42 protein-coding genes and 1 tRNA gene are annotated in these 54,024 nt (G+C 66.7%); 22 read left to right on the forward strand and 21 right to left on the reverse strand.

What is annotated here, in order from left to right:
- From ABF821_RS00010 to ABF821_RS00030, 5 genes are all read right to left on the reverse strand, one after another.
- Nucleotides 1–791: M16 family metallopeptidase (locus ABF821_RS00010; protein ID WP_415528584.1), on the reverse strand; the 791-nt coding region annotated here is incomplete at its 3' end.
- Nucleotides 792–1,322: 531 nt separating this feature from the next.
- Nucleotides 1,323–2,069, reverse strand: coding sequence for a hypothetical protein (locus ABF821_RS00015; protein ID WP_415528585.1), 747 nt, complete (start codon nt 2,067–2,069; stop codon nt 1,323–1,325).
- An 18-nt stretch (nt 2,070–2,087) separates the two neighbouring features.
- Nucleotides 2,088–3,629 carry an efflux transporter outer membrane subunit gene (locus ABF821_RS00020; protein WP_415528586.1) on the reverse strand — a complete coding sequence of 514 codons (1,542 nt, stop codon included), beginning with the start codon at nt 3,627–3,629 and terminating at the stop codon, nt 2,088–2,090.
- Between the two features lie 139 nt (nt 3,630–3,768).
- Nucleotides 3,769–4,845 (reverse strand): HlyD family secretion protein, encoded by a 1,077-nt coding sequence (locus tag ABF821_RS00025; protein ID WP_415528587.1) that lies wholly within the window; start codon nt 4,843–4,845, stop codon nt 3,769–3,771.
- A gap of 19 nt (nt 4,846–4,864) precedes the next feature.
- The gene (locus tag ABF821_RS00030) at nt 4,865–6,505 is read right to left on the reverse strand and encodes an MFS transporter (protein ID WP_415528588.1); all 1,641 of its coding nucleotides are present in this window, start codon (nt 6,503–6,505) and stop codon (nt 4,865–4,867) included.
- 175 nt (nt 6,506–6,680) lie between these two features.
- Between ABF821_RS00030 and ABF821_RS00035 the strand changes: the two genes are divergently transcribed.
- The 3 genes from ABF821_RS00035 to ABF821_RS00045 all read left to right on the forward strand — a co-directional run bounded on the left by ABF821_RS00035 (nt 6,681) and on the right by ABF821_RS00045 (nt 10,434).
- Nucleotides 6,681–7,601 (forward strand): LysR family transcriptional regulator, encoded by a 921-nt coding sequence (locus ABF821_RS00035; protein ID WP_415528589.1) that lies wholly within the window; start codon nt 6,681–6,683, stop codon nt 7,599–7,601.
- A gap of 197 nt (nt 7,602–7,798) precedes the next feature.
- On the forward strand, nt 7,799–10,045 hold the full coding sequence (locus ABF821_RS00040; RefSeq protein WP_415528669.1) for a DUF4214 domain-containing protein: 2,247 nt from the start codon (nt 7,799–7,801) through the stop codon (nt 10,043–10,045).
- 11 nt (nt 10,046–10,056) lie between these two features.
- The gene (locus ABF821_RS00045) at nt 10,057–10,434 is read left to right on the forward strand and encodes a hypothetical protein (protein WP_415528590.1); all 378 of its coding nucleotides are present in this window, start codon (nt 10,057–10,059) and stop codon (nt 10,432–10,434) included.
- A 144-nt stretch (nt 10,435–10,578) separates the two neighbouring features.
- Here ABF821_RS00045 and ABF821_RS00050 read toward each other — a convergent pair whose 3' ends face one another.
- From ABF821_RS00050 to ABF821_RS00065, 4 genes are all read right to left on the reverse strand, one after another.
- The gene (locus tag ABF821_RS00050) at nt 10,579–10,761 is read right to left on the reverse strand and encodes a hypothetical protein (protein WP_415528591.1); all 183 of its coding nucleotides are present in this window, start codon (nt 10,759–10,761) and stop codon (nt 10,579–10,581) included.
- A 13-nt stretch (nt 10,762–10,774) separates the two neighbouring features.
- Nucleotides 10,775–11,119: an acyl-CoA thioesterase gene (locus tag ABF821_RS00055; protein ID WP_415528670.1), complete on the reverse strand. Its 345-nt coding sequence runs from the start codon at nt 11,117–11,119 to the stop codon at nt 10,775–10,777.
- A gap of 107 nt (nt 11,120–11,226) precedes the next feature.
- Nucleotides 11,227–12,684, reverse strand: a complete 1,458-nt coding sequence (locus tag ABF821_RS00060) for an AMP nucleosidase (RefSeq protein ID WP_415528592.1) — start codon at nt 12,682–12,684, stop codon at nt 11,227–11,229.
- A gap of 54 nt (nt 12,685–12,738) precedes the next feature.
- Nucleotides 12,739–13,884 carry a TonB family protein gene (locus ABF821_RS00065; RefSeq protein WP_415528593.1) on the reverse strand — a complete coding sequence of 382 codons (1,146 nt, stop codon included), beginning with the start codon at nt 13,882–13,884 and terminating at the stop codon, nt 12,739–12,741.
- A gap of 212 nt (nt 13,885–14,096) precedes the next feature.
- Here ABF821_RS00065 and ABF821_RS00070 point away from each other — a divergent pair, with 212 nt between their 5' ends.
- Nucleotides 14,097–14,750 (forward strand): DNA-3-methyladenine glycosylase family protein, encoded by a 654-nt coding sequence (locus tag ABF821_RS00070; RefSeq protein WP_415528594.1) that lies wholly within the window; start codon nt 14,097–14,099, stop codon nt 14,748–14,750.
- A 37-nt stretch (nt 14,751–14,787) separates the two neighbouring features.
- On the opposite strand, the gene ABF821_RS00075 is transcribed toward ABF821_RS00070, so the two are convergent.
- Both ABF821_RS00075 and ABF821_RS00080 read right to left on the reverse strand, forming a co-directional pair.
- Nucleotides 14,788–15,579 carry an alpha/beta fold hydrolase gene (locus tag ABF821_RS00075; protein WP_415528595.1) on the reverse strand — a complete coding sequence of 264 codons (792 nt, stop codon included), beginning with the start codon at nt 15,577–15,579 and terminating at the stop codon, nt 14,788–14,790.
- 96 nt (nt 15,580–15,675) lie between these two features.
- On the reverse strand, nt 15,676–16,662 hold the full coding sequence (locus ABF821_RS00080) for an NAD(P)H-quinone oxidoreductase (RefSeq protein ID WP_415528671.1): 987 nt from the start codon (nt 16,660–16,662) through the stop codon (nt 15,676–15,678).
- A gap of 177 nt (nt 16,663–16,839) precedes the next feature.
- On the opposite strand from ABF821_RS00080, the gene ABF821_RS00085 reads away from it, so the two are divergent.
- Nucleotides 16,840–18,690, forward strand: a complete 1,851-nt coding sequence (locus tag ABF821_RS00085) for a chloride channel protein (RefSeq protein ID WP_415528596.1) — start codon at nt 16,840–16,842, stop codon at nt 18,688–18,690.
- A gap of 134 nt (nt 18,691–18,824) precedes the next feature.
- On the opposite strand, the gene glnA is transcribed toward ABF821_RS00085, so the two are convergent.
- Together glnA and ABF821_RS00095 are read right to left on the reverse strand one after the other, a co-directional pair.
- Nucleotides 18,825–20,285, reverse strand: coding sequence for a type I glutamate--ammonia ligase (glnA, locus tag ABF821_RS00090; RefSeq protein ID WP_183008383.1), 1,461 nt, complete (start codon nt 20,283–20,285; stop codon nt 18,825–18,827).
- Nucleotides 20,286–20,430: 145 nt separating this feature from the next.
- Nucleotides 20,431–20,769 (reverse strand): P-II family nitrogen regulator, encoded by a 339-nt coding sequence (locus ABF821_RS00095; RefSeq protein ID WP_114725662.1) that lies wholly within the window; start codon nt 20,767–20,769, stop codon nt 20,431–20,433.
- A 200-nt stretch (nt 20,770–20,969) separates the two neighbouring features.
- Between ABF821_RS00095 and ABF821_RS00100 the strand changes: the two genes are divergently transcribed.
- From ABF821_RS00100 to ABF821_RS00110, 3 genes are all read left to right on the forward strand, one after another.
- On the forward strand, nt 20,970–22,142 hold the full coding sequence (locus ABF821_RS00100; protein WP_415528597.1) for an aminotransferase: 1,173 nt from the start codon (nt 20,970–20,972) through the stop codon (nt 22,140–22,142).
- Nucleotides 22,143–22,235: 93 nt separating this feature from the next.
- Nucleotides 22,236–22,311, forward strand: a tRNA-His gene (locus ABF821_RS00105).
- Between the two features lie 235 nt (nt 22,312–22,546).
- On the forward strand, nt 22,547–25,183 hold the full coding sequence (locus ABF821_RS00110; protein ID WP_415528598.1) for a hypothetical protein: 2,637 nt from the start codon (nt 22,547–22,549) through the stop codon (nt 25,181–25,183).
- A gap of 18 nt (nt 25,184–25,201) precedes the next feature.
- Here the strand turns inward: ABF821_RS00110 and ABF821_RS00115 are convergent, their stop codons facing one another.
- Together ABF821_RS00115 and ABF821_RS00120 are read right to left on the reverse strand one after the other, a co-directional pair.
- Entirely contained in the window at nt 25,202–26,074 is an 873-nt protein-coding gene (locus tag ABF821_RS00115) for an SDR family oxidoreductase (protein WP_415528599.1), read from the reverse strand.
- Entirely contained in the window at nt 26,071–27,414 is a 1,344-nt protein-coding gene (locus tag ABF821_RS00120; RefSeq protein ID WP_183008387.1) for a hypothetical protein, read from the reverse strand. Before ABF821_RS00120 ends, ABF821_RS00115 begins: the two co-directional genes overlap by 4 nt.
- Before the next feature lie 217 nt (nt 27,415–27,631).
- Between ABF821_RS00120 and rplM the strand changes: the two genes are divergently transcribed.
- The 5 genes from rplM to ABF821_RS00145 all read left to right on the forward strand — a co-directional run bounded on the left by rplM (nt 27,632) and on the right by ABF821_RS00145 (nt 33,578).
- On the forward strand, nt 27,632–28,114 hold the full coding sequence (gene rplM / locus ABF821_RS00125) for a 50S ribosomal protein L13 (RefSeq protein WP_114725670.1): 483 nt from the start codon (nt 27,632–27,634) through the stop codon (nt 28,112–28,114).
- 4 nt (nt 28,115–28,118) lie between these two features.
- The gene (gene rpsI, locus ABF821_RS00130; RefSeq protein ID WP_114725672.1) at nt 28,119–28,619 is read left to right on the forward strand and encodes a 30S ribosomal protein S9; all 501 of its coding nucleotides are present in this window, start codon (nt 28,119–28,121) and stop codon (nt 28,617–28,619) included.
- 269 nt (nt 28,620–28,888) lie between these two features.
- Nucleotides 28,889–30,115 carry an MFS transporter gene (locus ABF821_RS00135; RefSeq protein WP_415528600.1) on the forward strand — a complete coding sequence of 409 codons (1,227 nt, stop codon included), beginning with the start codon at nt 28,889–28,891 and terminating at the stop codon, nt 30,113–30,115.
- Between the two features lie 169 nt (nt 30,116–30,284).
- Nucleotides 30,285–31,094: an AraC family transcriptional regulator gene (locus tag ABF821_RS00140; RefSeq protein WP_415528601.1), complete on the forward strand. Its 810-nt coding sequence runs from the start codon at nt 30,285–30,287 to the stop codon at nt 31,092–31,094.
- Nucleotides 31,095–31,361: 267 nt separating this feature from the next.
- Nucleotides 31,362–33,578, forward strand: a complete 2,217-nt coding sequence (locus ABF821_RS00145; RefSeq protein WP_415528602.1) for a TonB-dependent siderophore receptor — start codon at nt 31,362–31,364, stop codon at nt 33,576–33,578.
- A gap of 169 nt (nt 33,579–33,747) precedes the next feature.
- On the opposite strand, the gene ada is transcribed toward ABF821_RS00145, so the two are convergent.
- Entirely contained in the window at nt 33,748–34,815 is a 1,068-nt protein-coding gene (gene ada, locus ABF821_RS00150; protein WP_415528603.1) for a bifunctional DNA-binding transcriptional regulator/O6-methylguanine-DNA methyltransferase Ada, read from the reverse strand.
- Between the two features lie 150 nt (nt 34,816–34,965).
- On the opposite strand from ada, the gene ABF821_RS00155 reads away from it, so the two are divergent.
- Both ABF821_RS00155 and ABF821_RS00160 read left to right on the forward strand, forming a co-directional pair.
- Nucleotides 34,966–36,141, forward strand: a complete 1,176-nt coding sequence (locus ABF821_RS00155; RefSeq protein WP_415528604.1) for an MFS transporter — start codon at nt 34,966–34,968, stop codon at nt 36,139–36,141.
- A 226-nt stretch (nt 36,142–36,367) separates the two neighbouring features.
- Nucleotides 36,368–37,903 carry an FAD-dependent monooxygenase gene (locus tag ABF821_RS00160; RefSeq protein WP_415528605.1) on the forward strand — a complete coding sequence of 512 codons (1,536 nt, stop codon included), beginning with the start codon at nt 36,368–36,370 and terminating at the stop codon, nt 37,901–37,903.
- Nucleotides 37,904–38,117: 214 nt separating this feature from the next.
- On the opposite strand, the gene ABF821_RS00165 is transcribed toward ABF821_RS00160, so the two are convergent.
- The 4 genes from ABF821_RS00165 to ABF821_RS00180 all read right to left on the reverse strand — a co-directional run bounded on the left by ABF821_RS00165 (nt 38,118) and on the right by ABF821_RS00180 (nt 41,135).
- Nucleotides 38,118–38,933 carry an alpha/beta fold hydrolase gene (locus ABF821_RS00165; RefSeq protein ID WP_415528606.1) on the reverse strand — a complete coding sequence of 272 codons (816 nt, stop codon included), beginning with the start codon at nt 38,931–38,933 and terminating at the stop codon, nt 38,118–38,120.
- A gap of 61 nt (nt 38,934–38,994) precedes the next feature.
- Nucleotides 38,995–39,423, reverse strand: a complete 429-nt coding sequence (locus ABF821_RS00170) for a DoxX family protein (protein ID WP_415528607.1) — start codon at nt 39,421–39,423, stop codon at nt 38,995–38,997.
- A 217-nt stretch (nt 39,424–39,640) separates the two neighbouring features.
- Entirely contained in the window at nt 39,641–39,805 is a 165-nt protein-coding gene (locus ABF821_RS00175) for a hypothetical protein (RefSeq protein ID WP_415528608.1), read from the reverse strand.
- 28 nt (nt 39,806–39,833) lie between these two features.
- The gene (locus ABF821_RS00180) at nt 39,834–41,135 is read right to left on the reverse strand and encodes an outer membrane beta-barrel protein (RefSeq protein ID WP_415528609.1); all 1,302 of its coding nucleotides are present in this window, start codon (nt 41,133–41,135) and stop codon (nt 39,834–39,836) included.
- A 313-nt stretch (nt 41,136–41,448) separates the two neighbouring features.
- Between ABF821_RS00180 and ABF821_RS00185 the strand changes: the two genes are divergently transcribed.
- From ABF821_RS00185 to ABF821_RS00210, 6 genes are read left to right on the forward strand one after another with little or no spacing between them, the layout of a single operon-like run.
- Nucleotides 41,449–41,538 carry a potassium-transporting ATPase subunit F gene (locus tag ABF821_RS00185; protein WP_415528610.1) on the forward strand — a complete coding sequence of 30 codons (90 nt, stop codon included), beginning with the start codon at nt 41,449–41,451 and terminating at the stop codon, nt 41,536–41,538.
- A gap of 4 nt (nt 41,539–41,542) precedes the next feature.
- Nucleotides 41,543–43,249, forward strand: a complete 1,707-nt coding sequence (gene kdpA, locus ABF821_RS00190) for a potassium-transporting ATPase subunit KdpA (protein ID WP_415528611.1) — start codon at nt 41,543–41,545, stop codon at nt 43,247–43,249.
- A gap of 14 nt (nt 43,250–43,263) precedes the next feature.
- Entirely contained in the window at nt 43,264–45,339 is a 2,076-nt protein-coding gene (gene kdpB, locus ABF821_RS00195) for a potassium-transporting ATPase subunit KdpB (RefSeq protein ID WP_415528612.1), read from the forward strand.
- 11 nt (nt 45,340–45,350) lie between these two features.
- A complete protein-coding gene (kdpC, locus tag ABF821_RS00200; protein ID WP_415528613.1) occupies nt 45,351–45,971 on the forward strand; it encodes a potassium-transporting ATPase subunit KdpC in 621 nt (206 codons plus the stop codon).
- 8 nt (nt 45,972–45,979) lie between these two features.
- The gene (locus ABF821_RS00205) at nt 45,980–48,667 is read left to right on the forward strand and encodes a DUF4118 domain-containing protein (RefSeq protein WP_415528614.1); all 2,688 of its coding nucleotides are present in this window, start codon (nt 45,980–45,982) and stop codon (nt 48,665–48,667) included.
- The gene (locus tag ABF821_RS00210) at nt 48,664–49,401 is read left to right on the forward strand and encodes a response regulator (RefSeq protein WP_415528615.1); all 738 of its coding nucleotides are present in this window, start codon (nt 48,664–48,666) and stop codon (nt 49,399–49,401) included. Before ABF821_RS00205 ends, ABF821_RS00210 begins: the two co-directional genes overlap by 4 nt.
- 168 nt (nt 49,402–49,569) lie before the next feature.
- On the opposite strand, the gene ABF821_RS00215 is transcribed toward ABF821_RS00210, so the two are convergent.
- Nucleotides 49,570–51,150, reverse strand: a complete 1,581-nt coding sequence (locus ABF821_RS00215; RefSeq protein WP_183008716.1) for a Na+/H+ antiporter — start codon at nt 51,148–51,150, stop codon at nt 49,570–49,572.
- Between the two features lie 300 nt (nt 51,151–51,450).
- Between ABF821_RS00215 and ABF821_RS00220 the strand changes: the two genes are divergently transcribed.
- A complete protein-coding gene (locus tag ABF821_RS00220) occupies nt 51,451–53,898 on the forward strand; it encodes a membrane-bound PQQ-dependent dehydrogenase, glucose/quinate/shikimate family (protein WP_415528616.1) in 2,448 nt (815 codons plus the stop codon).
- Nucleotides 53,899–54,024: the final 126 nt, after the last annotated feature.

The following is a 54,024-nucleotide window of genomic DNA, read 5'->3' on the forward strand; positions in this document are numbered from 1 at the left end:
GTCAGCGTGCGCGCGGCATGCGGCGGCACCGCCGGCGCCCCGGCCGGCCGGGGCAGCGTGCGGCGCGGGATATCGGCAAAATCGGCACGCACCATCGCCAGCGTGGCGTGCGGCTCGACATCGCCGACAATCAGCAGCACCGCATTGTTCGGCGCATACCACGCGTCATGAAACTGCTTCAGCCGGCCGATATCGGTCGCGTCGAACGATTCCCGCGTCCCCACCCCGCGCCAGGCATAGGGCGTCCCGGCAAACAGCGCCGCATTGAACTGTTCCGCCGCCCGATAGCCGGGACTGGACCGGTCGGCCGAAACCTCCTGCTCGATCGCACCGCGTTCCCGCGCCCACTGGTCGGGGTCGAGCGCGATGCCGCGCATCCGGTCGGCCTCCACATGCAGGATCACGCCCAGATCGGCTGGCGCGACGTTGAAGAGATACTGCGTGTAGTCGACCCCCGTCATGGCATTCGCCGCGCCGCCGGTCGCCTGGATAATGCGGTTGAGCTGGTTCGCATCCAGGTCTCGCGTACCCCGAAACATCATATGTTCCACCGCATGCGCCGTACCGGGAAAATCGGCCGATGCCTGGGCCGATCCGGCCAGATAGACCAGCCGGGTCGCAACCATCGGCGTCAGCGCATCGCGCACGATCACCACCCGCAGCCCGTTGGGCAGCGTGTCGCGCAGCACGGTTGCTTCGTCCACCGGGGGTGCGGCATGGCCCACCCCCGATAGGGCGCAGGCCAGCAGCCCCGCGCCTATCCGCATGATCCACCGCATCAGACCCGACATCGCTCCCCTGTTTCCGAAGGCGCATCGTAGGTCAGGTCGCACAGGGCCGGGAGGGGGCGCTGCGGCGATTGCGCGTCTTTATGATGCGAAAACATGCAGTTTCATGAAAACGTCATGCCATCACTCAGGCAACGACGGGGAGGGCCGGGAAAAGCCCTCCCCATGGCGGAATCGTCAGTGCTTCGGGTCAAACCATATCATTAGAATAAGGGAAAATTCGTATCTTTAAAGGATATGCATAAGAAGATACGGTCTGCGTCTATTATTCCACGGCGCCGAATGCCGGTCACTTCACGGCCCGGTCGCGAGGGGGCAGTGTCTGCCGGCCAATGTCACCAGAAATGATACACGCATAAGCGCCGGACAGTCCGCCGGGACCATGGCCGCGCCATGCAGCGCGAGCCGTCGTGTCGGGAGGTCGGCCATGTGTATGGCAACCGGACGGCACATGCGCCTCGGCGCGGCATGACACCCAAACGGCCGATCACATGTCGCGCAGGCTGTAGAATCGAAAAACCGTCATGAAGGCGCTCAAAGTTCGCTATCCCGCGTCGCCGTATCCGCAAGCAGGATCACCGCATCCTCACGCGCCATGACGACGAATTGCGGCTCGCCATCAATGCGCGCGCCATCGCCGGGGCCAAGACCGGCATTCTCCAGGGTCACGGCGCCCCGCACCACGACCAGATAAAGCGCCCGCCCCGGCGTCGTCTGGTAGCACGCGCCTTCCCCCGCAGGGAGCGCCGCATGCAGCAGGCGGGCGCGGGCGCGCAGCACCACCGGCGCCCCATCGGTCACGGTGCCGGCCGCCTCGGGGTCATCCTCGGGAAAGCCGGAAGCGAGAATGCGGAATCCCCCATCCTCCAGCCCCGCAAAAGCCGGCCGCGCCTCCTGCGCCGGCGTGCCGCCCTCATCGTCGGGCAGAAACCACATTTGCAGGAACGACGCCCCGGCCGCCCCCGCCCGCCAGCCCATCGACAGGCACCCGGCACCGGTCGAAAACAGATGCAGCCCGCCGCTGCCGACGGTCGCATCGGGGAACAGGTCGCTGCGCGCCGTCAGCGTGCCGTCCACCACCCAGGTGGCGATCTCGACATTCCGCTCCGGCCCCAGCACATACGCGGCATTGGCCGCCAGATGCCCGGCATTGACCACACGCAGGCGCCCGTCATGCACATGCTGCGGGTCCTGAAACGCCCCGAAGGCAAAATGACAATGCAGCAGCGCATCGCCCTGCCGCACCTGGCCCAGACTGCTCGCACGCCGGATCGTGATCATCGGGGTTCTGTATCCTTGTCAGCCGTGCGAAACCGGGGTGGCGTCAGGATAGGTGCCCTCCCACCCGCCGCCAAGCGCACGGTAAAGCTGCGTCACCGCGCGCGAAATCTCGGTCGTCGCATCCACGAAGCGCGCCTGCGAGGCCAGAAGCTGGTTCTGCACCGTCAGCACGGTCAGGAAGTCCGAGGCCCCGGCCTTGTATTGCATTCGTGCCGTCTCGACGGCGATCTCGTTCTCCCGCACCGCCTCGCGCAGCCGGTCGCGTTCCGATTGCGCGGTCGCCAGGTCGGCCATCGCGTCATCCACTTCCTGCCAGGCTTTCAGCACGGTCCGCCGCAGCATGATCGCGGCCTCCTTCTGCTGCGCCTTGCGCAGACGAAGCTGCCCCGTCAGCCGCCCACCCTCAAACAGGGGCAGCGTCGCCGTCGGCCCGAACCCGTATTGGCGCGAGGCCCACGACCCCAGCCCGCTGAATTGCAACGCCTGGATATCGAGGCTCCCGGACAGCGTGATGCGCGGGAAGAAATCCGCCACCGCCACGCCGACACTGGCGGTCGCGACATGCAGCCGCTCTTCCGCCATGCGGATATCCGGCCGCCGCTCGGCCAGTTGCGACGGCAGCCCGACGGGCAGATCGGCCGGCACCGGCGGAATCGGCGCCGGCTTGCCAAGCTGGGCATTCAGCGCCCCTGGCTCCCGTGCCACCAGAAAGCTCAACGCATTGAGCAGATGCACCTGCTGGCGCTCCAGCGGCGACCGCTGGGCCTCGAAACCCCGCAACTGCCCCGTCGAATCCGCCACATCCAGCCGCGTGGCCGCCCCCCGGTCGAAGCGCATCGTCGTCAGCCGCACGCTGTCGCGCGCGATGGCGATGTTGTGGTCCAGAATCGCCAGCCGCGCCTGCACGCCCCGCAGGTCGATATAATCCTGCGCGGTCTCGGCCATCAGCGACACCAGCACGTCGCGGCGCATATCCTCGCTGGCGCGCATGGCGGCCGTGGCCGCCTCGACCTGCCGGCGCACATGCCCCCACAGATCGACTTCCCACGAGGCATTCATGCCGTATTGCGGCAGGTTGAACGACGGATTGCCCACACTGCCCGGCAGCGCGGTCGGCCCGAACCCCTGCGTGCCGCTGGCCACGGTGCCGGCCTGCTCGCGCTCCATGGTGCCCAGCAGGCCGAGAATGCCGTTGGTGCTGGCCCGCTCCCGCGCATAGGACGCATTGGCCTCGGCATGCGGAAACTGCGCCGCGCTGGCAATCCGCCGCTCGGCCGCACTCTCCATCAGCCGCAGCGACGCGGCCTGAAGGTCGAGGTTCTCCGCCGCCACATCCTGTTCCAGCGCCGTCAGCACCGGGTCGTTGAACTGCCGCCACCATTGCGGGTCGGTCGAAGCCGTCACCGGATGGCTGGCCGCCGGCGTCACGCTCTGATGCCACGCGCCCGGACCCGCCACGACCGGCTTGTGGTAGTCGGGTCCGACCGTGCAGGCGGTCAGTGCCGCAAGGCCAAGAATGACGGCCCAGGGCCGGAGGCGGGGCCGTCCGGTACACACCATGGTGGAACCTGCCTGAACATGGGGGCCGTGAGGCGAGAGCGCCCCAACGGCCCGCGCCCGCCACGGGGTTTCGCGCACCGAAGCGGAGCGGAGAAAACGCGCGGCCGATCGCCGCCGGCACGCGTTCCCAGACAGGGCCTTAACGCCAGACATAGCGTGCGTCATGGGCATGCGGGCCTGCGGGTTGAGAGGCGGTATCAATGCTGACTTCCACCGACATGCCGACACGCACTCTGGCCGCCAGCGGCTGGCCGGGGTCGAATGTCAGCTTCACCGGCACGCGCTGCACGACCTTGGTGAAATTGCCGGTGGCGTTATCCGGCTGGATCGGCGCAAACGCCACGCCGGTCGCCGGCGCCAGCGAGTCCACATGCGCCTTTAGCGGCTGGCCGGGAAAGGTATCGACCCAGACGGTCGCACTCTGCCCCGTCTGCACATGCGTCAACTGGGTTTCCTGGTAATTCGCCAGCACATAGGCCGCCTGCGTCGGCACCACGGCCAGGATGGCGGTGCCCGGATGCACATAGGCGCCCACGCGCACCCCGCGCTCGCCGACAATGCCGCTCACCGGGGCCGGAATGGTGCAGTAGGACAGGTTCAGTTCCGCCTGCCGCGCGTCACCCTGCGCCTGCAACAATTCGCCCCGCGCCCGCGCAAGCTGCGCCTTCAGCACATCGACCTGCCGCACGGCGCTTTCGGTCGCGGCCTCGTCGCGCGCCACGGCGGCTTCGGTCTCCTTCTCGCGGGCCTCGGTGGCCTGCTTCTGCTCCACCGTGCCCGCCCCGCCCGACGACAGGTCGCGATAGCGCGCCATGTTCTGCCGCGCGAATTGCAGCGTCGCCTGATCTGCCCGTACCGCCGCCTTCGTCCCGGCAATCACCGAATCCTGTCGTGCCAGTTCGGCCTCCAGGTTCGCCACGGTGCCCTGCGCGGCCTGCAAGCGGCCACGGGCCACATCCAGTGCGGCGCGGTAATCGTCGTCCTCGATATGCGCCAGTTCCTCGCCCGCGCGCACCGCCTCGTTATCCTCGGCCAGCACGCGGTCGATCCGGCCGGCAACCTTGGGGGCCACGGCGGTGAAATCGGCGGTCACATAGGCATCGTTGGTATATTGGTCGACACCGTTGCCCATCACCAGCCGGCTGCCGCCCCAGGCGGCAAGCGCGAGCACGATGGCGGTACTGCCGGCATATAGCAGGGGTTTTCTGTAAATCATGCGATAGGGTCCGCGAGGTTCAGTGGGCGGGAGCCGTCGCCGACGGCGGGCGAGGCGGATAGACGCGACGGGGCAGGACGACGTTCAGCACGGCGTAGAACAGGCAGACCCAGATCAGGATGAAATAGATATCCGCCAGCCCGAGCACGAGCGCCTGCTCGTGAATAAAGGTGTGGAAGACCTCCAGCGCATTGCGCGCGACATGCCCGGCATCGGGCGAGGTCCCCGCAAGCTGCTGGCCGATCGGCTCGCCCAGCCCTTGCAGCGCCAGCCCGTGCGTGCCGTGGTGGTCGAGCAGCATGGTGGAGTGATATTGCTCCCGCCGCCGCGTCAGCGTGGCGAACAGCGCGAAGGCCACGGCATTGGCCAGCCCCTTGAGCATGTTGACCATGCCCGAGATGAACGGCCCGTCCGCCGGCCCCAGCGCCAGCGTCGCCAGCATCAGCGTCGGGATCACCGTCATCGGCTGGCCGAACACCTGAAGAACCTGGATGAGGTAAAAATTGTCCCGCACCCAGTCGGGCGTCAGCCAGGTGCCGCACCACGCCGCCGCCGCCAGGCACAGCATGCCGCCGGCCAGCACATAGCGGCAATCGACGCGCCGACTGTTGCAGAGGGCGGCAATCAGCGGAAGCATGACCAGTTGCGGCAGCGCCACCACCAGCGAGACCGGTACCATCTGGATCGGCCGATAGCCGCGCACCTCGGCCAGATAGGTGGCCGGCAGTTCCGCCATCAGGCTGCATATCGCCAGAATCCCCACCAGCGACAGCAGCGAGGCCTGGATATTGCGCGACATCCAGTAATGGATCTTGAAATACGGGCTGGGATGAAAGGATTCGTTGATCAGGAACACGACGAACGCCGCCCCGCCCCAGAGGGCGAGGTTCGTGATGACGGGCGAGCGGAACCAGTCCAGCCGGTCGCCCTGATACAGCACGATTACCAGCGAGCAGATGGCGGGCAGCCCGACCATCAGCCCGAGCCAGTTGAATTTCGCGAACCGCTCCAGATGCATCGGGTCGCGCGGCAACCCGTAGGCCAGCATGCCGATCGCCAGCGCCGCCATGGGAATGATCTCCCAATACAGCCAGTGCCAGCCGACATGCTCGAACAGGAAAGCTTCCAGCGGCAGGCCCAGATTAGGGCCGAAGGTCGCACTCATGGCATAGCCGCCGATGCCGAAAACCCGAATTTCCGCCGGCAGATATTTCAGCATCACGGTCATCAGCACCGGCGGCAGGCACCCGCCCGCCAGCCCCTGGAAGGCCCGCAGCACGCATAGCGCGGTCATGTCGGGCATGAAGGGGGCCGGAATCGCCAGCAGCGCCATCACCGCCGTGATGAAGATCGAAAAGCGATAGATCGAGAACGTCATGTAAAACCACGGCGTAAACGCCATGGATGCGATGTTGAACGCCTCGTAAATTGTGGTGACCCAGGTCCCCTCGTCGTGGCCCAGATGCATGGCCCCGCGAATGTCCGACAGGCCGATCTCCGTTACGTGCTCGTTGAATCCGGCCACATGCACGGCCAGCAGCATCCCCAGACAGCCGATGACCGTCCGCAGCCCGAAGGGCGGGATATAGGACGGCATCGGCGGCGCGGCATGGATCACCGGCGCCGCGGACGCGGGCGAGGGGGCTGCCGGCGCAGCCATGGCCGGCCCGTCCGGGGCTGCCGCACTGCCGCGTTTGTCAGGATGGTCCGAAATCATGCCCGGATCATCATCGAAATCGAAACGCGGAATACCTCCATTCCGATCAGGTCTGGATTCCACTTTCCGGAAGCGTTTCGGCTGGCCTTTCCCCTGCATGAAAAGATAGGCTGCCCGGATGCGTGGATACGATCTCGACCTGTTGCGCTTCCTTCAGGTGCTGATTGAAGAGCAGAGCGTCTCCGTCGCCGCCCGGCGCATGCATGTCAGCGAACCGGCGATGAGCCGCCACCTGGCCAAATTGCGCACCGTGTTCGGCGACCCGATCCTGGTGCCGTCAGGCCGGCACCTGATCGCATCCGCCTTCGCGCTGGGCATTCGCGACCGGGTGCAGGCGGTCGTGCGCGCCGCCGACGGGCTGATCGAAACCCAGGTTCTGGCCGACCTGCGCAACATGGCGCCCAAATTCACCATCCGCGCCAACGATGTCGTCGTCGCCCCGATGGCCCTGCCATTGATGCGCGCGCTCCGGCAGGACTGCCCGAACTGCGAACTGGTCTTCGCGCCCGAAGTCGACGACGCCGCCAACCAGGCCCTGCGCGAGGACGCGATCGACCTCTATATCGGCGCGACCGACATGCTGAAGCCGGAAATCCGCCGCCAGACCATTTTCTACAACATCATGAAGGCGCTGGTCCGCAAGGACCACCCGATCTTCGCCGAGGGCATCACGCCCGACGCGCTGACCCGCTACGACCATATCAGCATCTCACGCCGTGGTCGCGCCCGTGGCCCGATCGACCGCATCCTGCGCGACCAGTATGGCCTGTCCCGCCGCGTCGTCCTGGTCGTCCCGCATTACAAGGCCATGATCGACAGCATGCGCGACACGGACCTCATCCTGACGCTGCCCGACATGGCCCTGTATCGCGTGCCGCTGGCCGAACGCGGCCTGGCGCTGTTCGACTACCCGTTCCCGCTGCCTCGCGTCGAAGCCTTCCAGGCCTGGCACCCAAGGCGCGACAACGACCCGGTCCACCGCTGGCTGCGCGAAACCATCTTCCGCGTCGCCCGCCAGATCCAGAGCGAACTGAACTGACCCGACCTGACGTTGCGCGGGTCAGACCGCTTCGCGCGCATCAACGACGCCTGACGCCTTCCGTAATGTCAGCGACAGCGTATTGTTCCCAACATCTGAAAAAACCACGACAAATCGCGATTTTGGCTCTTGCGTGCCAGGAAACGGATGTACAACCTATTGTTGCATATCACATCATAACGTTGCATTGGTGCGTGATGTCCAATCTGGCGATCCACTCTTCCTCAAAGCAGGAACGGCATATTTCCGGTTCGTATTCCCGGACGGACCATCCGGCTGGCAACGCAACCGGCGGCAGGGGGTATGACGGCATCCCGGCCGCAGACGCGATCCCGGACAAAATCGATGCGCCCGCCGCGATCATGGCGATCGGCCGTCGCGCCGGTTCAGTCCTTCCGGAAGATCGTTTTTACGGGTATCACCGGCAGCCGGCGTTTCTGAGCGCCCTTGCCGCCCGGCATGACCGACAAAGGGGTCACGTCGCGGTACCCGCAGTCCAAACGCCCCTCTCGCGCGCCGCGACAGGCCAGGCAGACATGCCCGGTGTCTCCGGACAGGCGACGGACATACAGGACAGCAGCCAGTCCCTGTCCTCGCCATCCTCCACGCTATCCGCTCGGCCGGCCATGACCGTCATGGAATTCATGTCCGACAGCGACGAAGGTGGATTTTCTGTTTCGGCGGGAGATGATGGCGGCGGAATGGATGGGAGCGACAATGGCGAGGGCATAACGGTCACAGGCTCTCCCCCTTCATCCGGAGATGGCGGCAGCGACCTGTCGACCTCCGACCGCACAATGCCTTATACGCCACCTGCGCCGCCCGCATCCGGCGCGAGCACGGAACATATCACCGTTCATGGCCACGCCGTCACCGTCATCTACGGTGTGGCCTACCTGACGAGCGATTCGGGAAACGGGATTGCGACCTATCAGTCGTCGTCGGGCGCATACGTTCCGATCAAGCTGTCGGATATCGACCAGAACATCGCGGACGACACCCAGAACCTGCTTGGCCGCTCCGCGAGCGAGAGCGATTATAACGCCGCCTACCAGCAATTTTCCGAAGGCCAGTCGCCCAATCAGGTCCGGAACGCCATGGCGCATTCGTCGGGGGCGCAGGCCGCTCTTCAAAACGTCTATCACGACGTTCTGGGTCGCGACATCGACCCGGGCGGCCTGACGACGTACGAAAACGGGCTGGGCACGTCCATGACGCTGTCCCAGGTCCGCACCGTTGTCGCCTATTCGCAAGAAGCACAGAACGACGTCAACGCGATTTATCAACAGGTTCTGGGCCGGCCCGTTGAAGCCCAGGCGTTGGGCGATACCGAGAATGGACTGGCCACCGGCATGACCCTGGCGCAGTTTCGAAGCAACACCGCCCATTCGCAGGAAGCGCAGAACGACATCAATAGCATCTATCTCCAGGTGCTGGGGCGTAATGCCGATCCGGGGGGAATGAACTCCGCCGAAGATGGCCTCGCCACCAATCTGACTCTGGACCAGCTTCGCTATAATACCGCTCAGTCGCAGGAAGCCGCCAGCGCGGTCGGCAACGTCTATGATCTCCTTCTCAACCGAGGGGCCGATAGTGGCGGTTTGCAGACCTATCAGAATGAACTGGCGAACGGCACCACGCTGAACAGCGTCATATCGGAAATCGCCCAATCGGGTGAAGCCGGCACTCAGATTTCCAATTTCCTGAACGGCACGCTCGGCGAGGTTTCCGACGATCTGGTGCATGCTGGACAGACGATGCTGACCGGCATCACGCGGGCTTATGAGACGGTCAAGAATTACACGTCGGATCAGCTTCAGGCTGCGGCGAATGGCTTTCAGGCCACATTTTCGTCGGCCGGAAATGTTCTCGACAGCCTGATGCCCAAGACACAGGACCAATGGCTCGGCCTGGCGGCGACGATGGCGGTTATGGTAACGCCCGCTGGCGAGGCCGTTGCCGCCGCAGACCTCCTTGCTGTGGGGGGTGAGGAATTGCTGGCGACGGCTTTGGACGCGGAACTCGATACCGCGACAGTTTATTCGGCGACCGGGGCGTCCGTTTCAGGGCTTTCGGCGGAAGCCTCGGCAACGTTTGATGAACTGGCAGCTTTTGATCCTAAAGCGTCCGGTGCTACCTTGCAACTCGATGCGAACACGACAGTTACGCAGGTAGCCAGTACGAAGTATCAGAAGGCGAATCTCAATTTTTCCGGAGGAAATGAGGCAGCGGTAGAGACATTTTTTCGAAAATTGACTGATTATACTAAAAGTTTGGATGACGCCAAAGTGGCATCATTTGGAAATGGCGGTGTCGTGTATGAAGTCGAAACCTCAAAAGGATTCGTGTCCTTGCGCAATGTTTCTGCATCAGGAAAAGATTGGACGATACAATTCAAGTCGCCATTGGAAAATGGAATCGAAAAAATTAAATTTGAATTCTAAAGGAAAAAGTCATGTTTGATTACAAGAGTGTATTTGAAGAATTTATGCTGAGAGTAAATACTCAGAACGCTATTGCTATATGGTGGGCGCTGGGACTATCGGACGATAAGGAAATGACCACCCGGGAGAAATTTTCTGAATTCAAATTTTTTTTTGAATACGCAATGACACGCAATAGAATTATTGAATACGATTTAAAAAATAAAAGAGCGATTTTCTCAGGAGACGAGCCGGCTGTCGTCGTCGACAGGATTTTTGCAGATTTCCCAATAGATCAACTATCTGATTATGGAGGAGATCGAGAAAAAATATTCTTGGGATATATGTACACAAAATTCGACGGTTGGGCTGTTCTTAACGAGGGAACAACGCTTTGTATTCCTGATTGATAGTGCGGGTGTCGGATAGAAAGAGCCCGGCATCACGCAAGCCTGCGAGACGGTCAAGAATTATACGTTTGGGACGGGCGAGACTCTCCGCTTAGGGAGGCGGGAGATTGCCAATGGAAAAAGGGACCGGCCACGAAGCCGGATTCAGCGGGATGGCGGCATAACTGCCGCCTGAAGACGGCCCGTCTGGGCGTCAGTGAAGCCGATCTGGTCCCCGGACTTGTCACGGCCGCCCGCCCGCTCGATTGATTGCAGCAACGCATCTCCCGCCGATTGCGTCTGCGCTGGCACCGAGGGCCCGAACGCGAGGATGCCGATCTTGTCCATCGCATGCCCGCCCTCAGCGCGGCGTCTCCGCCGGCAGCGGGCGCGGGCGGCGTTCATCGTCGATGGCGACGAAGGTGAACACACCCTCGGTCACCTTCACCGTCTCGTGCGAATGGCGGGCCCGGCGCCAGGTCTGCACGTGGATCGACATCGAGGTCCGGCCGGTGCGGATGATGTCGGTATACAGGCTCACCTCATCGCCGATCAGCACCGGCTGGTGCAAAATCACCTTGTCGATCGCGATGGTCACGCAGCGCCCCCGGGCCCGCAGGGCGGCGGCGGTGCCGGCCGCCAGATCCATCTGCGACATCAGCCAGCCGCCGAAAATATCGCCCGCCGCATTGGCATCGGCCGGCATCGCCACCACCCGGATGGTCGGCGGCCCGGATGGCGGCACGGGGGCGGCGGATGGCTGGTCTGGATCGGTCACGCACTCTTCTCCTTGCTCTGCCCGGAGCGATGTCTTCAGCGGAACGGGGGCTCGTCGAAACCGCGTAGCTTGCGCGAATGCAGGCGGTCCACCCCCTGCGCGCGCAACAGGCGCATCGTCTCGATCCCCACCGTCAGATGCTGGGCCACCCGCTCGCGATAGAAGGCATTGGCCATCCCCCGCAATTTCAGTTCGCCATGCAGCGGTTTGTCAGACACGCACAGCAAGGTGCCGTACGGCACGCGGAAGCGAAACCCGTTGGCGGCGATGGTGGCGGACTCCATGTCCACCGCGATGGATCGCGACATGTTGATCTGCGTGAACAGCGCCTTCAGCCGCAATTCCCAGTTCCGGTTGTCGGTCGTCATCACCGTGCCGGTGCGCAGCCGGGTCTTCAGTTCGGAATCGCGCAGCCCGGTCACCCGCGCCGTCACGTCCTGCAACGCCACCTGCACTTCGGCGATCGGCGGCACCGGCACCCAGGGCGGCAGGTCGTCGTCCAGCACATGGTCGTCGCGCACATAGCCATGCGCCAGCACGTAGTCGCCCAGCCGCTGGGTCCGCCGCAGGCCGGCGCAATGGCCCACCATCAGCCAGCAATGCGGTCGCAGCACCGCCAGATGGTCGGTAATCGTCTTCGCGTTGGCCGGTCCCACGCCGATATTCACCAGCGTGATCCCGTCGCCGTCCGGCCGGCACAGATGATAGGCCGGCATCTGCGGCAGCGATCCGCCCAAAGGCGGCCGGGCGGCATCCCCCCGCCGATGGATCTGGTCGCCGGGCTCCACGAAGCGGTCATATTCGCCGCCCAGATCCACCTGCGCGCGCCCATAATCGCGAAAGGCATCGACATAGCGCTGATAGTTGGTCAGCAGGATGAAGCGCTGCACATGCCGCGGCGCGGTGCCGGTATAATGATGCAGCCGCGCCAGCGAATAATCGGTGCGCTCGGCGGTGAACAGCGACAGCGGCCGCGCTTCGTCCGGGTGCGGGATCAGCGCGCAATTGGCGATGCTGTCGTCGGTGGCGTGCAGGTCCGGCAGCGCGTAATGACGCTGCAACAGGCGCAAATCATCCTCGGTGATGGCGGTCACGGCCTCTTCCATCACATAAGGCAGCGGGATCGGCCGGCGCGACCGCCCCACCAGCACCGGCTGGCGGTAATGATGCAGCAGGATGCCGATCTGCTCGCGCCAGTAATCGCGGAACAGTTCCGGATGGGTCAGGGTGGTGCCGTAGAATCCCGGCTCCAGCACCACGTCGAAGGGCGGCCGCGTCTCCTCGGCCAGCGGCGCGCGGCTGACGGCGAAGGCGAGGTAGGGATAGGTCGGCACAGCCGGTTCGGCGGGCTGTCGCCGGCCGAAGGCGGCGCGCAAGGCATGCACGGCGGTTTCGTAAAGCTCGGCAATGCGCCGCACCGCTGCTTCGGCATCGTCGAAGGCTTCGAAATCCGTCCCCACACGGTCGCGGATCGCGGCGAAATCATCGTTCATGCGCCATTCCTTCCGCTGCAAGCGTCCTCCTTTCCAGCGCCCTCCGGCCGGGGGTCAGCGCCGGATCAGGATATAATTGATCGTCACGTCGATATCGAAATGGTCGCCCGTCATGTCGGGGGGGACCGGCGGCAGTTCGGCCCCATGGAACATGCCGGTGGTCGCGGCATCCAGATAGTACGATCCCGACTGGCCCGTCAGCCGCACCCCGCGCACCCGCCCGCTGCGGTCCAGCACCACATGCACGGTCGAGGCCCCGTCGTCGCCGGCACGGGCCGCTTCCTCGGGATAATACATGTGGGTGCGGATCCAGCGGTCGATTTCCTCGCCATAATCCTCGCTGACGCCCCGCACCTGCGTCTGGCTCGAATAGGGCGCGTTCAACTGCCCGTTGCGTACCACCGGCCCCACCGACAGGTCGATCGGCCCGCCGGAGCCCCCCGCGCGGCCGCGCCGCTGGCGCACCGGCCCCGGCGACGGGGCGAAGGACAGGTCCATCGGGTGGTCGAAGGGCGAAGGCGCATGGCTGGGCGTGCGCTGCCGGTTCGGCTGCGTATGGCGCGGCGTGGGGTGCGCCGTCGGACGGGCCGCCTGGCCGGGGCTCTGCATCGCCGGGTTGGGCGGGGCGGTGGAAGGCTGGTCGGGCAGGGTCTGGTCCGACGGCGTGCGCGGCAGCGGCGGCGCCGCCGGCGTCTGCGGCGAGGGCACGCTGGGCGAAGGTGAGGAATCGCTGGGCTGCGGCTCGTCGGGCTGCGGCGTGGTCGGCGTCGGCTTGGCGTGCGACCCGCTGCCCCCCGCCTGATCGGGCGAATTGCGCCCTTGCAGGCCGCTGGAGGCCGGCGGGGTGAACATCATCTCCACGGTCGGCGCCTCGGGCGGGGACGACCCCCCGGCATGATGGCGCGCCGCCTGAAGAATGATCGCCAGCAGCACCAGATGCAGCGCGGCGGAAATCGCGAGCACGGTCGCAACGCCCGGCTCCGCCACCGTATCCGGCCGGATCATCGGCGCGCCGGACTGTTTCAGCGGATTGTAGCCGGGGGGACGGGTGACGGGCTCGGGGCGCAGGCCCTCGCGCCCGTGGGGGCGTTCCGGCGGCTCCGGCGGGCGTGCCGAACGCGCCCGAACATCCGCACGCGGGATCAGGACGGGCTCCTCGGCCTGGCGATGGCGGGAGGAAGGACTGAGTGTCACCGTCATGAAGTGCCGGAAGTCTCCGCGTGGTCGCCTGCGGCGCGTGGTCTTTCCGGACCCTAGCCGCTGGCGGACCCGTTGTCATGATATCTTGCCGTCATGATATCGTATCATGATGTCACCGTCGGCCCGGCGTTACCACGCCGAACGCGGAACCGGGCCGAAAATCCGCACCCCCATTGCCGCCCACCCGCCGCTCCGCCAGGCTCTTACCCATCATGTCCTCCGCCATTGCCCTCTCCGACCACGCCCTTCGTGCCCATCTTTCCGCCGCCGACCCCGATCTGGCGGCCCTGGTGGCGCGGGTGGGGCCATGCGGCCTGCGGGTGGACGCCGACCGCGCGCCCTACGAGGCGCTGGTCAATGCCATCGCCCACCAGCAACTCCACGGCCGGGCGGCACTCGCCATCCTGGGCCGGCTGGTCGCGCTGGCCGGCGGCGCCTTTCCGACGCCCGAGGCGCTGCTGGCCCTGCCGGAGGCCGATCTGCGCGCCTGCGGCCTGTCCGGCACCAAGATCCGCGCGATCCGGGGCGTCGCCCAGGCCCGGCTCGACGGCGTGATCCCTTCGCGGCACGAGGCCGAGTCGATGACCGACGAAGACCTGATCGCCCGGCTGACCACCCTGCGCGGCGTCGGGCGCTGGACGGTGGAAATGCTGCTGATCTTCTCGCTGGGCCGCACCGACATCATGCCGGTCGACGATTTCGGGGTGCGCGAGGGCTGGCGGGTGATCAAGCGGCTGGACACCCAGCCCCGGCCCGCCGAACTGGCCGCGATCGCCCGCGACTGGAGCCCCCACCGCTCCGCCGCCGCCTGGTATCTCTGGCGCGCGGCCGAGGCGGCGAAGGCCAGGCACTATGTCGCCCCCTGATGGGCGATGCGCGCCGGCGCGCCCGCCCGGTCCGCTCTCAATAACGGTTCGTGAACTCTTCCACGAGGGCCGCGAAGCGGGTGGGGTTTTCCACATGCAGCCAGTGGCCGGCATGCTCGATCAGTTCCAGATGATAGTTGGGGAACAGCCGGCGCATCACCGTATAATGTTCCCGCCTGATATAGGGTGAATTTCCGCCGGCCAGGAACAGGGTCGGGCCAGGATAGGTGTACCCCTCCGGAATATAAGGCCAGCTCTCGATATTGGTCATCGAGTCCACGATCTCCCTCAGCCCGATGACCCATCCGGGATTCTCGCCCAGCCGGATGTTCTGCAGCATCAGCGCCCGCACGTCGGCATTGGGGATCTCGGGCAGCAGCAGGGCATCGGCCTCGGCGCGATTCAGATAGTGCGGAAACCGCACCCGCAGCATCTGCTCGCCCAGCGAGAACTGCCCGTGCCCGGTGCGGGCGGGCGGAATGTCGGCCACCACCAGGCTGTGCACCATGCCCGGCCGGGTCAGCGCCAGCGTCATCGCCACCTTGCCGCCCATCGAATGGCCCACCAGCGTCGCGGGCAACGCCGCATGATGGGCCAGCGTGTCCAGCAGGTCGCCGGCCATGGTGTTGTAGTCCATCGGCCCATGCGGACTGTCGCCATGGTTGCGCAGGTCGATCGCCAGCGTCCGCCGGGTCCGCGCCAGCCGCCTCTGGAAAAAGCCCAGATTGCGGGCTCGGCCGAACAGGCCATGCAGCAGCACGATGGGCGGACGCGCGGAATGGGCGTCCGACCGGTCGTCAGGTCCGCGCTCGATGACGTTCAGCAGCACGATGGCATGATCCTTTCCCTGGGGCGGCGCGGAAAACCGTAACGGCCGGCGCAGGATTCCCCGCCGAGTCCGAGTGGCCCGGCCAGTGTTATAACATTAACGCAGATCAAGCACGATCTTGCCCGAATGGCTGCCCGACTCCATCAGCTTATGGGCTTCCACCACCTCGGCAAGCGGGAAGGTGGCATGGATCAGCGGCGCGATGGTCCCATCGGAGAGCTTCGGCCACAGCGTCCCGCGGAGCCCCTTGGCCACGCGGGCCTTGTAGGCCCCGTCGCGCGGCCGCAGCGTGGTGCCGGCCACCGTCAGGTGCCGCGTCAGGATGCGCCCCACGCCCACCTCCTGCGCCTTGGCTCCGCCTTGCAGCGCGATGATCACCAGCCGGCCGCCCGGCGCCAGGCAACGCAGGTTGCGGTCCAGATAAGGGCCGCCGATCACGTCCAGCACCACATCCACGCCCCGCCGCCCGGTCAGGGCGTCGATCCGCGCGACGAAATCTTCCTCCCGGTAGTCGATCGCGGCCTCCGCGCCCAGTTTCCGGCACAGCGCCGCCTTGTCGGCCGAGCCCACGGTCACGTAAGGCACGGCCCCCAGCGCCCGCACGGTCTGGATCGCCGCGGTGCCGATGCCGCCGGCCCCGCCATGGATCAGCACGGTCTCCCCGGCCGCGACATGCGCGGTCATCACCAGGTTCGACCAGACGGTAAAGAACGTCTCGGGCAGGGCGGCGGCGCGGATGGCGTCGAACCCGTCCGGCCAGGGCAGGCACTGCCCGGCCGGCACGGCGCAATACTCGGCATAGCCCCCGCCATTGGCCAGCGCGCAGACCGGCGTGCCGATCGCCGGCCAGTCCGCTGCGTCCGGCCCCGTGCCCACCACTTCCCCGGCGATTTCCAGCCCCAGCAGCGGGCTGGCCCCCGGCGGCGGCGGATACAGCCCCTTGCGCTGCATCAGGTCGGGCCGGTTCACACCCGCCGCCTGCACCCGCACCAGCACCTCGCCCGGTCCGGGCACGGGCAGGGGCAGGTCGGTCAGGACCATCGACTCGGGCGCACCGGGCTCGCGCACGATCACGGCACGCATGGCAGAAGGCAGGGCAGGGGACACGGGCATTTCTCCGCGATCGGGGGCCGCAAGCGACGGTGCGGCATGGTAAGACCGAATTCCGGTTGATCCGACAGGCACATCACTTCAAATAGTCGCTACGGGCGACCCGGTGCCGCACATCATCCGCCGGCCGCCGCGCGAAAGTGACCTGCCGTGCCGTCCTCCACTCTCGGCCTGCTGAATCATCTGCGCCGCCATCGCGGCGCATTCCTGCCCCCGGACGGGGCAGAGGACAGCGTGCGCGATGACCGGGTCGCCTACGTTCCGCGCCTGCTGCGCGCCCTGGTCCGGGCGGACGAATTATGGCTGGTGGTGCTCGCCGCCTGCGTCGGCGCTGGCGCCGGTGTCCTGGTCAGCGTCATGAACCACGCCACCCTGCTGGCCCACCGGATTCTGTTCGCCGCCCCCGGCGAGGGCCGCATTTCCGGGCTGGCCGCCATCATCCCCCTGCGCGCGGTCCTGGTGCCTACATTGGGCGGCCTGGTCTTCGGCCTGCTGGGGATCTTCATCACCCGCTGGGCGCCCGGCCGTCCCGTGGACCCCATCGAGGCCAACGCCCTGCATGGCGGCCGCATGTCGATGCGCGACAGCGCGATCGTCGCCTTCCAGACGGTCCTTTCCAACGCCGTCGGCGCCTCGGTGGGGCTGGAGGCCGGCTTCACCCAGATCGGCGCCGCCACCGGCTCGCGCCTGGGCCGCATGTTCCGCGTCCGGCGCGAAGACCTGCGCCTGCTGGTCGGCTGCGGCGCGGCGGGCGCCATCGGGTCGGCGTTCGACGCGCCGCTGGCCGGCTCGTTCTATGCGTTCGAACTGGTCATCGGCACCTACTCGCTGGCCAACCTGGCCCCGGTCGCGGCGGCCTCGGTCTGCGCCATCGGGGTGGCCCACCTGCTGCACAGCGCCGCCCCCGGCGTCACGGTCGTCCTGCCGCCCACCCTGCGGATGGACGACTACCTGCCCATCGCCACGCTGGGCATCGTCGCCGCCCTGCTGGGCGTCGGGTTGATGTATTGCGTCACGCTGGCCGAGGCCCTGTTCCGCCGTTCCCGCCTGCCGGCCTGGATGCGCCCCGCCATCGGCGGGCTGGTGGTCGGCCTGCTGGCGCTGGTCTCGCCCACGGTCATGTCCTCCGGCCACTGGGCGATGCGCGTCGCGCTGGAGCATGATTACCCCACCGGCTGGCTGCTGGCGCTGCTGGCCATGAAGGCGCTGGCTTCCTCGGTCTCCATCGGCGCCGGCTTCCGGGGCGGCCTGTTCTTCGCTTCGCTCTATCTGGGCGTCCTCACCGGCGCGGCCTTCGGCGGCGGGCTCGCCCTGCTCTCCGCCACCCCCCTTTCGGCCGAACTCTGCGCCCTGGTGGGCATGAGCGCGATGGCCGTCGCGGTGGTCGGCGCCCCGATGACCATGGTCTTCCTCGCATTGGAAATGACGGGCAGCCTGCCCCTGACCGTCGCCGTTCTGGTCGCCTCGGTCATCGCCAGCCTCACCGTCCGCCGCACGTTCGGCTATTCCTTCGCCACCTGGCGCTTCCACCTGCGCGGGGAATCGATCCGCTCGGCCGTCGATGTCGGCTGGATCCGTACCCTGACGGTCGGCAGGATGATGCGCCAGGATGTCAAAACCCTGTGCCAGGATACGACGGTCAAGGCCGCGCGGTGCGTCTTCCCGCTGGGGTCGGCGCATCGCATCGTGCTGGTCGACCAGGCCGGCCGCTATGTCGGACTGGTGCTGGTGCCCGATCTGTATGTGGACACCGCGCTGCCCGACGAAACCGTTGCCCGCTTCGCCCAGTATCGCGACCAGATGCTGGTGCCGCAGATGAACCTGCGCGACGCCATCGCCCGTTTCGAACAGGCCGAAAGCGACGCGCTGGTGGTGGTCGACAGCGTGGAAGGCCGGCAGGTGCGCGGCATGCTGACCGAGCAGCACGCCCTGCGCCGCTACAGCGAGGAACTGGACCGTTCCCGCAGGGAACTGGCGGGAGAAAAAGGCCCGCCCGCATAGCGGCCCGGAGCCACAAAACGCCCAAGCAAAAAACGCCCGAACAAATCGGAAGTTTTTTGGTTCTTTTTTTCAAAAAAGAACGCCGGACCCTCACGGACCCGGCGCCCTTTACCATCAATCCCGCAAAACCGGAATCAGACGGAGTAGTACATCTCGAACTCGACCGGATGCGGCGTATGTTCGAACTTGTAGACTTCCTGCCACTTCAGTTCGATGTAGCTCTCGATCTGGTCCTTGGTGAACACGCCACCGGCCAGCAGGAATTCGTGGTCGGCGGCCAGCGCGCCCAGCGCCTCGCGCAGCGACCCGCAGACGGTCGGGATCTGCTTCAGTTCCTCGGGCGGCAGGTCGTACAGATCCTTGTCCATGGCGTCGCCGGGGTGGATCTTGTTCTTGATGCCGTCCAGGCCGGCCATCAGCATGGCGGCGAAGGCCAGATAGGGGTTGGCGGTCGGGTCGGGGAACCGCACTTCGACGCGCTTCGCCTTGGGGCTGGTCGCGTAGGGGATACGGCACGAAGCCGACCGGTTGGCGGCCGAGTACGCCAGCAGCACCGGCGCCTCGAAGCCCGGAATCAGACGCTTGTAGGAGTTGGTCGAGGGGTTGGTGAAGGCGTTCAGCGCCTTGGCGTGCTTGATGATGCCGCCGATGTAGTACAGCGCCTGGTCCGACAGGTCGGCATAGCCGTTGCCGGCGAAGACGGGCTTGCCGCCCTTCCAGATCGACTGATGCACATGCATGCCCGAGCCGTTGTCGCCATAGATCGGCTTCGGCATGAAGGTCGCGGTCTTGCCGTAGGAATGCGCGACGTTGTGCACGCAGTATTTGTAGATCTGCATGAAGTCGGCGGATTCGACCAGCGTGCTGAACTTCGTGCCCAGTTCATGCTGCGACTGCGCGACCTCGTGGTGGTGCTTCTCGATCGGCAGGCCCATCTCGCCCATCGTGGTCAGCATCTCGGCGCGCAGGTCGCTCTCGCTGTCCACCGGCGGCACGGGGAAGTAGCCGCCCTTCAGGCCGGGGCGATGGCCCATGTTGCCTTCCGGATAATCCTTCAGCGACGCGCCGGGGCCTTCGATGCTGTCGAGCTGATAGAGGCCGAAATTCGGGCCGGTGCCGAACTTGACGTTGTCGAAGATGAAGAACTCGGCTTCCGGGCCGAAGAAGGCGGTGTCGCCCAGGCCGGTGGACTTCAGATAGGCTTCGGCCAGCTTGGCGGTCGAGCGCGGGTCGCGGTTATAGAACCGGCCGGTCGAGGGCTCGATGATGTCGCAGATCAGGATCAGCTGCGGCTTGGCCGAGAACGGGTCCATCACGGCGGTGGTGGGGTCCGGCAGCAGGACCATGTCGCTTTCGTTGATGGCCTTCCAGCCGCCGATCGACGAGCCGTCGAACATGAAGCCGTCGCGGAACGTATCGTGTTCGATGGTCGAGACATGCTGGCAGGTATGGTGCCACTTGCCGCGCGGATCGGTGAAGCGCAGGTCCACCAGCTCCACGGAATGTTCCTGGATCAGGCTGAAGACCTTGGCGATAGCCTCAGCGGAAGGGGACGGAAGGGTGGTCGGAGCTGAACTCTGGGCTTTCTTCGCCATCGATATACCTGCCTTGAACTGAAGGTGCCGTATGACACGGCAGTGGAACGGTTACGAAACTAGCGCCCCGTTGTCGATAGGATGACTGGGGCTCCGCCATGCCCGGCAGTCCCGTGCGGGGCGGAAAAAGGGCATGGGTCAGGGGTCAGATGGCCTCATGGCCCCTTTCCCCGGTGCGGATGCGGATCACATCCTCCACCGGCATGATGAAGATCTTGCCGTCGCCGATGCGCCCGGTGCGCGCGGCCGCGACGATCGTCTCGACCGCGCGATCGACCATGTCGTCGGCGCAGACGATCTCAAGCTTCACCTTGGGCAGGAAATCCACGATGTATTCGGCGCCGCGATACAGTTCGGTATGGCCTTTCTGGCGACCGAACCCCTTGGCCTCGGTCACCGTAATGCCCATCAGGCCGATTTCGTGCAGCGCGTCCTTCACTTCGTCCAGCTTGAACGGCTTGATGATGGCCTCGATCTTCTTCATGCCCGCGTCGCCACATCCTGGGGCGGTGCCGGGGGCCGGGACCGCGCTGTGCCTGGGCCGACCGGCCCGGCCGACCGCCCCCGATACCGTGGCACGGGTCGCGCCCGCAAGCAATCGGAGCGGATTGCAAAATGCCGGGATTTTCCGCACATCTGCACGCGCGCGGCCGCAAGGGTGCCCGCAGCCGGGAAAGAGCGATCATGAAACCGTTGAACAGCCTGCTGTCGGGCCTGCCGACGACCATCTTCACCGTGATGTCCGCCCTGGCCGTGCGTCATGACGCGATCAATCTCGGCCAGGGCTTCCCCGACACCGAAGGCCCGGCGGACCTGATCGAGGCCGCCGCCGCCGCCCTGCGCGACGGCCGCAACCAGTATCCGCCCCTGACCGGCGTGCCCGAACTGCGCGAGGCCGTGGCCCGCGCGAACGCCCGGTTCTACGATCTGGCGATCGACCCGGCGCGCGAGGTCATCGTCACCTCCGGCGCCACCGAGGCCCTGGCCGCCTCGCTGATGGCGCTGCTCGATCCGGGCGACGAAGTGGTGGTGCTGGAACCGCTCTACGACACCTACGTGCCCATGATCCGCGCCCTGGGCGCGATTCCCCGCCCGGTCCGGCTCACCCCGCCCCACTGGTCGCTCCCCCGCGCGGAGCTTGAAGCCGCGTTCGGCCCCCGCACCAAGGCCATCCTGCTCAATTCGCCGATGAACCCGACGGGCAAGGTCTTCAACCGGGACGAACTGGCCGTGATCGCCGATCTGGTCGCCCGCCACGATGCCTACGCCATCTGCGACGAGGTGTACGAACACCTCACCTTCGGCGCGCGCCACATCCCGCTGATGACGCTGCCGGACATGCGCGAACGCTGCCTGCGCATCGGCAGCGCGGGCAAGAGCTTCTCGCTGACCGGGTGGAAGGTCGGCTACATCACGGCCCCGGCCACCCTCGCGGGCTGCGTGGCCAAGGCGCACCAGTTGCTCACCTTCACCACCGCGCCCAACCTGCAACGGGCGGTGGCGATGGGGCTGGACAAGGAAACGGATTATTTCGCCACCCTGGCGTCCGACATGCGGGCAAAGCGCGATTTGCTGTCCGAGGGCCTGCGCGGCGTGGGGTTCGACATCCTGCCCTGCGACGGCAGCTATTTCGTGGTGGCCGACATCCGCCCCACCGGCTTCGCGGGCGACGACGTGGCCTTCTGCCGCGCCATGACCGAACGCTGCCGCGTCACCGCGATTCCGGTCTCGGCCTTCTACAGCACCGAAGACGCACCGGGCCACCTGGTACGATTCGCCTTCTGCAAGCGCGAAGAGGTTCTGGCCGAGGCCGTGGCCCGCCTGCGCGCCGGACTGCCAGATCTGCTCGGCGCATAGCGCGGGCGGGGGCAGGGCAGGCGTTTTTTTGCCCTCATGCGGCCTGGGCGATTGACGGGCGGGAATCAGTTCTCTACATGACAGCCCGCTGTGGCGGACGTAGCTCAGCTGGTAGAGCGCCGGTTTGTGGTACCGGTGGTCGCGGGTTCGAGCCCCGTCGTTCGCCCCAGCGGGTCAGATCAATCTGACAAACCCTGATGACATATCGGCATCACGGGTTCCTGCCCAGGCGGCCCCAGGGGCCGCCGGCCGCGCCATCCCTGAAATAACGCTCCGGTCCCACAGGCGCATCATCCCGCGCCTGGCACCCGCTTTCGCGTTACACCGCGATTCGGTATGACAGGGCCAAATGCGGCCGCCCGTCCGCCGCTCGACAGCCCCTGCTGGAAGGAATGGCATTTCAGGTGCGACGCCGCACAAAGCCGTCGCCGCGCGGCGTCGTTTCCGTGTGGATCATGGCCGCAGCCTGGGCCGGCACCGTCGCCACCCGGCAGGCGATCGCCCAGACCGGCGGCAACCCGGCCGCCGCCCCCCTGACCGTCTCCTCCCTACCCCCGGCGGATCGCGCCGCCGAGGCCATCACCGTCACGGGCAGACGCAGCGCGGGCGCGGTGCTGGGCGACGACAAGCCGATCACCCGGATCGGCCCGGAGGAAGTGCGCGCCTACGGGGTGGACACGGTGTCCGACCTGCTCACCGCCATCGCGCCCGAAACGCGCTCGGGGCGCGGAACCGGCACCAATCCCCCGGTCGTCCTGCTCAACGGGCAGCGTATATCCGGCAATCAGGAACTCCAGGACCTGCCGTTCGAAGCCGTCGCGCGCGTCGATATCTTCACCGAGGAAGAGGCCCTGCGCTACGGCTACTCGGCGGACCAGCGCGTGGTGAACATCGTCACCGTCCGGCGCTTTCATGCGGGGCGCATCAATCTCGCGGCCGGCCAGTCCACCGATGACGGCGCGCGGACCATCGCGCCCTCCCTCAGCTTCACGCATCTGAACGGCGACCGGCGCATCGCTCTCAGCGCCCGCTACGGCGCGAACGCCTGGCTGCGGGACAGCGCGCGCGGCGTCGTGCCGCCACGGGCCGGCGGACGGTACGACAATGTGGGCAATCTCGTCGCGGCGGATGGCGGCAGCCTCGATCCGGGGCTCGACGCGCTCGCGGGCCGGCCGGTCACCGTCGCGGGCGTCCCCACGCTGGCCGAGGCAGAAAGCCCGGCCCTGGCCGACTTCCTGCCCTACGCCGACATGCCCCGCTCCAGCACCGATTCATCGGCCTATACGCTCCAGCCCCGCAAACATGTCGGCACGCTCAACGGCGTTCTGGCCGACCGCCTGTTCGACGAGGTCTCCGTCGCGCTGAACCTGACCTACACCCATCAGGATCAGGAGAGCCTGCAAGGCCCGGCGCGCGGCATTCTCGACCTGCCCGCCGACAATCCGTTCTCGCCGTTCGCAACCGACACCCGGCTGTACCGGGACTTCACCGAGGTCTCGCCCCTGCATCAGCGCGCCCGCACCGATTCCGGCCATGCGGGGCTGAATGCCAACGGCCGGTTCGGCACATGGAAATGGAACGCCAACGCCAGCTACGATCACGGCGTGACCGTCACCCGCACCGAAACCGGCCTCGATCTTTCTACGGTGCAGGGCCTGCTCGACGCGGGCGATGACGGGCTCGACCCCTATGTCCGCTTTCCGGGCCGCTATCTGGGAGTACGCACACGCAATAGCGGCCGGTCGGTCAGCAGTACGGGCAGGCTCAGCGTCCTGCTGTCCGGCACGGTGACCCACCTTCCGGCGGGCGATCTCTTCGTCAGTGTCGGCCTGACAGGCACCCTCGCCGCCCAGAACGCCACGTCGCATATCGGCGGCAGGACCGAACGCGGCGACATCCGGCGCGATGTCGGCAATCTCCACCTCAATGGCAACATTCCGATATTCGGCGAGGATTTTCTTCCGGCCGCGGGCAAGCTGGGCGCCAACGTCAACGGCTCGGTCAGCCGCGTCTCGCATTTCGGCACGCTGGGCGCGGTCGGCGGCGGCCTGACATGGTCGCCCGTCGACTGGGTGCAGTTTCCGTTCTCCTACACCACGCGGCGCGACGCCCCCACGGCCGCGCAGCGCGTCTCGCCCACCATCCAGACGCCCAACGTCACGACCTACGATTACGTCCGGGGCCAGTCCGTCCAGGTCACGACGCTCACCGGCGGCAATCCGGATCTGGCGGCGACGCGGCGTCGGGAACTCAGCCTCGGCGCCATCGTCAACCCGCCCTTCCTGAGCGACGCGCGCCTGCACGTAAACTATGTCCGCGCCCGCACCGACAACGGCGTCCAGTCCCTGCCCACCGCGACCGCCGCCATCGAAAATGCCTTCCCCGACCTGTATCGCCGCGATCAGGCCGGGGTGCTGGAAATCGTCGACCTGCGGCCGGTCAACATAGCGCGCGAGACGCGCAACGAATGGAACGCCACCTTCGTCTATTCGCGCCCGTTTCCATCGGGCACGAAAAGCCGGAAGGGCGCAAAGACCAACGGCAAGACCGATGGAAAGACCGACGGCGGCCGGATCTATCTGATCGCAACCCAGGTCTGGCGCCTGAAGGACGATATCCTGCTCCGGCCCGGCCTGCCCGCGCTCGACCTCCTCAACGGCGGCACGATCGGCGCTGCGGGCGGGCAGCCGCGCCACGAGGCCACGATCCAGGCGGGCCTCTACGACCAGGGCTTCGGCGTCCGTCTGGTGGGGAAATGGCAATCCGGCACATCGGCCCTCGCCTCCAGCGCCGCCAGCAGCCTGTTCTTCGGGGACCTGAAAACGCTGGACGCAACGATGTTCGTCGATCTCGGCCGCACCCCCAGGGGCAGCCGCGCACCATGGGCGCACAATCTGCGCCTTTCGCTGGCGATGGTGAACCTGTTCAACACCCGCATGCGCGTGCGCAACGGCACGGGCGCGACCCCGGCAGGCTACGCGCCCGCCTTCATGGACCCGCTGGGCCGCACGATCACGCTGACCTTGCGCAAGGCCCTGTAGGGCGGGCTCCGCCGACGGTCAGCGCCCGAACAGCCGCCCCAGCCCGTCCTCCAGGCCGATCGGCACCACGCCCAGATCCCGTGCCATCGGCCCCGTGTCGAACGCCTTGTCTTCCAGCAGACGCCGGATTTCGGCGGTCCCCACCGGCGGCAGGCCCGGCAGCACGCGGGTCGCCCACGCGGCCGCCATCATCGCCGCCGCCGGCACCGGCAGCACGGGGCGCGGCCGCAGGCCCGCATGCCGCGCCACCATGGCGGCGAAATCCCGGTAGGAGAGCGCGGTCCCCCCCGCGATCACCAGCGCATGCGGCCCGTCCCATGCCCGGCCCAGCGCCGCCAGCATGCTGCGCGTCACGTCGTCCTGATGGATCGGCTGCACCAGCGCGTGCCCGCCGCCGGGCAGCGGCGTCACCGGCAACCGGCGCAGCAGCGCCGCCAGCCGGCGCACATTGTTCTCGCCCTGCGCGCCATAGATCATGGTGGGGTGCAAAATAACCCCGTCGCGGCCCGACGCCATCAGCGCCGCCTCGCCGGCCAGCACGCCGTTGCCGTGCACGTCGGGCCAGCGGGTGAATTTGCGGGTGCTGCCCAGACACACCAGCGCGGCCCCGGCGGGCATCGCCGCCAGCAGGGCGGGCACATGCCGCGCATGCGCGGTGCTGGCCACCCGTGCCGCGCCCGCCAGCGCCCGGCGCAACCCGTCCGCCGGCCCCGTCAGGTCCGCGATCGCGGGTTCGCCCGGCAGGCCGGTCGCCCGCCAGCGGGCGGCATCGCGCACCACGGGGACAAAGGGCGTCCCCTGCTCCAGCAGCGCCCGGCACAGGGCCACCCCCGACCGGCCGGAGGCACCGATCACATGCACAGGCCCGCCAGGGGGCGGGGGAAGCGTCACGGGAGGCTGATCGACAGGCCCAGCATGCCCGCCGTGGCGGGGTCGCCGGCCATCGACAGCGCCACGCCCAGCATCAGCACGCTGATCGGCCGGGGCGGCCGCAGCATCACGCGCAGCCGCTGGTCCGGCCGGGCCAGGAAATGGCCCAGCGCCTGCATCGACGGGTCGGGCGTCTCCGCCAGCGCGGTCTGGATCTGCTGGCGGTAGGCATCGGGCGCCACCTGCCGGGCGCGGGCCAGCCCGTCCAGCACATGGTCGGCCAGCGAATGGTCCTGCCAGTCGATGGTGGCGGAGACGATGCGCGCGGTCTCGGGCAGGTTGGCCAGGTCATCGACCGGAATCTGGTCCAGATCGGCCAGGATGGTCATATGGCCCATGTCCGGGGCGTCGATATCCAGCGGATGCAGGGTCATGGTCCCGCTCTGGCGCTGGAGGGTGCTGACGGCATGGATGCGGCCGGCGAAATGGTCGTAGCCGATCATCCGCAGCAGCGACTGGTCCTGCGGCGGGCTGGGCCAGGCGGTCAGGTCGGTGATGGTGGTCTCAAGCTCGTCCTGGCTGGTGGTGGCTTCCTGCTCGGCTTCCAGATGCCCCACGCGCAGCAGCGGGCTGGCGGTGTCGATGGTCAGGGCCGAGATGTCGAACCGGCGGCGGCCGACCGTATGGATCAGGTGCCCCGATTGCAGCAGGCTGGCGAGCTGGCCGGCAAAATCCGGCCCGTCGATGCGCAGGTGGCCGATGCCGATGCGGCGCGACGGCGCGAGGCGGATCTGCACGGCAAGCGTCTCGATATCCAGGTGCGAGGTCCGGCCCAGCCCGTAATCGCGGAGGGTGGCATTGGCGATCGTCAGGTCGGTCTGCCCGCCCGGCACCGCCACATGCAGGTCCTTCACCTGCGCCGAATCCAGCACCATCGAGTCCAGGCGCGGCGGGGTAGGGGTACGGAACAGGTCCGGCCCGCTATTGGGCAGCACCAGCCCCTTCAGCACCAGCGACGCGATCGAGGCCGTGGCCCCCGGCTCCATGATCTGGACGTTGCGCAGCGTCAGCGCGCCGATATGCTGGCCATCGACCGCGTTTCCGGTCACGCGGCCCACGATGGCCTCGGAGGCCGTCAGCGTCAGTCCGGGGTTGCGATACGTCACCGCCGTCAGCCGCGCGCCACGGGCGAGAATGCGCGGCGAGGCGGTGGCATAGGTAAAGCTGGCGCCGGAGCCGATCGCCGCCCGCAGGTCGGCAATGGCGGATTCCATTCGGCTCTGGGCGAGATGCCGCAGGCCCAGCCCTCCCACGATCACGATGATCAGTAGCAGAACAAGGGCGGAAGTCAGTTTTTTCACGTATGGGGCACCCGTCTATGGCCGGTATGACAGCTATAACATTCCCATGCGGATGGGCAATCTCCCGATGGAGCCCAGGATGTGGTATGGGGATACCGCATCGCTAGTTGCCCGAAAAATCGGCGCAAAACCCGTTTTTGTCTTGACGGAGTGGCCGCGTGCGCGGATAACGCGCCACCCGTTACCGCTCCCTATCCATCAGACGGAACACAAACAGATGAAGACCACCCTCTCGCTGAAGCCCGCAGAGGTGACGCGAGACTGGATCCTGATCGACGCCGAAGGCCTCGTTCTGGGACGTCTCGCCGCCATCATCGCGCAGCGCCTGCGCGGCAAGCACAAGCCGCAGTTCACTCCGCATGTCGATTGCGGCGACAACATCGTCGTGATCAACGCCGAGAAGATCAGCCTCACCGGCAACAAGGTCGGCCAGAAGCTGTTCCATTACCACACGGGCTATCCGGGCGGCATCAAGCAGCGCACGATCACCCAGCGGCTGGAGGGCAAGAACCCCGGCCATGTGGTCAAGAAGGCGGTCGAGCGCATGATCACCCGCGGCCCGCTTCAGCGCGCGCAGATGAAGCACCTGTATGTCTATGCGGGTACCGAGCATCCGCACGCCGGCCAGCAGCCCACGACGCTCGATGTCGCGGCGCTGAACCGCAAGAACACCATCAACACCCAGAAGGTCGGGGCCTGATAGAATGTCTGAAACCCAAGAGCGTACAGGCACGCTGGCCGACCTGAAGGATGCCGTCGCAACCGGCCAGGTCGTCTCCACGCAGGATGCCCCGGTCTACGAAGCCAAGCGCGACGCGCAGGGCCGTTCCTACGCCACCGGCCGCCGCAAGGACGCGGTTGCCCGCGTCTGGATCAAGCCGGGCAAGGGCGACATCACGGTCAACGGCCGTCCGGTGGGCACCTACTTCGCCCGTCCGGTGCTGCGGATGCTGATCACCCAGCCGTTCCTGGTGGCCGACCGCTACAACCAGTTCGATGTCTACTGCACGGTCACGGGCGGCGGTCTGTCCGGCCAGGCCGGCGCGGTCCGTCACGGCATCAGCCGCGCGCTGACGCATTACGAGCCCACGCTGCGCGGCATCCTGAAGGCCGCCGGCTTCCTGACCCGCGACTCGCGCGTTGTCGAGCGCAAGAAGTACGGCCGCGCCAAGGCCCGCCGTTCCTTCCAGTTCAGCAAGCGCTGATTGCTCCATCCGGCCAGGGCGCACACAGCGCCCGGCCGGCGCGGACATCAAACGGGGGATATCCGGCCCATGCGGCCGGGTATCCCCCGTTTTTTTTGGCGATCACGCCGCTGCCCGCGCAGCACCCTGTCTCGCGCATCCCGGCTCCACGCGCCTTTCGCTGGACGTCGCGCGCCATGTGGCCATGATGTTTCATCACCGCCCCGTCGCATGACCCGATCCGCGAGACCGCCAATGCACCGCCCTGCCGGCCACAGTCCGGCGCCGACATGATGTGGCGCCTCCCGGGCGTCTTCCGGTCGCTGCGCATCGTCAATTACCGCATCTGGGCCGCCGGCGCCTTCGTCTCCAATATCGGCACCTGGGTCCAGCACACGGCGCAGGACTGGCTGGTGCTGACCGAACTGACGCACCACGACGCCTCGGCCGTCGGTCTGGTCATGGCCCTGCAATTCGGGCCGCAGATGCTCCTGCTGCCCTGGACGGGCTTCGCCGCCGACCATTTCAACCAGCGCCGCCTGCTCATGGTCACCCAGGCGGCGATGGGCGTCCTCGCCCTGGCGCTGGGCGCGCTGACGGTCGCGGGCGTCGTCCGGCTCTGGCACGTCTATGTCTTCGCCTTCCTGTTCGGCTGCGTCGCCGCGTTCGATGCCCCGGTCCGCCAGACCTTCGTGGCCGAACTGGTGGGCGAGCGCGACCTGCACAACGCGGTGGCGCTCAACTCCACCTCGTTCAACGCCGCCCGCCTGATCGGCCCGGCCGTCTCGGGGCTGGTGATCGCGGCCATCGGCACCGGCTGGTCCTTCCTCATCAACGGGGTCTCCTTCGTGGGCGTCCTCCTCTCGCTGGCCACGCTGCGCGTCGCCGCCCTGCGCCCGAGCGCCCGCGTCCACCGCCGCAAGGGCAATTTCACCGAGGGGTTCCGCTATGCGTGGGGCCGCCCCGATCTCCGGGCGATCCTGATCATGCTGTTCCTGATCGGCACATTCGGCCTCAACTTCCCCATCTTCATCTCCACCATGGCCGTCAGCGTCTTTCATGTCGGGGCGCGGGGCTACGGCATCCTGTCCTCCATCATGGCGCTGGGCTCGATGGCGGGCGCCTTTTTCGGCGCCGCCCGCATGGCGCCGCGTTTCGAATCCCTGCTGACGGGCGCATTCGTTTTCGGCCTCGGCTGCGCGCTGGCCGCCCTCGCGCCGGGCTACTGGCTCTTCGCCGCCGCGCTCGTCGTCATCGGCGTCGCGGCCCTCACCGTCACCAACACGACCAACAGCCTGGTGCAGCTTTCCACCCCGCCCGAAATGCGCGGCCGGGTCATGGCCCTGCGCGTCGGCGTGGCCCTCGGCGGCACGCCGATCGGCGCCCCCATCGTCGGCTGGGTCGCCGACAGTTTCGGTCCACGCTGGGCGCTGGGCGTCGGCGCGGCCGCCGGACTGGCCTCCGCGCTCGTCGCCCTGCTGGCCCTGTCGCGGCGGGACGCAGGCAACCCGCCCTGAACCCGTGCATGGAAGAAGCCGGCGCCCACGCGTGCCGAACGCCCCCGGCCCATCCTGGCAGAGCGGCCACACCGCGTGATACGCACCTCTCGCATATCGTCCCGCGCGGCAGGCGGATTCTCTCTCGCCGGGGCGCGTGCGCGAACAGAGGGATGGAAATCGTGGCGTCATGAAACGCACGGCTGATCTTCCGCATCACCCGCCGCCCGTCGTGGGTTTCGCGGATCACTATGTCGGCGGGTTTGTGGACGGGTTCCATACCCATGACCGTGGCCAGCTCTCCGTGTTTCTGGCCGGCACGGTGACGGTCGGCACCTGTAACGGCAGCTTCACCCTCGGCCCCGGCCAGGGCCTGTGGCTCCCCGCCAACACGCTCCATCAGGCGACCTGCCGCACCGATCTGGCGTTCCAGGTCGTCTATGTCGATCCCGCTCTGACCGGCGCCGACCTGCCGCCCAGGATGTTCGACGTATCCACCCTCATGCGCGGGCTGGTGGACGAGATCATTGCCATGAAATACGATTTCACGATGGACGACCGCATGTCGGCCATCGCCCGGCTCCTGGTCGATGAAATCGGGCGCGCCCCCCGGATCGCCGAACGCCTGCTTTTTCCACAGGACCACCGGCTGCGCCGCGTGTGCGAACTCATTACCGCCCAGCCGGGAGACTGCCGCGACATCGACCATTGGGCGCGGGAGGCCGGCATGGCGCGGCGCACCTTCACCCGCCTGTTTCACCTGGAAATGGGGATGGGGTTCGCGGCCTGGCGTCGCCGGGTGCGGGTGATCGAAGCCGCATCGCGCATCGCGGCGGGCCAGTCCATCGCGGAAGTCGCGTTCGATCTCGGCTATGAGAATGCCGGCAGTTTCAGCACGATGTTCCACAGAACCTTCGGCGTCGCCCCCAGCACGCTGAGACCCGGCACGCTGCGGCCCGGCACACTGAGACCCGGCACGGGGCCGGCACCGCGCCCGTAACAGAACGGGCGCCCCGCCCACCGCGCACGGCCTTCCCCACCCTCCGTCACACGATCGCCCCCGACGCCATCGGTCCGATCATGCGCGCCGTCCCGCAAACCGCGATGTCGGCGATCAGGCCGAATGTACTGGCGTTCAGGCCAGCCGAAGGTTCGTCGCTTGATGGGGCCTCCAAAGAGGGCTATCGGCGCAACTAAGTCTTATTCTTAATATCAACATCGATCACCGTCTTCCGTCGGAAGAATCGGGTCACGAAACGGGCCGGGTATGCAGCGCAGCAGGATTGTCTACACCGTTCTTTTTTCCCTTGTTCTGACCGACGCGGCCTCCGCCGCCGGGCAGCAGAAAAAGACCGACACCCCCCATAAGGTCGGAACGCCCCCCGCCGGCCAGACCGCCACCACCCAATCCAAGGCACATGCCCTGCCGGCGGAGCAGATCGAGGTCAGGGGGCACATGGCCTCGACCGTCGCCTCTTCCGCGACCAAGACCAATACGCCGCTGGGCGAGACGGCCCAGTCGGTCACCGTCATCACGCGCGACGAAATGGATGTGCGTGGCGTCCTCACCCTCAACCAGGCGGTGCGCTACGCCGCCGGCATCACCGCCGATACGCGCGGCGGGGAGGGCACACGCTACGATCTGTTCGACCTGCGCGGCTTCACGGTGCCGACCTTCCTCGACGGGCTGAAAGTGCAGAGCAGCCCGACAGGTTTCGCGGTTGCCCAGACCGATACCTCCCGCCTGGATCGCGTCGAACTGCTCAAGGGCCCGGCCTCCGCGCTGTACGGCCAGTCCAGCCCCGGCGGCCTCACCGCACTGTCCAGCAAGCTGCCGACCGACCAGCGATCCTATGGCAGCGTGAACACGACCGGCGGCATGTTCGATCTTTATCGCGTCGATGCCGATGTCGGCGGCTTCGCGACGGACGACGGTCTGGTCCGCTACCGGCTATACGGAACGGTGAACGGGCAGCACACCCAACTCAGCAAGACAGGAAGCCGACGTTTCAGCATAAGCCCGTCCTTCACGTTCGGCGGCGCCGGGCCGACCACCCTCACCCTGCTGGGCAATTACCAGTACGACCCCGAGAACGGCTCCTATGGCGGTGTCCCGCTGATCGGCTCCCTCAGGCGGGCATCCTACGGCTACCTGCCACGAAATTTCTACGATGGTGACGTCCCTTCGGAAAAATTCAACCGCAGGCAGGGTTCGATCACCTATATCTTCAACCATCGTTTCAATAACGACTGGAGCTTCAGCACCCGCGGACGCTACGACGATATCATGACCGAATATCGCAGCGTCTACGACAACGGCTATTACGACGACGGCGGCGACGGCACCACCGGTACCATGCTGTCCCGCTCCGCATACGGCACGCGGGAGCATGTGTACAACCTGGCATTCGACAGCCAGTTCAAGGGGCATGTCCGCACCGGGCCGCTGCGTCATACGCTGATGTTCGGGTTCGACTACATGCAGCAGAGAGCGAACGACAAGGAAGCCGGCGGCGATGCGCCCGATCTGGATGTCCTGCACCCCGATTACCACATGGTCATCCCCCCGCTGACGCCGACTCAGGACTACGTCACGGAGTCCCACCAGATCGGCGCCTACGGCCAGGACGAGATCCGCTGGAACCGTCTGATCCTGACCGGCAGCCTCCGCAACGACTGGTACCGGTCCCATCAGGTCGAGTTTCTGTCCCAGTCCGATACGCGGCAGAATGCAAGCCAGATCACCTGGCGCGCGTCCGGCCTCTATCATTTCGATTTCGGCCTTGCGCCCTATATCAGCTACGCCACGTCCTTCCAGCCGCAGTCGGGCAGCGTCTCCAACGACGGCGGGGCCACGTTGCGCCAGGCGAACCCGTCCGTCGGAAAACAGCTCGAAGGGGGGCTGAAATATCAGCTTCCGGGCACGTCCGTCCTGCTCACCGCGGCGGGCTTTCATATCGAGCAGAGCAACGTCCTCGTCTCCGTCGCCAATACGGGCTACAACCTGCAAAGCGGGCTGGTCCATTCGGACGGGTTCGAGTTCGAGGCCCATGCCGATCCGTTCCGCAACCTCATGCTCACGGCGGCCATCAGCGTCCAGCGGGTGCATGACGATTCCACCGGCAAGCCGCTGATCCAGTCGGGCAAGGGCAATGCCTCGCTGTTCGCCTTCTACACGATGCCGTCAGGCCCGGCGAAAGGTCTCGGTTTCGGCGGCGGCATGCGCTATTCGGCAAAAACCTATGGCGGACAAGCGACGTACGGCAGCGTGTGGCTCCCGCAATATGCGCTGTTCGATGCGTCCATCAGCTACGATCTGTCGAACCTGTCCCGCGCGCTCCGGGGATGGAAGGCCTCGGCCAGCGTCCGCAACATCTTCGACCGGCATTATATCGCCAACTGCTTCGCCTACGGCTACGCCGGCCAGTATTGCTATTATGGCGAGCGCCGCAACGCCCAGGCCAGCATAGGATATAGCTGGTAGACCTCCCCCGCGGCGCGCCCCTGCGGAAAGGGATGCCCCTCGGGGAGGAAACCCGGCGACGCCGACGCCTGTTGCGGTCGCCGGATCGGGGTCTCGCCGCGCAAGGTCCTGAACGCCTGACCCGTCATGGGGCGGGCAACCGCCCAACGCGGAAACATCCCGTGACCGGTCAGGGTTTCTCCCGTTCCAGCAGCCTCTCCTTGCGCGCGACACCCCAGCGATATCCCGCAACCGTGCCGTCATGGCGGATCACGCGATGGCACGGTATGGCAACGGCCAGCGCATTGGCGCCACAGGCATTCGCCACCGCCCGCACCGAAGCGGGGGCACCGATCCGACGCGCGATGTCGCGATAGGTCGCAATATTCCCGGCCGGAATCTCCCGCAGCGTATCCCACACGCGCTGCTGAAAGGCCGTGCCGCGAATATCGAGTGGCAGATCCAGCCCGATGGCAGGCGCTTCCACAAACCCGACCACCCGCGCCACCAGTTCTTCGTAATCCCGGTCGCCCCCGACAAGCTCGGCACGGGGAAAGCGGTCCTGAAGATCGCGCACCAGCAATTCCGGGTCATCCCCCAGCAGAATAGCCACGATCCCCCGTTCGCTGGAGGCCACGAGGATCGCCCCCAGCGCACACGCCCCCACGGCAAAGCGCAGCCGCTCGGCGACCGCGCCCCGGCGCAGCGCGGTCGGCGTCATGCCCAGCATCCCGGCGGATTTTTCATAAAAGCGGCTGCTGGACCCATATCCGGCGGCATAGATCGCATCCGTCACACGCGGCGCGGCGGGCAGGGCCGCGCGCAGGCGCCCGCTCCGGCAGGCATCGGCATATCGACGCGGCGAAAGCCCGGTGGCGCGGGTGAACACACGCTGGAAATGGCCGGGGCTCCACCCGACCGCGCGCGCCAGGGCGGCAAGGGTCGGACGCCCGTCGCCGGCTTCGATCAGGCGGCACGCCCGCACGACGCGCGCATTCCGCCCGTCCGCGCCCGCCGCCGCATCGGGGTCGCAGCGCAGGCAGGGCCGCGCGCCGGTCGCCCGTGCGTCCGCGATGGTGTCATGAATCCGCACATTGCCCGGCCGGGCCATGCGCGAGGGGCAGGAGGGCCGGCAATAGACCCCCGTGGTGGTCACGGAATACCAGAACCACCCATCGGCCCGCCGATCCCGATGCACGATCCCGCGCCAGCGCGGGTCCCGTTCGGTGGCGTTCCTGTCCGCGTCCGATCCGTCCATTTCCGCCTCCCGTCAATTGTGATTGACCCCGACACTATGTCCGTCGACGATGCCGCACACTCCGAACCGTGCGATCAAATCCCGATCATCACGCCGGTCTCGTCACCCGGCCGCCAGATGCGCCCGCCGAAAAAAGGGAAAGAAGCCGTTTTGTCGAAAGCCGATCATTCGTCCAGTCTTGCGCTGTTGTCCCTGGCCTGCGGGGCCTTCGCGATCGGGGTCACCGAATTCACGCCCATGGGTCTGCTGCCCGTCCTGGCCGAGGGCGTCCATGTCAGCGTGCCCAGGGCCGGCAGCCTGATCAGCGCCTACGCTTTCGGCGTCATGGGCGGCGCCCCCTTCGTCACCCTGCTGCTGGCCCGCTATCCGCGCAAATACGCGCTGATCGGGCTGATGGTCCTGTATGCCATCGGCAATCTCACATCGGCGGCCAGCGCCGACTACACGCAGTTGCTGCTCTCACGGGTGCTCACCAGCATGGCCCATGGCGCCTTCTTCGGCCTGGGCGCGGTCGAGGCCGCCAGCCTGGTCGCGCCCAACCGCCGGGCCAGCGCGCTGGCCAGCATGTTCATGGGCCTGACCGTCGCCAACATCTTCGGCGTGCCGGCCGCCACCTGGCTGGGCGATACGCTGGGCTGGCGCAGCGCGTTCGCCGTCATCTCGGTGCTGGGCGTGGTCGCGGCGGCGGCCCTGTCGGTCGCCCTGCCATTGGCCGAGGCCGGCCCAAGGCCCGACGCGGCGGCCGAACTCAAGGCCATCCTGCGCCCCAACGTGCTGATGGCACTGGGCGTCACGGTCATCGGCGCCGGCGCGATGTTCGAACTCTACACCTATATCGTCCCGATGCTCGAGCACATCACCAAGGCCGGCCCGGCCCTGACGACGGCGGCGCTGATGCTGATCGGCGTCGGCTTCAGCATCGGCAACGCCATCGGCGGCCGCGCGGCGGACCGCTCGCTGGCCGGTACGCTGCTGGTGTTCTTTCCCATCCTGGGCCTGATCATGCTGGCCTTCCCCTTCGCGGCGCAGACGCCGGCCGGGGCATTGGCCGGCGTCCTGCTCTGGGGCGCCGCCAGCTTCTCGCTGATGCCGGCGTTGCAGATGCGCACCATGCAGGCCGCGCACGACGCGCCGGGCCTGGCCTCGTCGGTCAATATCGGCGCGTTCAACCTGGGCAACGCGCTGGGTGCCGCGCTGGGCGGCGCGGTCCTGTCCTTCGGGTTCGGCTACCCGATGGTCTCCGCCGCCGGCCTGGGGATCTGCCTGCTGGGCGTCGTGCTGGTCCTGCTGTCCCGCACCGGGCGGCTGTCACCGCAGGCCGAATAACGCGGCCTTGCCGGCAGGCCGCCACGTTGCTACGCATGGCGTGTCGGAAAAGGCAGATCTGGTCTGGTAAGCCCAGGTCCTTTCGGTAACGAAAGCTCTGGTCTTTGGCCTCGCGCACAAGACCCCCGCGACGAACAACGGATGCTCTCCGGGCATCCAGTCGTTCGTCCGGCGCGGGGGCAGATGCCAGGAACGCTCCGGTCGAACATCGACAGTGGAGCCGTTCATGCCTGTAGAGTTTCCGAAATGTCATGATGTGATCATCGTGGGCGCCGGCCCGGTCGGGCTGTTTCTCGCTGGCGAACTGTGCCTCGCAGGCTGTTCGGTCCTGATGCTGGAGCAGGCACGGAGCCCGGCATCTCCCCTGAAGGACCTGCCGTTCGGACTGCGCGGCCTTTCGGTCGCGACCATGGAAACATGCGATCGCCGCGATCTGCTCGACCCACTCAAAAGCCGTGCCGTCGATCGCGACGGCACGGCCACGGCGCACTGGATGCGACCAGGCCGCCGCTCTGCCGGTCACTTCGCCGGCATCCCGTTCTTTCAGGATCAGATCGACAGCGCGACATGGCCCTATCGGCTGCCCGGCCCCATCGGCGGCATGGCGGCCGATATGGCGGGCATCGAAACCGTGCTGGCCGATCGTGCGCTCGTCATGGGCGCCGAGATCAGGCGTGGCTGTAAAGTCGAGGATCTTTCACAGTCCGAGACGAAAGTCAGCGTGCGCGCCAATGGCAGCACGTTCGAAGGTCTCTGGCTGGTCGGCTGCGACGGTGGCCGCAGCAGGGTGCGCAAGGCGGCCGGGATCGCCTTCAGCGGAACGGAGCCCGAATTGACCGGCTATTCCGCCGAAATCGCATTGGCCGATCCGGCCAGCCTCAAACCCGGCCGCCACGCCACCCCCACGGGCCTGTACACCTACGCCCCGCCCGGCCTGGTCACGATGGCCGATTTCGATGCCGGCGCATGCCACCGGACGCAGCCGATCACCCGCGACCATATCCAGGCGGTCCTGCGCAAGGTCTCCGGCACCGATCTCGTGGTCACGGCACTGAAACGCGCCACCACATGGACCGACCGCGCCTGCCAGGCGACCGACTACCGTCGGGGGCGCGTCCTGCTGGCGGGCGACGCCGCCCATATCCATTCGCCGCTGGGCGGGCAGGGCCTCAATCTCGGGCTTGGCGACGCGATGAATCTCGGCTGGAAACTTGCCGCGACAATCCGCGGCCACGCGCCAGCCCACCTGCTCGACAGCTATGCTGACGAGCGGCACCCTGTCGGTGCGCGGGTCCTCGACTGGTCACGGGCACAGGTCGCACTCATGCGCCCGAGCCGCGCGACACGCGCGCTCGAAGCCATCATCCGCGATCTGATCGAAACACGCGATGCCGCTACCTATTTCGCCGAGCGCGTATCGGGCATCGGGCTCCGCTATGATTGCGGCGGCACGCACCCGCTGGTCGGCCACAGCGCACCAGACTTCGCCCTGGCCGACGGAACACGGCTGAACGACCATCTCCGCACCGGGCGCGGCCTGCTGCTGGATTTCGTCGCGCAACCATCGCTTCGCGCCTTTGCGGATCGCTGGGCCGGACGGGTCGATTATGTCGCGAGCGATGCAGAAGAGCGCCTGGGGCTGCACGCGGTACTGGTCAGGCCCGACGGTTATATCGCCTGGGCCAGCGACCATGCCGCCGATGACGAAGGGGCGTTTCAAGCCGCCCTGAGATGGTTTGGAAACCCTCGGAAAGAACGCTGATCTCCCAAAGGCGGATGCGTCGGGCATCCCCGGCAGAGGCGCTAGCCAGAGGGTAACGCCCTTTGCAGAACCGATCCGTTCTCTTCCGGTCTTCATTACGATCGGCCGAACTTCCAACAGGACCGGCGGAATGCCGGTCCCACCCTCGCCATCGCGCACATACGCTGCGCAATAAAGGCTTTTTTTCTTCTCTCGCGTCAGAAAGTGAAGAAACCTACGACACAAACGCCAGAAGGTCCGCCTTCAGCCGCGTATCATGCGTCACCACAAACCCATGCGGCGCGCCGTCGTAAATCGTCAGCGTCGCGTTCGCGATCATCTTCGCCGCCAGCGCCCCGGTGGCGTCCAGCGGCACCACCTGGTCGTCATCGCCGTGGATGACCAGCGTGGGCACGTCGATCGTCGCCATGTCCGGATGGAAATCCGTTTCGGAAAAGCTGGTGACGCAATCAAGGGTCGCCTTGAGCGACGCCTGAAGCGCGATCTGCAAGGTCTGCTCCAGCACGCCGTCCGAAACCGCCGCGCCGTGATTGACACCATAGAAAACCGGTGAGAAATCCTTGAGAAACTGCGCGCGGTCCGCCCGCAACCCGGCGCGGATCCCGTCGAAGAGGCTCTTCTCCGGCCCCACCGGATGGCCCGCGGTTTTCATGAATTGCGGGGTGACGGCGCCCAGCAGCGCCAGCTTGCCCACCCGTTCGCTGCCATGGCGGGCGATGTAGCGGGTCACGTCGCCGCCGCCCATCGAAAACCCGACCAGCACCACGTCCCGCAGGTCCAGATGCCCGATCAGTTCGGCAATGTCGTCGGCCAGCCGGTCGTAATCATATCCCTGCCAGGGCTGGTCGGAGCGCCCGAACCCCCGCCGGTCGAAGGCGATGGCGCGAAAGCCGTTTTCCGCCAGATGCAGCATCTGGCTGTCCCACATGTCGGCACTCAGCGGCCAGCCATGGCTGAACAGCACGGGCCGGCCCGTGCCCCAGTCCTTGTAATAGAGGCCGACACCATCGGAAGTCGTAAAGCGTGTCATGGTCCTGTTCCTTGTCCGGGCCGCGTTCGCGGCCACACGGGGGAGGGGAGTGGAGGCGTTGTCAGAGGGCCGGCACCCTGGCGGCCCGGCCCAGCCGCAGGGCAAACCGTCCCGGCCCGGCCACGGCCAGCGCGATCAGCCCGCCGGCAATGCCGATATTCTTGTAGAAATGGATCATCATGTCGTACCGGAGCATCCCCTCCATGGTCCAGAAATGATGGCCGATAAAGCCGGTCACGACGGTGTAGGCGGCCAGCAGCAACGCCAGCGGTTCGACGAACACCCCCAGCACCAGCGCCACCCCGATGCCCAGTTCCACCCCCGTCGCGATCAACGCCGACAGGGCAGGCAGGGGCGCGCCGGTCTGCGCCATGTAGGCGACGGCGCCGGAATAATCCGACAGCTTGCCCCACCCCATGACGAGAAAGAGGGCCGAAAGGGCGATACGGGCGGCAAGCAGGGCGACATCGCGGGTAGCGGGCGTAATCATGTCAGGCAATCCTGTGGCAAAATCAGGGGAGATGGAAAATCCGAGGTTTCCGTCTGTCAACGGTGAAGCCACGTTATGCGCAACCGAATTGAGATAAAACAGAAACAACAGAAACGCATTGGTTCCATTTTATATCTCGGCAGCCATGTCCATACAGCCTCGTGCATCGCCCCGCCGCCCGGCAAGCGCCCGCGCATGGAGTTCAGGCAGGCCACCATCACTCCCAACCGCCGCCGAGCGCCAGGAACAGATCAATCTGCCGATCGACCAGATCGATCCGCGCGGACGACAGGCGCGTCTGCGCCTCGGCATCCACCAGCGCCATGGGGGAGCAACGCTGGATCGCTGTGGAGGGGAAGGAGATTTCGGGCGGGATGCTCATTCGACCCGCCGGGTTTGCCGCGCGGATTTCAGAAACCCAGCACAGCGTCGATGCCGACGGTGAATTGGCCGGTATTGCGCAGGTCGTTGAATGGATGCGTGCCGTTCAGCGACCGGTCGAAGCGGATTTCGGGCCGGAGCTCGAACAGCTTGACGGCGTGGCCGAGTGTGGGGTGCCAGGTGGCGCCCAGCGTCAGGGCTCCGTAGGTGGTGGCGGGTGCCGACTGGGTGCGGGTGGGCTGGCCGAGCGTGGAGCGCATATAGGCATCGTCGGCGATGAAGGATGTGACGAGCAGCCCGGTATCGTCGCGATAAATCTCGCCGCGCGCATTGAGCGTGAGCGAGGAACTGACCTGATAGCTGAGATAGAAGACGGCGCTGTAGGTGTTGGCGTGCAGTCCTTCGTCGTGCAGCAGGTTGAGTTCGGCGGTCGCGGAGAAGCGGTCGGTGAATTTGAGGGTTCCGCTGAGGTCGTTCCAGAATCGTTGCGCGGAATTGGCGCGATTGCCCAGGGCACGCACTGAATCTTCCGGCCCGACGCGCCCCAGATAGGTGACGGAGAGCCGGCCGCCGGCCAGACCGGTTGCCGCGAGGCCGAAATAACCCGCCGGAGCGTTGTTGTTGTCACCCTTGCCGAACGAGACCTGATTGCCGGTGTCGATGCCGAACAGCGCATCGAGATGGCTGGTGAGATGCCACTGGACCATGGCGCCGACATGTTCAAACGGCGTGGAATATTCGGTCGTGTAGGACAGCGTATAGAACGGGCGCAGGGCGGGATCGAGCGATTCCACCCCCATGGGGGACGAGAGGATGCCGACCTGCATGTCGAGCCCGTGGCGCATCAGCGGCAGGTGCACGTCGAGATGCGCCTGCGGGATGATGAACTGATAGCGGCTGGTGATGGCGCGGTCGGTCACGCCCGCGATGTTGAAGTAGCGGCCGTCGGCACCGTAGAGCCCGCGCACGAGGAAACCCACCTGCATCTGCTGGACGGTGGGATCGACGGCGCGCGAGACGGTGAGCGTGAGCTGGTCGAGCTGCGCCTGGTTGGCCCGGTCGCCGAAGAACTGGCCGAAATTGACGCCGTTGGCGGGGCGCGCGGGGTTGGCGTTGATGCCGCCCTCGACCTGGCCGGCGACGGTGACGCCGTGCAGCCAGTCGGCGGCGTCGTCGGCCAGGGCAGCATCGGCCAGGGCAGTATCGACCAGGGCGGCCCCGGGCAGGCCGATGGCCGCCATGACGGCCATGCGGCCGAACCAGCGTGCGGCGGCAGAGCGGGAGGGCGGTCGGGATGACGCGCCGGCCTGGTCTCTGGTTTCGTTTTTCATGTGTGTTCCGCAAGATATGTCGGGACTAGCCGTAACGGGATGCGTGGCGGCGGTTACGAAGGCCAGCTAGGCGCAGGTGATGGCGGCCGACAAGGGCGCGCCGGCGCGCCGGCGCCGCTTAGTGCGGAATTCCTATGACTTTCCTATGGAAATGGCGGGTGGCTCCTCTGTCATCCCTATGGGGTTCGGCGGGATACTACCGGTGCGTGAAAGGGAGCATTCACATGCTGGACTGTCTTTACCTCGGCATCGGGCTCGGCGGATTTGTCGTCTGCATGGGCTACGTGGCCTTCTGTGCGCGGATCTGAGCACCATGACATTCGAACTTGTCCTTGCGGGCGGGGTGACGATCGGCCTTCTGGCCTATGTCGCCGCCGTGCTGCTGCATCCTGAAAGGTTCTGACGCCATGTCGCTTTCCGGATGGATCACCATTGCGGCCTTCTTCCTATGCGTCGTGGCGATGACGCGGCCGCTGGGTGGGTACCTTCAGCGCGTGCTGGAGGGACAGACCCATTTTCTGGGACGGATCTTCGGCCCGCTGGAACGCGGGCTCTATCGGATTGCCGGGATACGGTGGGAGGAGGAGCAGTCCTGGATGCAGTATGCCACGGGGGTGGTGCTGTTTTCGGCCGTGTCGTTCGTCGTTGTGTATGCGTTGCTGCGCTTTCAGGTGCTGCTGCCGCTTAATCCGGCGGGGCTGGGGCCGGTGGCGCCCGACCTGGCCTACAACACGTCGATCAGCTTCGTGACCAATACCAACTGGCAGAGCTATGGCGGCGAGACGACGATGAGTCATCTCAGCCAGATGCTGGCGCTGGCGGTGCAGAATTTCGTGTCCGCCGCCGTCGGGATCGCGGTGGCGGCGGCCGTCATTCGCGGCTTCGCACGGCGGGGTGCGGGCACGATCGGCAATGTCTGGACCGATCTGGTGCGGGTGACCCTGTATGTGCTGCTGCCGATTTCGGTTGTCGTGGCCCTGCTTTTCGTCTGGCAGGGGGTGCCGCAGACCCTGCATGGATCGGTGGAGGTGACGACGCTGGAAGGCGCGCGCCAGACGATCGCGCTGGGGCCGGTGGCGACACAGGAAGCCATCAAGATGCTCGGCACCAATGGCGGCGGGTTCTTCAACACCAACTCGGCCCATCCGTTTGAAAACCCCACCGCATTGAGCAATTTCGTGCAGATGCTGTGCATTTTCGCGCTTGGCGCCGCGCTGACCAACCTGTTCGGCCGTATGGTCGGGCGCGAGCGCGAGGGGTGGGCCATCTTCTCGGCCATGGCGCTGCTGTTCCTGATCGGCGTGGGCGTGACCTATTGGGCGGAGGCGCATGCCAACCCGGCCATCGCGGCGCTGGGCGTGGACCCGGCGCTGGGCAACATGGAAGGCAAGGAAACGCGCTTCGGTATCGCCGCCTCGGCGCTGTTCGCGACGGTGACCACCGATGCCTCGTGCGGCGCGGTGAATGCGATGCATGAGAGCTTCCTGCCGCTGGGCGGCATGGTGCCGCTGGTCAACATGATGCTGGGCGAAGTCATCATCGGCGGCGTCGGCTCCGGCCTGTACGGGTTCCTGCTGTTTGCTATCATCGCCGTGTTCATGGCCGGGCTGATGGTGGGGCGCACGCCGGAATATCTGGGCAAGAAGATCGAGGCGCGCGAAGTCAAGATGACGATGCTGGCGGTGCTGTGCCTGCCGCTGGTCATGCTGGGCTTTACCGCGATCGCGGTCGTGACGGAACCCGGACTGTCGGCGCTGTCGGCCAGCGGGCCGCATGGCTTTACCGAGGCGCTGTATGCCTACAGTTCGGCGGCGGCCAATAACGGCAGCGCCTTCGGCGGGCTGACCGCCAACCCGTTCTGGAACCTGACGCTGGGGATCGGGATGGTGGTGGGGCGCTTCTTCATCATCATCCCCGTGCTGGCCATTGCCGGGGCGATGGCGGCGAAGAAGGTGGCACCGGCCACGTCCGGCACGTTCCCGACCGACAACGGCCTGTTCATCGCCCTGGTCAGCGGCGTGATCGTGATCGTCGGCGGCCTGACCTTCCTGCCCGCGCTCGCGCTCGGCCCCATCGTCGAGCATCTGACGATGCTGCGCGGCACCCTGTTCTGAGAGGCGCATCCTCCATGACACGTCATTCTTCCCGTTCTGCGACGACGGGCGGCCTGCTGCGGGCGGATCTGCTTCTGCCCGCGATCGCCGAAAGTTTTCGCAAGCTCGATCCGCGCATCATGTGGCGCAACCCGGTGATGTTCGTGGTCGAAATCGTAACGGTCCTGACCACGGTGCTGCTGGTGCATGACCTGGCGACCGGCCGGGCGCACGCGGGCTTCGCCATCCAGATCAATCTCTGGCTGTGGTTTACATTGCTGTTCGCGAATTTTGCCGAGGCGGTGGCCGAGGGGCGAGGCAAGGCGCAGGCCGACAGTCTGCGGCGGACCCGCACCGAGACGCTGGGCAAGCGGCTGCTGCCCGACGACGCGGGGGGCTATGCCCGCACCGGGCTCTACCAACCGATCCCCGCACCCGAACTGGCGGTGGGCGATGTGGTGCTGGTCGAGGCCGGGGACCATATTCCCAGCGACGGCGAGGTGATCGACGGCATCGCGTCGGTCGATGAATCGGCCATCACCGGGGAATCGGCACCGGTGATCCGCGAGAGCGGCGGCGACCGGTCGGCGGTGACCGGTGGCACGCGCGTGCTGTCGGACTGGATCATCGTCCGCATCACCGCTGCCCAGGGTTCGACCTTTCTCGATCGCATGATCGCGCTGGTCGAGGGCGCGCAGCGGCAGAAGACGCCCAACGAGATCGCACTGACGATCCTGCTGGCGGGCATGACGCTGATCTTCATCTTCGCCGTCGCGACCATTCCCAGCTTCGTGCAGTATGCGGGCGGGCATATCGGCGTGTTGATCCTGGTCGCGCTGTTCGTGACGCTGATCCCGACCACGATTGGCGCGCTGCTGTCGGCGATCGGCATTGCGGGCATGGACCGGCTGATTCGTTTCAACGTGCTGGCCATGTCGGGCCGGGCGGTGGAAGCGGCGGGGGATGTCGATACGCTGCTGCTGGACAAGACCGGGACCATCACGATCGGCGACCGGCAGGCCGCGCGCTTTGTCCCGGTGTCGGGGGTGACCGAGCAGCAGTTGGCCGATGCGGCGCAACTGGCCTCGCTGGCCGATGAGACGCCGGAAGGGCGCTCGATCGTCGTGCTGGCCAAGGAGCAGTTCGCGATACGCGGGCGGGAGATGCATGCGCTGGGTGCCGTTTTCGTGCCCTTTACCGCCCAGACGCGCATGAGCGGGGTCGATATCGGCCCGCGCCGTATCCGCAAGGGGGCGGTGGACAGCGTGCTGGCCGCGGTGGGCGACGAGGCCGCGGGCGCGGCCGAAGTGCGGACGATTGCCGACGATATCGCCCGCCAGGGCGGCACGCCGCTGGCGGTGGCCGATGACGGGCGCCTGCTGGGCGTGGTGCATCTGAAGGACGTGGTGAAGGGTGGCATCCGCGAGCGCTTCGCCGAACTGCGCCGCATGGGCATCCGCACCGTCATGATCACCGGCGACAATCCGCTGACGGCGGCGGCGATCGCGGCGGAAAGCGGGGTGGACGATTTTCTGGCCCAGGCGACCCCCGAGGCGAAGCTGGACCTGATCCGCCGGGAACAGGCCCAGGGCAAGCTGGTCGCCATGTGCGGCGACGGGACCAACGACGCACCCGCCCTGGCGCAGGCCGATGTGGGCGTGGCGATGAATACCGGCACGGTCGCGGCGCGCGAGGCGGGCAACATGGTCGATCTGGACAGCGATCCGACCAAGCTGATCGAGATCGTGGGGATCGGCAAGCAGTTGCTGATGACGCGCGGCGCGCTGACGACGTTTTCGATCGCCAATGACGTCGCCAAGTATTTCGCGATCATTCCCGCGATGTTCGTCGGCTTCTATCCGCAGTTGGGGACGCTGAACGTCATGCATCTGGCCACGCCGGAGAGTGCCGTGCTGTCGGCCGTGATCTTCAATGCGCTGATCATCATTGTGCTGATCCCGCTGGCGTTGAAGGGCGTGCGTTATCGCCCGGTGGGGGCGGCGGTGCTGCTGCGGCGCAACCTGCTGATCTATGGGGTGGGCGGGCTGCTGGTTCCGTTCGCCGGTATCAAACTGATCGACATGCTCGTGACGAGCATCGGCCTGGCCTGAGGAGGTCCATCATGACGATCGTGCGCACCATACGGCCCGCGCTGGTGGTTTTTCTGTTCCTGTCGGTTGTGACGGGCATATTGTATCCGCTGGCGATGACGGGAGTGGCCGGATATGTGCTGCCGCGTCAGGCGGGCGGCAGTCTGGTGATGAAAGGGGACAGGCTGGTGGGGTCCACGCTGATCGGCCAGAATTTTGCCGATGCGCGCTATTTCCACGGCCGTCCCTCGGTGACCGTGGGGCCGGACCCGGCCGATCCCTCCAAGACGGTGGCGCAGCCCTATAATGCGGCGGCTTCGATGGCGTCCAATGCCGGGCCGACATCGCGGGCGCTGGTGGAGCGGGTTGCGGCGGCGGTTTCGCGGCTGAAAGCCGACAATCCGGAAGCGGTGCTGGCGGGATTGCCGGTGCCGATGGATCTGGTGACGAGTTCGGGCAGCGGGCTCGATCCCGATATCTCGCCGCAGGGCGCGCTGTTTCAGGTCGCGCGGGTGGCGCGGGCGCGGCACCTGCGCGAGGAGACGGTGCGCGCGCTGGTGGACCGCATGGTCGAACGCCCGTTGATGGGCTGGCTGGGCGAGCCGCGCGTGAACGTGCTGGAACTGAACCTGGCCCTCGATACGTTGCATTGAGTTGAACGATGGACACGCGCCCCGATCGCCCCGACCCCGATGCTTTGCTGCGCCGTACGGAAAAGGAGGACGCGGCGCGTGCCAGGGGGCGGCTGAAGATATTTCTCGGCGCGGCGCCGGGTGTTGGCAAGACGTTCGAGATGCTGACGACGGGCCGCCAGTTGCTGCGCGACGGGGTGGACCTCGTTGCAGGGGTGGTGGAGACGCACGGGCGGGCGGAGACGGCCGCGCTGCTGGACGGCCTGGAGGTGGTACCGGCTCGGGCGATCGCCTATCGTGGGCGGACGGTGTGGGAGATGGACCTGGATGCGATCCTGGCCCGGCATCCGCGCGTGGTGCTGGTGGACGAACTGGCGCATACCAACGCCCCCGGTTCGCGCCACCCCAAACGCTGGATGGATGTCGAGGAACTGCTGGCCGCCGGGATCGACGTGCTGACGACGGTCAACATCCAGCATCTGGAAAGCCTGAACGACGTGGTGGCCGCCATTACCCGCGTGCGGGTGCGCGAGACGGTGCCGGACAGCGTGATCGACGGCGCCGACGAGGTGGAACTGGTCGATCTGACGCCCAACGACCTGTTGCAGCGCATGCGCGACGGCAAGATCTATGCCGAGCAGACGGCCCGGCGGGCGATGCTGCATTACTTCTCGCCCGGCAACCTGACCGCCCTGCGCGAACTGGCGCTGCGCCAGACCGCGCAGCAGGTGGATGCGCAACTGGTCGATCACATGAAGGCCAATGCCATTTCCGGCCCCTGGGCGGCGGGGGAGCGGATATTGGTCTGCCTGACGTTGCAGGACCATGATGCCAGCCTGCTGCGCTATGCCCGGCGGCTGGCCGACCGGCTGCATGCGCCCTGGATCGTGCTGCATGTCGAGACCAGCCGCGACCTGACGCCGGGCGCGCGGACGCGCATGGCCACGCAGATGCATCTGGCGCAGTCGCTGGGCGCGGAGACCGTGACCATCCCTGGGCAGGACGTGGCGCTGGATGCGCTGGCCTATGCCCGCGCGCAGAACGTGACGCAGATCGTGGCGGCGCACCCTGCCGGCAGGGGCTGGGGCGGGCGGCTGCGCCAGTGGTTCGGCCAGGCGACGACCGAGCGGCTGATCCAGTGGGCGGACGGGTTTCCGGTGCATGTGGTGCCACGATCGGAAGCCGGCGAGCCCGATCTGGCCGGGGCGCCGCCGGCGCGGGCGCGGCGTGTCGGCCCGTATCTGGCCAGCACGCTGATCGTGGCCTGCGCGCTGGCGGTGGCGCTGCTGTTGCGGCAGGGGTTTGCGGTCAGCAATGTGTCGCTGGCGTTTCTGACCGCGATCCTGGGCGCGGCGGTGGCCTATGGGCTGGGGCCGTCGCTGTGGGCGTCGGTCCTGGGGATGCTGTGTTTCAATTTCTTCTTTCTGCCGCCGCTCTACACTTTGACGATCGCGGCGCCGGACAATGTGGTGGCGCTGTTCTTCTTCTTCGCCACGGCGGTGATTGCCAGCAATCTGGGCGCGCGGGTGCGCAATCAGGCGGTGGTGGCGCGGCATCGGGCCGAGATTACCCAGTCGCTCTATCTGTTCAGCCGGACGCTGGCGGGGATCGGGACGCTGGACGATCTGCTGTGGGGCGCCAGCCATCAGATCGCCACCGTGCTGGACCGCAAGGTGGTGATGTTGCTGCCTGTGGACGGGCGGCTGTCGGTGCAGGCGTCGTACAATTCCGGACAGCGGATCGGCGAGGAGGATCTGGCGGCGGCGACCTGGGCGTGGAAGCATGACAAGGTGGCCGGCCGGGGTTCGGACAACCTGCCGGGCACGCGCTGGCTGTTCCTTCCGATGCGGACCGGGCGCGGGCCGGTCGCGGTCATCGGGCTGGATACGGACCGCGACGGGCCGATCCTGGACGCCGAGCAGCAGCGCCTGCTGGATGCGCTGGCCGACCAGACGGCATCGGCCGTCGAGCGGATCACGCTGGCGCGGGATCTGGACCAGGCGCGGCTGAATGCGGAAACCGACAAGCTGCGGGGCGCGCTGCTGACCTCGATCTCCCATGATCTGCGTACGCCGCTGTCGGCGATCCTGGGGGCGGCGTCGAGCCTGGACAGTTACGGCGACACGATGGGGCCGGAGGGCCGGCACGACCTTCTGGCGACCATTCGCGACGAGGCCGAACGGCTGAACCGGTTCGTCGCCAACCTGCTGGACATGACGCGGCTGGAGGCCGGAGCGCTGCGGCCTCGCCGGGAGCCGGTCGATGTGGCGGAAATCGTGGCGAGCGCGCTGGGGCGGGCGGCGCGCATCCTGGCCGATCACCGTGTTGAACTGGAGATGGAACCCGAACTGCCCATGCCGCTGCTGGATGACGTGCTGCTGGAGCAGGCCCTGTTCAATGTGCTGGACAATGCCGGAAAGCACACGGCGGCGGGCACGCGGATCGTGATCCGGGCGGCGTTGCGGCCGGGAGGGCTGGTGCTGGAGGTGCTGGATGAGGGGAGCGGGCTGGCCGTGGAGGACACCGAGCAGGTGTTCGGCAAGTTCCAGCGCTTTCTTTCCGCCGATCGCGCGCGGGCCGGGACCGGGCTGGGGCTGGCCATTGCGCGCGGGTTTGTCGAGGCCATGGGCGGCACGATCGTTGCGCGAAACCGGCGCGACCGGCAGGGTGCGGTCTTTGTCATGACCTTTCCGCTGGAGCCGAGGGGGGCGCTGTGAGCGATCCGTGCGTATTGATCGTCGATGACGAACCGGCCATCCGGCGCCTGCTGCGGACGACGCTGGGCAGCCAGTCCTGGCGGACGATCGAGGCAGCGACCGGTGCCGCCGCGCTGCGGATGGCGACGGAAGAGCATCCTGATATCGTGCTGCTGGATCTGGGATTGCCGGATCTGGACGGTGCCGAGGTGCTGCGGCGCCTGCGCGCGGACCGGCCGGGTCTGCCGGTCGTCATCCTGTCGGTGCGTGACGACGAGCGCGGCAAGGTGGCCGCGCTGGAAGCGGGTGCGGACGATTACGTGACCAAGCCGTTCAGCATGGCGGAACTGATCGCCCGGATGCGCAATGCCATGCGGCACGCGTTGCAGCAGCAGGGCACGGTGCCGGTCTTCGTCTCGGCCGATCTGCGCGTCAATCTGGTGCGGCGGCAGGTCTTTCGGGGGGAGGAGGAAATCCGGCTGTCGCCGCGCGAGTGGGATATCCTGCGGATGCTGGTGCAGTATGCCGGCCGTGTCCTGACGCATCAGACCATCATGGGCCAGCTATGGGGGGCCAGTGGCGACGTGCAGCAACTGCGCGTCTATATCCGCCAGATCAGGCAGAAGATCGAAAACGATCCGGAGCGGCCGCGGCATATCGTGACCGAAACCGGGGTCGGCTATCGGCTGGTGCAGTCACAGGGGTGTGGCTCGGCGCAACCGGGTGGATGGACGGTTTCGACCAAAAATTCCTAAACCCGATCAGGTGCTTACGCGATACCGACCACCAGATCCCTGCTATGCCATGAATATGATGGGCTAAACAGCACCGTTGCCTGTCATCGGGCGTTCTGGTGCGGTGGATGACCTGTTGCAGGATTTCATGAGGGGCGGTGCGTCGGTCGAGGAGACGCCGGCCCTCCCCTACAACCGTCCTTCCGCCGCGATCTCCTGCATATCCAGGTCCTGTTCCATCTCCCGCAGCACATGGTCATGGAGCTGTCCCTGACGATACAGGGCCAGGATTTCGGCGCGCGCCGCACGAATGGCCGCCAGCACCGCCTCGTAATGCGCGATTTCCTCCGGCCGGTGGGCGGGCATGTCGTGGGCATAGTCGCGGGTCACGCGCAGGCGGTAGCGGTATTGTTCCAGCAGGCGCGGGTGGCGCTCAGTGCCGTCGGGCTGGCGCGACGCCTGCTCGACGGCCCGAAGCTGGGCCTCGGCCATCCGCACCCAGGCGACGTTCTCGTTGGTCTGGATGTGCGCCGCGTCGTCGTCGGTCACGTTCAGGGCACGGACCAGCGGTTCCAGCGTAATGCCCTGCAACAGCACCGTGACCAGGATCGCGGCAAAGGCGCAGCACAGCGCCAGGTCACGGCCCGGCAGGCTCTCGGGCAGGGAAAGGGCGGCCGCCAGCGTCACCACCCCGCGCATGCCCGACCAGCCCATGATGATCGTCTCGGGCAGGGAGGGGGCGGCGAAATGGCGCGGCCACCAGCGGCGCAACACCGCCCGCACCGCATCGGCACCAAACAGCCACACGAAGCGCGAGACGATCATGGTTCCCAGAATGGCGGCGATCGGAATCACCAGATGGTGCAGCAGGTCCGTCGTCCCTTCCAGCCGGTGCAGCACCCCGCGCAGCGACAGGCCGATCAGGATGAACAGCACCGATTGCAGCAGAAAGACCATCACTTTCCAGAAGGCCAGACCGCGCACGCGCGTGCTGGCGCTGAAATCGGCATGCTGGTTCCATCCCAGGATCAACCCGGTGGTCACGGTGGCCAGCACGCCGGAGACATGCAGCCGGTCGGCCCCGATATAGGACGCCGCCGCCAGCAGCACGGTCGCGGTAATCACCAGGTCGCTGTCGCGCAGCCGGCGGATCAGCCACAGCCCGCCCCACCCCAGCACCGCCCCGATCGCCACCCCGCCGACCGAAACGAGGCAGAACGCCCCAACCGCCGCCATCGGGTCGAACAGCCCGGTCAGCGCCGCCGCCAGAGCGAAGCGGAACAGCACCAGCCCGGTGGCGTCGTTCAGCAGGCTCTCCCCCAGCAGCAGCGATGTCAGGCGCCCCGGCAGGCTCAGCCGCTCCATCGCGGCCTCGGCGGCCACGGCGTCGGGCGGCGAGACGATGGCCCCCAGGGTGAAGCACACCGCCCAGGGCAGCGACGGCACGGCCAGCCGGGCCACGACGCCCACGGCCAGCGTGGTGAATAGCGTCGTGCCCACCGCCAGCGCCAGGATGCCGCGCAGGTTGCGGCGAAATTCGTGCCAGGCCGTGAACCACGCACTGCTCATCAGCAGCGGCGGCAGGAACACGACCATGACCAGGTCGGGGTCCAGCGTCAGTTCCGGCGTCCCCGGCAGCAGGGCCAGCCCGGTGCCCCCCAGGATGAAGGCCGCCGCCGGCGGCAGCGCCAGCCGCCGCGCCAGCCGCTCCAGTGCCAGAATCACCAGCAGCAGGAACAGGAAATACTCGTAGCGGGCGACATCGGACATGGAAGGGATCCGCGAAGGGGGCATGGAGACGGGATGCAGCTATGCATAATTCATAGAACGGCGGATTCAAAAACACCGCCCCGCTTTTCGCCCCGGTCTCCGGGGAGCAGGCGATTGTCTCAGCTTTGCGACAGTCGCCAAGGGGGCGAGACACGTTCGTGTGAGAAAGCTTACAGGATCGTAGCGACCGGAAAACCTTCCTGCCGATAAGCAGGCTCGTCGGCAATAGCCATGGGGCCGCAGCCTCACGAGTTGTTCCGGATCACGGAAACTTCATTATAGAATAGGAACATACGCGAAATGAGTAGTGTGTTCTCGATCGTCACCTCGATCCTGCTGGCCCTAGTGGGGCTCTTTCTTTTCCTGGGTGGCGGCTATCTCGCCGTCCTCGGCGGGTCCTGGTTCTATGTCCTGGCCGGCGCCGTCATGATCGGCGCGGCGGTGACGGGGATCAGGTCGCCCAGACTGGCGCTGCGGCTCTATGCCGGGCTGCTGCTGGTTTCGACCCTGTGGGCGCTCTTCGAGTCCGGGTTCAACATCTGGAACCTGGAAGTGCGTCTGCTGACCCTGGTGGGCATCGGCGCGTGGATGCTGCTGCCATGGGTCTGGAGCCAGGGCGGCAGGTGGCTGGCGGAAAAGCGCGAAATGCTCGGCGCCGTCGGCGTCAGCGTCCTGGCGCTGGTCATCAGTTGCTTTACTTCCTATTCGATCGACGGCACCGTGCCGGCCGACCGCATGGCGGCGCAGGAAGCCGATTCCGCCGCCGACGGCATCCCCGCCGGCGACTGGCAGGCCTATGGCCGCACCATGGGCGGCGATCGCTATTCGCCTTTGGGCCAGATCACCAAAGCCAATATCGGCCAGTTGAAGCGCGCCTGGGTCACCCGTACGGGCGATGTCCGGCAGGATGGCGAAGGCACGGTCGCCGGCCCCGACCAGGGCCATGAATTCAACCTGGAAGTCACACCCATCAAGGTTGGCGACACGCTCTACATGTGCACACCCCATAGCTGGGTGATGGCGCTGGACGCGGCGACCGGCAAGGTCAAATGGAAGTTCGATCCGCATCCCGCGCAGGCGGATCAGGAAAAGAACGTCTATCTCTCCTGCCGTGGCGTGACCTATTACAAGATCCCGGACGAAATCCAGACGAGCTGCCGCACGCGCATCTATTCGCCGGTGGCCGACGTGCGGATCGTGGCGCTGGATGCCGAAACCGGCAAACCGTGTGACGATTTCGGCGATCACGGCTTCATCTCCCTGCGCCAGTATCTGGGTCATGTGCCCCACGGCTTCCACTTCGTGACTTCGCCGCCGCTGGTGGCGAAAAACCGGCTGATCACCGGCGGCTGGATCTTCGACAACCAGGCCAATTTCGAACCCTCGGGCGCCGTGCGCGGCTTCGACGCCACGACCGGCGAAATCGCCTGGGCTTGGGATGCCGGCCACACGCCCGAAACCTGGAAGCCCGGCCCGGATGACGTGCTGACGCGCGACACGCCGAACGCCTGGGGCGTCTACACGGCCGACCCGGACCTGGGCCTGGTCTACATCCCCACCGGCAACTCTCCGCCCGACAACTGGGGTGGTTCGCGCCGCCCGTTCGACGACGCCACCTCCTCGGCGACGATCGCGCTGGATATCGTGACGGGTGAACGCCGCTGGACCTACCAGACCGTGCATCACGATCTGTGGGACATGGACATCCCGTCCGGCCCGTCGATGGTCGACCTCCCCGGCCCGAACGGCGAGATGATCCCCGCCCTGGTGCAGAGCACCAAGCGCGGCGAGTTCTTCGTGCTGGACCGCCGCACCGGCCAGCCGGTCCCCGGCTACCCGGTCGAGGAACGCAAGGTGCCGACCGCCGGCATCGCGCCCGACGACCGCGTGTCGCCGACGCAGCCCTATCCGACCGCCATGCCGTCGGTGTCGCCGCCGGACCTCAAAGAGACCGACATGTGGGGTGCCACCCTGCTGGACCAGATGATCTGCCGCATCCAGTACCGCCAGTCGGCCTATGACGGCCAGTTCACCCCGCCGCATATCGGCAAGACCACGATCGTCTACCCGGCGTTCTACGGCATCGTCGACTGGCAGGGCATCACGATCGACCCGCAGCGCAAGATCATGCTGGCGAACGCGAGCTACCTGCCGTTCCGCATCAAGCTCGATCATCGCCAGACGCTGGAAGGCCCCGGCACGCTGCCGAAATGGGACGGCAAGGGCGAAGAACCCGCCGCCAAGGGCGACGCGCTGTCGGTCTCGCCGGATTACGGCACGCCCTACATCGCCTACACCAACCCGTGGCTGAATCCGTTGCAGATCCCCTGCAAGGGCCCGGTCTGGGGCACGATCACGGCGATCGACCTGGTGACGAAGAAGATCGTGTGGCAACACCCGGTCGGCACCACCCGCGATACCGGCCCGTTCCGGACGCACAACAACCTGCCGCTGCCCACCGGCATGTATAATATCGGCGGCAACATCGTGACAAAGGGCGGCGTCGTCTTCATGGGCGCCACCGCCGACGACTACCTGCGGGCCTTCGACCTGGCGACAGGCAAGGTGATCTGGAGCGACCGCCTGCCGGCAGGCGGCCAGGCCACCCCGATGTCGTACGAGGTCGGCGGCAAGCAGTATGTCCTGATCGCGGCCGGCGGCCATGGCGGCCTGGGCACGCGCAGCGGCGACTACATCATCGCCTATACACTCGACGGCGCGCAGGGAACCGGCGCGACCGCCCAATAAGCAATAATAATAACAACAGGTACCGGGCGCGCGTCAGGCGCGCCCGGCCGCGGCCCCCACCGGATCAAACCAAAGCGGTTGTCAGCACGGCCGGCCGGGCTGCGGGCCCCCGGCCGCGTTTTCATC

Source organism: Gluconacetobacter sp. (genome assembly GCF_047721585.1).
Lineage (GTDB): Bacteria > Pseudomonadota > Alphaproteobacteria > Acetobacterales > Acetobacteraceae > Gluconacetobacter > Gluconacetobacter dulcium.

Coding starts and splice junctions, on each gene's coding strand:
- ABF821_RS00015 (WP_415528585.1), bottom strand. CDS start 2,069: ATGATCACGATCCGGCGTGCGAGCAGTCTGGGCCAGGTGCGGCAGGGC.
- ABF821_RS00020 (WP_415528586.1), bottom strand. CDS start 3,629: ATGGTGTGTACCGGACGGCCCCGCCTCCGGCCCTGGGCCGTCATTCTT.
- ABF821_RS00025 (WP_415528587.1), bottom strand. CDS start 4,845: ATGATTTACAGAAAACCCCTGCTATATGCCGGCAGTACCGCCATCGTG.
- ABF821_RS00030 (WP_415528588.1), bottom strand. CDS start 6,505: ATGGCTGCGCCGGCAGCCCCCTCGCCCGCGTCCGCGGCGCCGGTGATC.
- ABF821_RS00035 (WP_415528589.1), top strand. CDS start 6,681: ATGCGTGGATACGATCTCGACCTGTTGCGCTTCCTTCAGGTGCTGATT.
- ABF821_RS00040 (WP_415528669.1), top strand. CDS start 7,799: ATGTCCAATCTGGCGATCCACTCTTCCTCAAAGCAGGAACGGCATATT.
- ABF821_RS00045 (WP_415528590.1), top strand. CDS start 10,057: ATGTTTGATTACAAGAGTGTATTTGAAGAATTTATGCTGAGAGTAAAT.
- ABF821_RS00050 (WP_415528591.1), bottom strand. CDS start 10,761: ATGGACAAGATCGGCATCCTCGCGTTCGGGCCCTCGGTGCCAGCGCAG.
- ABF821_RS00055 (WP_415528670.1), bottom strand. CDS start 11,119: ATGCCGGCCGATGCCAATGCGGCGGGCGATATTTTCGGCGGCTGGCTG.
- ABF821_RS00060 (WP_415528592.1), bottom strand. CDS start 12,684: ATGAACGATGATTTCGCCGCGATCCGCGACCGTGTGGGGACGGATTTC.
- ABF821_RS00065 (WP_415528593.1), bottom strand. CDS start 13,884: ATGACGGTGACACTCAGTCCTTCCTCCCGCCATCGCCAGGCCGAGGAG.
- ABF821_RS00070 (WP_415528594.1), top strand. CDS start 14,097: ATGTCCTCCGCCATTGCCCTCTCCGACCACGCCCTTCGTGCCCATCTT.
- ABF821_RS00080 (WP_415528671.1), bottom strand. CDS start 16,662: ATGCGTGCCGTGATCGTGCGCGAGCCCGGTGCGCCCGAGTCGATGGTC.
- glnA (WP_183008383.1), bottom strand. CDS start 20,285: ATGGCGAAGAAAGCCCAGAGTTCAGCTCCGACCACCCTTCCGTCCCCT.
- ABF821_RS00095 (WP_114725662.1), bottom strand. CDS start 20,769: ATGAAGAAGATCGAGGCCATCATCAAGCCGTTCAAGCTGGACGAAGTG.
- ABF821_RS00100 (WP_415528597.1), top strand. CDS start 20,970: ATGAAACCGTTGAACAGCCTGCTGTCGGGCCTGCCGACGACCATCTTC.
- rplM (WP_114725670.1), top strand. CDS start 27,632: ATGAAGACCACCCTCTCGCTGAAGCCCGCAGAGGTGACGCGAGACTGG.
- rpsI (WP_114725672.1), top strand. CDS start 28,119: ATGTCTGAAACCCAAGAGCGTACAGGCACGCTGGCCGACCTGAAGGAT.
- ABF821_RS00135 (WP_415528600.1), top strand. CDS start 28,889: ATGATGTGGCGCCTCCCGGGCGTCTTCCGGTCGCTGCGCATCGTCAAT.
- ABF821_RS00140 (WP_415528601.1), top strand. CDS start 30,285: ATGAAACGCACGGCTGATCTTCCGCATCACCCGCCGCCCGTCGTGGGT.
- ABF821_RS00145 (WP_415528602.1), top strand. CDS start 31,362: ATGCAGCGCAGCAGGATTGTCTACACCGTTCTTTTTTCCCTTGTTCTG.
- ada (WP_415528603.1), bottom strand. CDS start 34,815: ATGGACGGATCGGACGCGGACAGGAACGCCACCGAACGGGACCCGCGC.
- ABF821_RS00160 (WP_415528605.1), top strand. CDS start 36,368: ATGCCTGTAGAGTTTCCGAAATGTCATGATGTGATCATCGTGGGCGCC.
- ABF821_RS00165 (WP_415528606.1), bottom strand. CDS start 38,933: ATGACACGCTTTACGACTTCCGATGGTGTCGGCCTCTATTACAAGGAC.
- ABF821_RS00170 (WP_415528607.1), bottom strand. CDS start 39,423: ATGATTACGCCCGCTACCCGCGATGTCGCCCTGCTTGCCGCCCGTATC.
- ABF821_RS00175 (WP_415528608.1), bottom strand. CDS start 39,805: ATGAGCATCCCGCCCGAAATCTCCTTCCCCTCCACAGCGATCCAGCGT.
- ABF821_RS00180 (WP_415528609.1), bottom strand. CDS start 41,135: ATGAAAAACGAAACCAGAGACCAGGCCGGCGCGTCATCCCGACCGCCC.
- ABF821_RS00185 (WP_415528610.1), top strand. CDS start 41,449: ATGACATTCGAACTTGTCCTTGCGGGCGGGGTGACGATCGGCCTTCTG.
- kdpA (WP_415528611.1), top strand. CDS start 41,543: ATGTCGCTTTCCGGATGGATCACCATTGCGGCCTTCTTCCTATGCGTC.
- kdpB (WP_415528612.1), top strand. CDS start 43,264: ATGACACGTCATTCTTCCCGTTCTGCGACGACGGGCGGCCTGCTGCGG.
- kdpC (WP_415528613.1), top strand. CDS start 45,351: ATGACGATCGTGCGCACCATACGGCCCGCGCTGGTGGTTTTTCTGTTC.
- ABF821_RS00205 (WP_415528614.1), top strand. CDS start 45,980: ATGGACACGCGCCCCGATCGCCCCGACCCCGATGCTTTGCTGCGCCGT.
- ABF821_RS00215 (WP_183008716.1), bottom strand. CDS start 51,150: ATGTCCGATGTCGCCCGCTACGAGTATTTCCTGTTCCTGCTGCTGGTG.
- ABF821_RS00220 (WP_415528616.1), top strand. CDS start 51,451: ATGAGTAGTGTGTTCTCGATCGTCACCTCGATCCTGCTGGCCCTAGTG.